General features: G+C 63.6%; 43 protein-coding genes. 19 read left to right on the top strand and 24 right to left on the bottom strand.

The annotated features are described in order from the left end of the window. Nucleotides 1-207 precede the first annotated feature (207 nt). A complete protein-coding gene (locus BN1124_RS10235) occupies nucleotides 208-543 on the top strand; it encodes an endonuclease domain-containing protein (RefSeq protein ID WP_042641590.1) in 336 nt (111 codons plus the stop codon). 111 nt (nucleotides 544-654) lie between these two features. On the opposite strand, the gene BN1124_RS10230 is transcribed toward BN1124_RS10235, so the two are convergent. Beyond that, nucleotides 655-2067 (bottom strand): DUF2252 domain-containing protein, encoded by a 1413-nt coding sequence (locus BN1124_RS10230; RefSeq protein ID WP_042641588.1) that lies wholly within the window; start codon nucleotides 2065-2067, stop codon nucleotides 655-657. 91 nt (nucleotides 2068-2158) lie between these two features. After that, entirely contained in the window at nucleotides 2159-2731 is a 573-nt protein-coding gene (locus BN1124_RS10225; protein WP_042641586.1) for a TetR/AcrR family transcriptional regulator, read from the bottom strand. A gap of 172 nt (nucleotides 2732-2903) precedes the next feature. Between BN1124_RS10225 and BN1124_RS10220 the strand changes: the two genes are divergently transcribed. Then, nucleotides 2904-3941: an alkene reductase gene (locus BN1124_RS10220; RefSeq protein ID WP_042641585.1), complete on the top strand. Its 1038-nt coding sequence runs from the start codon at nucleotides 2904-2906 to the stop codon at nucleotides 3939-3941. Here BN1124_RS10220 and BN1124_RS10215 read toward each other — a convergent pair. Continuing rightward, nucleotides 3908-4117 (bottom strand): hypothetical protein, encoded by a 210-nt coding sequence (locus tag BN1124_RS10215; protein ID WP_156128249.1) that lies wholly within the window; start codon nucleotides 4115-4117, stop codon nucleotides 3908-3910. The two genes, BN1124_RS10220 and BN1124_RS10215, sit on opposite strands and share 34 nt — an antisense overlap. A gap of 277 nt (nucleotides 4118-4394) precedes the next feature. Between BN1124_RS10215 and BN1124_RS20870 the strand changes: the two genes are divergently transcribed. Both BN1124_RS20870 and BN1124_RS10205 read left to right on the top strand, forming a co-directional pair. After that, on the top strand, nucleotides 4395-5321 hold the full coding sequence (locus tag BN1124_RS20870; RefSeq protein WP_042641581.1) for a bifunctional helix-turn-helix transcriptional regulator/GNAT family N-acetyltransferase: 927 nt from the start codon (nucleotides 4395-4397) through the stop codon (nucleotides 5319-5321). Continuing rightward, nucleotides 5318-5779 carry an acyltransferase gene (locus BN1124_RS10205; protein WP_042641579.1) on the top strand — a complete coding sequence of 154 codons (462 nt, stop codon included), beginning with the start codon at nucleotides 5318-5320 and terminating at the stop codon, nucleotides 5777-5779. Before BN1124_RS20870 ends, BN1124_RS10205 begins: the two co-directional genes overlap by 4 nt. A gap of 171 nt (nucleotides 5780-5950) precedes the next feature. On the opposite strand, the gene prfC is transcribed toward BN1124_RS10205, so the two are convergent. After that, entirely contained in the window at nucleotides 5951-7540 is a 1590-nt protein-coding gene (gene prfC / locus BN1124_RS10200; RefSeq protein ID WP_152599047.1) for a peptide chain release factor 3, read from the bottom strand. A gap of 253 nt (nucleotides 7541-7793) precedes the next feature. Further along, nucleotides 7794-9668: a diguanylate cyclase gene (locus BN1124_RS10195; RefSeq protein ID WP_042641577.1), complete on the bottom strand. Its 1875-nt coding sequence runs from the start codon at nucleotides 9666-9668 to the stop codon at nucleotides 7794-7796. 192 nt (nucleotides 9669-9860) lie between these two features. Between BN1124_RS10195 and BN1124_RS10190 the strand changes: the two genes are divergently transcribed. After that, nucleotides 9861-10865, top strand: a complete 1005-nt coding sequence (locus BN1124_RS10190; RefSeq protein WP_042641576.1) for a sensor domain-containing diguanylate cyclase — start codon at nucleotides 9861-9863, stop codon at nucleotides 10863-10865. Between the two features lie 46 nt (nucleotides 10866-10911). Here BN1124_RS10190 and viaA read toward each other — a convergent pair whose 3' ends face one another. Next, nucleotides 10912-12366, bottom strand: coding sequence for an ATPase RavA stimulator ViaA (gene viaA / locus BN1124_RS10185; protein ID WP_042641575.1), 1455 nt, complete (start codon nucleotides 12364-12366; stop codon nucleotides 10912-10914). A 102-nt stretch (nucleotides 12367-12468) separates the two neighbouring features. Further along, the gene (locus BN1124_RS10180) at nucleotides 12469-14076 is read right to left on the bottom strand and encodes an ATPase RavA domain-containing protein (protein ID WP_042641573.1); all 1608 of its coding nucleotides are present in this window, start codon (nucleotides 14074-14076) and stop codon (nucleotides 12469-12471) included. Nucleotides 14077-14302: 226 nt separating this feature from the next. Between BN1124_RS10180 and BN1124_RS10175 the strand changes: the two genes are divergently transcribed. Further along, complete coding sequence (locus tag BN1124_RS10175; protein WP_042641571.1) at nucleotides 14303-14710, top strand: DNA polymerase III subunit psi; 408 nt, start codon at nucleotides 14303-14305, stop codon at nucleotides 14708-14710. Between the two features lie 138 nt (nucleotides 14711-14848). Beyond that, nucleotides 14849-15310 (top strand): ribosomal protein S18-alanine N-acetyltransferase, encoded by a 462-nt coding sequence (gene rimI / locus BN1124_RS10170; RefSeq protein WP_042641569.1) that lies wholly within the window; start codon nucleotides 14849-14851, stop codon nucleotides 15308-15310. A 71-nt stretch (nucleotides 15311-15381) separates the two neighbouring features. On the opposite strand, the gene BN1124_RS10165 is transcribed toward rimI, so the two are convergent. After that, nucleotides 15382-15927, bottom strand: coding sequence for a thioredoxin domain-containing protein (locus tag BN1124_RS10165; RefSeq protein ID WP_042641567.1), 546 nt, complete (start codon nucleotides 15925-15927; stop codon nucleotides 15382-15384). Between the two features lie 182 nt (nucleotides 15928-16109). On the opposite strand from BN1124_RS10165, the gene BN1124_RS10160 reads away from it, so the two are divergent. Then, the gene (locus BN1124_RS10160) at nucleotides 16110-17900 is read left to right on the top strand and encodes an AMP-dependent synthetase/ligase (RefSeq protein ID WP_042641565.1); all 1791 of its coding nucleotides are present in this window, start codon (nucleotides 16110-16112) and stop codon (nucleotides 17898-17900) included. A gap of 72 nt (nucleotides 17901-17972) precedes the next feature. Here BN1124_RS10160 and BN1124_RS10155 read toward each other — a convergent pair whose 3' ends face one another. From BN1124_RS10155 to BN1124_RS10140, 4 genes are all read right to left on the bottom strand, one after another. Then, nucleotides 17973-19187, bottom strand: a complete 1215-nt coding sequence (locus BN1124_RS10155; protein ID WP_042641564.1) for an aldose 1-epimerase family protein — start codon at nucleotides 19185-19187, stop codon at nucleotides 17973-17975. A gap of 264 nt (nucleotides 19188-19451) precedes the next feature. Next, nucleotides 19452-20144, bottom strand: coding sequence for an aspartate/glutamate racemase family protein (locus tag BN1124_RS10150; RefSeq protein WP_042641562.1), 693 nt, complete (start codon nucleotides 20142-20144; stop codon nucleotides 19452-19454). 86 nt (nucleotides 20145-20230) lie between these two features. Continuing rightward, complete coding sequence (locus BN1124_RS10145) at nucleotides 20231-20821, bottom strand: LysE family translocator (RefSeq protein WP_042641560.1); 591 nt, start codon at nucleotides 20819-20821, stop codon at nucleotides 20231-20233. A 102-nt stretch (nucleotides 20822-20923) separates the two neighbouring features. Next, nucleotides 20924-21520, bottom strand: a complete 597-nt coding sequence (locus BN1124_RS10140) for a LysE family translocator (RefSeq protein ID WP_042641558.1) — start codon at nucleotides 21518-21520, stop codon at nucleotides 20924-20926. Between the two features lie 117 nt (nucleotides 21521-21637). Between BN1124_RS10140 and BN1124_RS10135 the strand changes: the two genes are divergently transcribed. Beyond that, entirely contained in the window at nucleotides 21638-23011 is a 1374-nt protein-coding gene (locus BN1124_RS10135) for an aminotransferase-like domain-containing protein (protein ID WP_042641555.1), read from the top strand. A gap of 27 nt (nucleotides 23012-23038) precedes the next feature. Next, a complete protein-coding gene (locus BN1124_RS10130; protein WP_042641553.1) occupies nucleotides 23039-23503 on the top strand; it encodes a hypothetical protein in 465 nt (154 codons plus the stop codon). 66 nt (nucleotides 23504-23569) lie between these two features. Here BN1124_RS10130 and BN1124_RS10125 read toward each other — a convergent pair whose 3' ends face one another. The 3 genes from BN1124_RS10125 to BN1124_RS10115 all read right to left on the bottom strand — a co-directional run bounded on the left by BN1124_RS10125 (nucleotide 23570) and on the right by BN1124_RS10115 (nucleotide 27676). Then, on the bottom strand, nucleotides 23570-24883 hold the full coding sequence (locus tag BN1124_RS10125) for a sodium-dependent transporter (protein WP_042641551.1): 1314 nt from the start codon (nucleotides 24881-24883) through the stop codon (nucleotides 23570-23572). 429 nt (nucleotides 24884-25312) lie between these two features. Beyond that, on the bottom strand, nucleotides 25313-26626 hold the full coding sequence (locus tag BN1124_RS10120) for a sodium-dependent transporter (RefSeq protein ID WP_042641550.1): 1314 nt from the start codon (nucleotides 26624-26626) through the stop codon (nucleotides 25313-25315). Nucleotides 26627-26836: 210 nt separating this feature from the next. Beyond that, nucleotides 26837-27676, bottom strand: a complete 840-nt coding sequence (locus tag BN1124_RS10115) for an isopenicillin N synthase family dioxygenase (protein ID WP_042641548.1) — start codon at nucleotides 27674-27676, stop codon at nucleotides 26837-26839. 196 nt (nucleotides 27677-27872) lie between these two features. On the opposite strand from BN1124_RS10115, the gene BN1124_RS10110 reads away from it, so the two are divergent. Continuing rightward, nucleotides 27873-28436 (top strand): DUF2799 domain-containing protein, encoded by a 564-nt coding sequence (locus BN1124_RS10110; protein ID WP_042641546.1) that lies wholly within the window; start codon nucleotides 27873-27875, stop codon nucleotides 28434-28436. 90 nt (nucleotides 28437-28526) lie between these two features. On the opposite strand, the gene BN1124_RS10105 is transcribed toward BN1124_RS10110, so the two are convergent. Together BN1124_RS10105 and BN1124_RS10100 are read right to left on the bottom strand one after the other, a co-directional pair. Beyond that, entirely contained in the window at nucleotides 28527-29348 is an 822-nt protein-coding gene (locus tag BN1124_RS10105) for a Cof-type HAD-IIB family hydrolase (RefSeq protein ID WP_042641544.1), read from the bottom strand. Nucleotides 29349-29586: 238 nt separating this feature from the next. Further along, a complete protein-coding gene (locus BN1124_RS10100) occupies nucleotides 29587-30825 on the bottom strand; it encodes an MFS transporter (RefSeq protein ID WP_042641542.1) in 1239 nt (412 codons plus the stop codon). A gap of 180 nt (nucleotides 30826-31005) precedes the next feature. On the opposite strand from BN1124_RS10100, the gene BN1124_RS10095 reads away from it, so the two are divergent. Together BN1124_RS10095 and BN1124_RS10090 are read left to right on the top strand one after the other, a co-directional pair. Next, the gene (locus tag BN1124_RS10095) at nucleotides 31006-31626 is read left to right on the top strand and encodes a helix-turn-helix transcriptional regulator (RefSeq protein ID WP_042641625.1); all 621 of its coding nucleotides are present in this window, start codon (nucleotides 31006-31008) and stop codon (nucleotides 31624-31626) included. A 308-nt stretch (nucleotides 31627-31934) separates the two neighbouring features. Then, the gene (locus BN1124_RS10090; protein WP_033129694.1) at nucleotides 31935-32411 is read left to right on the top strand and encodes an Lrp/AsnC family transcriptional regulator; all 477 of its coding nucleotides are present in this window, start codon (nucleotides 31935-31937) and stop codon (nucleotides 32409-32411) included. Between the two features lie 79 nt (nucleotides 32412-32490). Here BN1124_RS10090 and BN1124_RS10085 read toward each other — a convergent pair whose 3' ends face one another. Both BN1124_RS10085 and BN1124_RS10080 read right to left on the bottom strand, forming a co-directional pair. After that, a complete protein-coding gene (locus tag BN1124_RS10085) occupies nucleotides 32491-32808 on the bottom strand; it encodes a hypothetical protein (protein WP_042641540.1) in 318 nt (105 codons plus the stop codon). 252 nt (nucleotides 32809-33060) lie between these two features. Further along, entirely contained in the window at nucleotides 33061-33486 is a 426-nt protein-coding gene (locus tag BN1124_RS10080) for a MarR family winged helix-turn-helix transcriptional regulator (RefSeq protein WP_042641537.1), read from the bottom strand. A gap of 142 nt (nucleotides 33487-33628) precedes the next feature. On the opposite strand from BN1124_RS10080, the gene BN1124_RS10075 reads away from it, so the two are divergent. The 4 genes from BN1124_RS10075 to chrA all read left to right on the top strand — a co-directional run bounded on the left by BN1124_RS10075 (nucleotide 33629) and on the right by chrA (nucleotide 36838). Further along, nucleotides 33629-34057, top strand: a complete 429-nt coding sequence (locus BN1124_RS10075) for an organic hydroperoxide resistance protein (protein ID WP_042641535.1) — start codon at nucleotides 33629-33631, stop codon at nucleotides 34055-34057. Beyond that, on the top strand, nucleotides 34054-35058 hold the full coding sequence (locus BN1124_RS10070; protein ID WP_042641534.1) for an NADP-dependent oxidoreductase: 1005 nt from the start codon (nucleotides 34054-34056) through the stop codon (nucleotides 35056-35058). The genes BN1124_RS10075 and BN1124_RS10070 overlap by 4 nt, the downstream gene beginning before the upstream one ends. 102 nt (nucleotides 35059-35160) lie before the next feature. After that, the gene (locus tag BN1124_RS10065) at nucleotides 35161-35610 is read left to right on the top strand and encodes a nucleotide triphosphate diphosphatase NUDT15 (RefSeq protein WP_042641533.1); all 450 of its coding nucleotides are present in this window, start codon (nucleotides 35161-35163) and stop codon (nucleotides 35608-35610) included. A 58-nt stretch (nucleotides 35611-35668) separates the two neighbouring features. Beyond that, a complete protein-coding gene (chrA, locus tag BN1124_RS10060) occupies nucleotides 35669-36838 on the top strand; it encodes a chromate efflux transporter (protein ID WP_042641531.1) in 1170 nt (389 codons plus the stop codon). A 92-nt stretch (nucleotides 36839-36930) separates the two neighbouring features. Here chrA and msrB read toward each other — a convergent pair whose 3' ends face one another. The 4 genes from msrB to malQ all read right to left on the bottom strand — a co-directional run bounded on the left by msrB (nucleotide 36931) and on the right by malQ (nucleotide 44142). Beyond that, nucleotides 36931-37320, bottom strand: coding sequence for a peptide-methionine (R)-S-oxide reductase MsrB (gene msrB / locus BN1124_RS10055; RefSeq protein WP_042641529.1), 390 nt, complete (start codon nucleotides 37318-37320; stop codon nucleotides 36931-36933). A 234-nt stretch (nucleotides 37321-37554) separates the two neighbouring features. Next, nucleotides 37555-39696 (bottom strand): glycogen debranching protein GlgX, encoded by a 2142-nt coding sequence (gene glgX / locus BN1124_RS10050; RefSeq protein ID WP_042641527.1) that lies wholly within the window; start codon nucleotides 39694-39696, stop codon nucleotides 37555-37557. Further along, the gene (glgB, locus tag BN1124_RS10045; protein ID WP_042641525.1) at nucleotides 39696-41873 is read right to left on the bottom strand and encodes a 1,4-alpha-glucan branching protein GlgB; all 2178 of its coding nucleotides are present in this window, start codon (nucleotides 41871-41873) and stop codon (nucleotides 39696-39698) included. The genes glgX and glgB overlap by 1 nt, the downstream gene beginning before the upstream one ends. Nucleotides 41874-41952: 79 nt before the next feature. Next, the gene (gene malQ / locus BN1124_RS10040) at nucleotides 41953-44142 is read right to left on the bottom strand and encodes a 4-alpha-glucanotransferase (protein WP_042641523.1); all 2190 of its coding nucleotides are present in this window, start codon (nucleotides 44140-44142) and stop codon (nucleotides 41953-41955) included. 344 nt (nucleotides 44143-44486) lie between these two features. Between malQ and gap the strand changes: the two genes are divergently transcribed. Further along, a complete protein-coding gene (gene gap, locus BN1124_RS10035; protein WP_042641521.1) occupies nucleotides 44487-45482 on the top strand; it encodes a type I glyceraldehyde-3-phosphate dehydrogenase in 996 nt (331 codons plus the stop codon). Between the two features lie 107 nt (nucleotides 45483-45589). Next, entirely contained in the window at nucleotides 45590-46456 is an 867-nt protein-coding gene (locus BN1124_RS10030) for a D-hexose-6-phosphate mutarotase (protein ID WP_042641520.1), read from the top strand. 69 nt (nucleotides 46457-46525) lie between these two features. Here BN1124_RS10030 and nadA read toward each other — a convergent pair whose 3' ends face one another. Then, nucleotides 46526-47599: a quinolinate synthase NadA gene (gene nadA, locus BN1124_RS10025; RefSeq protein WP_042641518.1), complete on the bottom strand. Its 1074-nt coding sequence runs from the start codon at nucleotides 47597-47599 to the stop codon at nucleotides 46526-46528. Between the last annotated feature and the right edge of the window lie 213 nt (nucleotides 47600-47812).

Below are 47812 nucleotides of genomic sequence, written 5' to 3'. Positions count from 1 at the left end.
CCAAGATTCCAAGATTCCAACACTAGCGCCAACACCACCGCACACAGGCCCTTTGTAATCTTCACTCTCAACGACTCCCCTATCGGTTCCCTCTCCCTCTGGGAGAGGGCTAGGGTGAGGGAAAAGAATCCACGTCCAATAAACAGATTCAATACGCTACTGGGTAATGGCTATACCTAGTGAGTCAGACAGCGCCGGATAACTCCCATGAAAACCCGCCCCTTTGCCAAGCAACTGAGAACCGAGGCGACCCTGGCCGAGCAGAGGCTCTGGTTTCAGCTTCGCAATCGCCGGTTTGAAGGGCTCAAGTTCCGCCGCCAGCTCCCTGTCGGGCCCTACATAGTGGATTTCATCTGTTTGGAGCAACGGCTGGTGATCGAGGTCGATGGCTCGCAACATAACCAGCCGGAAGGCCAGCGGCAGGATGAGGTCAGAACGGCCTATCTGGCTCGCGAGGGGTTCAGGGTAATCAGAGTGTGGAACAACGATGTGATGGGCCGGATGGATGCCGTGATGACGTTTATCAGGCAGTCGCTACTTTAAGCCAGAGACCCCCCTCATCCCCAGCCCTTCTCCCTCGAGGGGAGAAGGGAGCAAATGACCTTCGATGCTGCTCAGCCCGTGAGGCATAGTCCTAAACGACCTAGCTGCTCCTCAGCGGGCTTCACTGGCGACCGGCAGATCCCCGCGGGCGATGGCCGCCAGCAGGGTGGCGTGATCCTCCCGGGTGCGCTGGCCATAGGCCACGGCGAAGTCGGCGATGGCCTCGTCCATCACCTCCGACTTGCCCATGTAGCCGGCGATCTGCGCCGCATCCCCCGACTTGGCGTGGGCCAGCGCCAGGGCCCAGCCACAGAGCTGGCAATATTCGATGAAGTGGCGGACTTTCACCACGCCGGGGGTGATGTCGATGCCCCCCTTCATGTCCCGCAACTGGCGCACGTAGAAGTGGCGCCCCCGCAGCTCACACCAGCCGAGGAAGATGTCCGGCGAACCCTGGATCATGCGCTGGCCGCGCACCACCCGCCGCCCCTGGCTGCCGCTGTCCTCCTCCGAATGGAAGTAGGGGGCCAGTACCGAGGGCTGCGCCTCCTTGACCTGCAGGAAGAGGGGATCGTCGTCATCGGCCCCGCTCAGCAGGATCACCCAGCAACGGGTACCCACGCTGCCGACCCCCACCACCTTGCGCACCACGTCCAGGATCCGGTAACGCTGCAGCAGGATGCGCCTGTCCTCCGGCAGGGAGGCCAGATAGGCTTCCAGCAACTCGCCGAGCACATCGTAGACGGGCTCCCCATCCTCGGTATGGGTCTCGCGAATGACGAAGGGGTGCAGTTCGCGGATCCTGTGCTGATCGTCCACCAGATCCGTCATCTTGCCGAGCACCTGCAGATGATCCCGCCCCCTGGCCTTGGCGAAGGTGGCCTCGACCCGTTTATGGGCATCGGCGGAAAAGGCATGGAGCACCGAGGCCTGATCGATGCGATCGTACCAGACCTGCATAAATCCCAGCTTGCCGTACTCCCGCAGCTTGGTGCGATAACCGGCGGCCACCATTCTGGCGGCTTCCCGCTGGCGGGCGGCGTCAGCACCGAGGTAGTCGGCGGCGACCAGGGCGCTGGCGGCCAGGCGCTTGAGATCCCACTCCCAGGGGCCGAGATGGGTTTCATCGAAGTCGTTGATGGCCATCACCAGGTTGCGCTCGGCGCTCGCATAGAGGCCGATGTTGGCGACGTGCATGTCGCCGCAGGCCTGCACCATCAGCCCGGAGCACGGGGTAGCCACGAGATCCGCCGCCATGATGGCGGCCGCCCCGCGCAGGAAGGCGAAGGGCGACTCCTGCATGCGGGCGTGGCGCACCGGCACCAGCTGCTGCAAGCGGGTAAGGGCCTGAGCCTTGAGCACGGCGACGGGATCCCGCTCGGGATCGGGGTCAGGCAGTTGGGCGTGTGATTCGCGGGGCACCTGTTCACGCAGTTGCTTGCCGGCAGCGAACCGCTCCGCAATGGTGCTGCGCGGCGCGGTGAAATGCAGCAGCATCGCCTGGGACTTTGCCTTTCTGGTCATGCCCTTCTCCTTCCTCTGATGGTTCCATGAAGATGGAAGAGCGGGCAGTTGAGGGCAAGGGCGGCGAGCAAAAATCGGCCCGCCGGGCCGGTTAGCGGGGAGCGCCGAGGGCGGCCATCAGCCGATCCACCACGGCATTGAGCAAGGGGCGATCCGGACGGCATTGGGCGAAGGTGACCAGACCCTGAATGTTGATCTGCAAGAAAGCGGTCAGGGTGGGGATGTCGCTGCCGGCGGCCAGCTCGCCGCGCGCGCTCGCCTGTTGCAGGATCAGCGCCAGATCGGCCTCCAGCTCGCCATAGATGGCCTTGAGGCGCAGGTGCAGCTCCTCGTCCTGCTCCGCCAGCTCCATCAGGGTGCGGGTGATCAGACAGGAGCCCTGCAGGGCATCGTCCACCAGCTGGTTGAAGTAGGCGCGCAGACCGTCAAGCGGGCTAGGCCGGTCAAAGCAGCGACGGCGCAGGGCGCATTTCTCCTGCACATAGTGGTCAACCGCCGCCAGCAACAGGCCGCGCTTGTTGCCAAAGGCGGCGTAGAGACTGCCCGGGTGCAGGCCGGTGGCTGCGACCAGATCCTGCATGGTGGTCTTGGCATAGCCCCTGGCGCGAAAGGCCTCCATGGCGTGTCGCAGGACATGGTCCCGATCAAACTCGGCGCTGCGCATGGGATCTCCGTTGGCAGGGCCCCGGCTATCCGGGGAGAAAAGGGCGGCAAGTTTACCCCAGCGGGCGGGCAACACCAACCTGGGCTGAATGCTCGCTCAAAAAATACTTGCGTGCAAAACAAAAAACGTCTTGAATGCACGTTCAAGAATTACTCCCCGAGGACAGACGACCATGGATACCCTGTTTCAGCCCTATCGCCTCAACGGCACTCTCACGCTCGCGAATCGTTTCATGATGGCTCCCCTGACCCGCTGCATGGCGGGCCCTGGTCTGGTGCCCACCGAGCAGATGGCCGCCTACTATGCGCGCCGTGCCGACATCGGCCTCATCATCTCCGAAGCCACCATCATTCGCCCGGACGGCCAGGGCTACCCGAACACCCCGGGTCTCTACAGCCCGGAGCAGGTTGAAGGCTGGAAGCAGGTCACCGCCGCCGTGCACGCCAAAGGCGGCAAGATCTTCGCCCAGCTGTGGCACGTGGGTCGCCTCTCCCACCCCTTCTTCCACCAGGCCGAGGTGCTGGCGCCGTCCGCCGTCGCCCATGACGGCACAGTGCCGCGCATGCGCGAGCTGGTCTATCAGGTGCCCCGCGCCCTGACCATCGCTGAAATAGCGCAACTGGTGGAGGATTACGCCCAAGCCGCCGCCAACGCCATCGAGGCCGGTTTCGACGGGGTGGAGATCCACGGCGCCAACGGTTACCTCATCGATCAGTTCCTCCATCACTCCAGCAACCTGCGTGACGATGCCTACGGCGCCACCCCGGAAAACATGAGCCGCTTCGCGCTGGAAGTGGTGGACGCCATCAGCGCTCGCATCGGCGGCGATCGGGTGGGGCTACGCCTCTCTCCCGGTGCCTATGTGCACCTGGCCGGGGATGCACGGGATCGCGCCGTGTTCGACTATCTGCTAACCGAGCTCAATGGCCGCACCCTGGCCTATGTGCACCTCGGCATTTTCGATGACAGCCTCACCTTCGACTACCTGGACGGCCGCGCCTCCGACTACCTGCGCGCCCACTACGACGGCCATCTGGTCGGGGTCGGCAACTACAGCGCACAGAGCGCTGCCGAGGCCATCAAGGCGGATCGCTTCGACCTCATCGCCATCGGTCGCCCGCTCATCGCTAACCCGGACTACCTCACCAGGGTGAAGCAGGCCGAGCCGCTGGTTCCCTACGCCGATACCATGCTGGCCGAGCTGATATAAACAGCCGAGCCGCTGGTGGCACCCAGTGCCGACACCATGTTGGCCGAGCTGGTATAAACAGCCGAGCCGCTGATGGCACCCAGTGCCGACACCATGTTGGCCGAGCTGGTATAAACAGCCGAGCAGCTGATGGCACCCAGTGCCGACACCATGCTGGCCGAGTTGGTGTGAGCCAAAGCGATCACCCAAGACGAAACAGACCAAGCCGCTGCGATATCCAGCGCCAAGACCATGCTGGCCGGGCATATCACCGGCCATCTTCCTGACCAAGGATGGGATCCGCGCCACGGCGCGGGTTTCCAATGTTTGGGCCCCTCTCCCGGGCCCTTTTTTTATGGCCGCCAACCCCTTGTCCATTCACGTGGTCCATCATTTCGTCCAAAAAAGAGGTTGCTAGTAACAACTATCTGACTATATTGGTTGTTGATGACAACCAAATAAGGACAATGACAGATGGATCCCCGACCCCTGCGCGCCCTGTCACGGGAGCTGGTACGCGAACTCGGCATGCTCTCCCAACAGTGCGGCGCCCTGGCCCTGAGTCCGCTCGAGGCTCACCTGCTGATCGAACTCGAGAGCGGCCCCGCCACCAACCAGCAGCTGGCCGAGCGACTGCGCATCGACAAGTCCAACGCCAGCCGCCCGCTCGCTCGCCTCGTCGAGCGCGACCTCATCCAATGGCACCCGCACCCTTCCGATGGGCGCAGCAAGGAGGCCCGTCTCACTCAGGCCGGCCAGGCTCAGCTGCTGGCCCTGCATCAGGAGATGGACAGTGCCACCGAGCTGGCGCTGGCCCAGCTCAGCCCCGCCGAGTGCGAGCAGCTGTGGAGCGGCCTGCGCCTGTATCGCAGCGCCCTCTCCCGGGCCCGGCGCCAGCAGGGTTATCGCATCCGCCCCATCACCCCTGCCGATAACCCCCACATCGCCGCCGTGGTGCGCGCCGTCTCCGCCGAATACGGTCTCACCGCCGACAAGGGCTACGGGGTGGCGGATCCGAACCTCGATTTTCTCCATGAAACCTATCAGGGTGAGCGCTGCCGCTACTGGGTCATAGAAGGGCCGGACGGCACCATCCTCGGCGGCGGCGGCATAGCCCCGCTGGCGGGGGAAGAAGAGATATGTGAACTGCAGAAGATGTATTTCATGCCTGCGCTGCGGGGTCTGGGGCTGGGACGGCGGCTGGTGCTGCAAGCCATGGGCGAGGCCAGAGCCCTCGGCTACCGGCGCTGCTATCTGGAAACCACCGAGGTCCTGCGAGAGGCGACCTCGCTCTACGAGTCCCTCGGCTTCGAGCACCTGCCGGGGCCGCTCGGCAGCACGGGCCACGACGCCTGCGAGATCTGCATGGTGCTGACGCTGGGTCAGGAGACGGGAGCATGACGGGCCCGACTCGCCTGACGGTCGGCATCCGTGATGTTCAGTTCGGTGAACGGGTGAAGTTGGTCGAACCCGTCAACCTCTATGGCTGCTCCCTGGCCGACGATGTGTTCGTTGGCCCCTTCGTGGAGATCCAGTCGAACGTCAGCATAGGACCCGGCACCCGGATCCAGTCCCACAGCTTTATCTGCGAGCATGTGACCATAGGCGAGCGCTGCTTTATCGGCCATGGCGTCATCTTTGCCAACGATCTGTTTCAGGAAGGAGCCCCAGATCCGGACTCTACGAACTGGGGCCGGACGCTCATCGAAGACGAGGTCTCCATCGGTTCGAACGCCACCATATTGCCGGTGCGGATCTGCCGGGGGGCCGTCATCGGCGCCGGCGCCGTGGTGACCCGCGACATCCTGATCCCCGGTACCTATGCCGGTAATCCGGCCAGGCTGCTGCGCGCCTTCTAGCCCGCCGTCAAATATCACCCCCTCATCCCCAACCCTTCTCCCGCGAGGGGAGAAGGGAGCAAAGAAGTTGGCGACGGGCTGTTCCTTCTCTATCTAGATCGCCATAAAAAAAGACCCCGCCGAAGCGGGGTCTCTTATGTCATCTGCAGGCCTGAGCCCTGCGAGCGGGTATCAGTGCTCGCGGGTCTGGCGGAACAGCACGTCGGGGTGACGTTCCTGGGCCAGTCGCAGGTTGACCATGGTCGGGGCTATGTAGGTGAGGTTGTCACCGCCATCCAGCGCCAGGTTCAGCTCGTTCTTGCGCTTGAACTCCTCGAACTTCTTGACGTCTGTGCCTTCCACCCAGCGGGCGGTGGAGACGTTGACCGCCTCGTACAGGGCCTCGACGTTGTATTCGCTCTTCAGACGCGAAACCACCACGTCGAACTGCAGCACACCGACGGCGCCGACGATGAGGTCATTGCTGATGAGCGGACGGAACACCTGTACGGCGCCCTCTTCGGAGAGCTGCACCAGCCCCTTGAGCAGCTGCTTCTGCTTGAGCGGGTCGCGCAGGCGGATGCGGCGGAACAGCTCGGGGGCGAAGTTCGGGATGCCGGTGAACTTCAGATCCTCACCCTGGGTGAAGGTGTCGCCGATCTGGATGGTGCCGTGGTTGTGCAGACCAATGATGTCGCCGGCGCAAGCCTCGACGGCCTGCTCGCGGTCACCGGCCATGAAGGTGACGGCGTCGGAGATGTTCACGTCCTTGCCGATGCGCACGTGGCGCATCTTCATGCCCTTGGAGTAAGTGCCTGACACGATACGCATAAAGGCGATACGGTCACGGTGCTTGGGATCCATGTTCGCCTGGATCTTGAACACGAAGCCGGAGAATTTCTCCTCGGTCGCGCTCACTTCACGGCTCTCAGCCTTGCGCGGCATCGGGGCCGGGGCCCAGTCGGTCAGGCCGTCCAGCATGTGGTCGACACCGAAGTTGCCGAGCGCGGTACCGAAGAAGACCGGGGTCATCTCGCCGGCGATGAAGGCCTCGTGATCGAACTCGGGAGAGGCGCCTTGCACCAGCTCCAGCTCGCCGCGCAGCTGCGCCGCCAGATCTTCGCCGATGGCGGCGTCCAGATCCGGGTTGTGCAGACCCTTGACCACCCGCTTCTCCTGGATGGTGTGGCCCTGACCAGTCTGGTACAGATAGACCTCGTCCTTGTAGAGGTGATAGACACCCTTGAAGGATTTGCCGCAGCTGATGGGCCAGGTGATGGGGGCGCACATGATCTTCAGCTCGCGCTCCACCTCGTCCATGACTTCCATGGGATCGCGCACTTCGCGGTCCATCTTGTTCATGAAGGTGAGGATGGGGGTGTCCCGCAGACGGGTGACTTCCATCAGCTTGCGGGTCCGATCCTCAACGCCCTTGGCGGCATCGATGACCATCAGGCAGCAATCCACCGCCGTCAGGGTACGGTAGGTATCTTCGGAGAAGTCCTCGTGACCCGGGGTATCGAGCAGGTTGACCAGGCAGTCGCTGTAGGGGAACTGCATCACCGAGGTGGTGATGGAGATGCCGCGTTGCTTCTCCATCTCCATCCAGTCGGACTTGGCGTGCTGGCCCGATCCTCGGCCCTTGACGGTGCCGGCGCGCTGAATGGCCTGTCCGAACAGCAGGACTTTCTCGGTGATGGTGGTTTTACCCGCATCCGGGTGCGAGATGATCGCAAAAGTGCGTCTCTTGGAGACTTCACTCAGAAATTCAGCAGACATAATTCAGTGTTCTTCTTTTGAGCGAGGGCCTCAGGCCCCCGTGGGAATAAATGCGGATGCCACCATGAGAATGGGGCCCCCTGCACACAACGGCGCCACCCGAGCGGGCCATCTGGCCAACCGGTGGGAAAGGAAAGAGCGTTGCGTTACATGGGCCTTCTCGCCTGGGTCAAAGCAAAATTGCGCGACATTATACCCGCGCGAGTGAAAAATACCCAGCCCGGCATGACAGGAAAGGGCAAGACCCCGAGCGGGATCATTGCGCCTTCACCACCCGGTTGCGACCCGCCAGCTTGGCCTGATACATGGCCTCGTCGGCGCGGCGCACCAGCTCCCCGAGATTGCCGTCCTGGGGACGGTACTCGGCACAGCCGATGCTGATGTGAACGGGGTGATCCTCGGGCACCTCCTCGATGCGCAGTCGGGAAACCTGCAACCGGATCCGCTCCGCCACCTCGGCCGCCTCGTCGAGGCGGGTATCCGGCAGCAACACCAGAAACTCCTCGCCCCCGTTGCGCCCCACCAGATCCAGGCTGCGCAGCTGATCCTCGATGCACTGGGCCACGGCGGTCAGCACCAGATCCCCCACGTGGTGGCCGAGCTGATCGTTGACCTTCTTGAAGTAGTCGATATCCAGCAGCAGCACGCAAAACGGCTTGCCCCCCTCCCGCGCCTGACTGAACAACTTGCGACCCTTGGCCTGGATCTGGCGCCGGTTGTGGATCCCAGTCAGCTCATCCGTCATGGCGAGGCGGTGCATCTTGCGGGTGCGGCTGCGTTGATGGAGCACCAGAATGCCCATCATCAGGATCAGCAGCGCCACCACCAGATATTGCCAATGACGCCGCTCCTGCAACTGCTTGAGCTTCTCCGCCTGCAGCTGCTGGTTGGCTCTGAGGGTCTGGTTCTCCAGCTCCTTGCGGGCGAGATCGAACTCGAAGCGCAGTTGCAAGGAGCGCTGCTCCCGCAGCATCTGCTCGAGCTCGTGCCGGGTCTGCACGTACTGCTTGAGGCTGAGCAGCGCCTCCTTGATGCGCCCCTGCCGCTCGTATACCCGCGCCCGCACCTCGTGGATCCAGGCCAGGAAACGCAGGTTTCGCTCCCGGGCGAAGACCCGCTCGGCCCGCTCCAGATAGGGCAGCGCCTCAGCCGGTTTCCCCATGGCTTCCAGCACGGTCGCCATCACGATGTCCCAGTGGCCGCGGGTTACGCTGTCCGCCCCCTCCCCCTGATGCAGCAAGGAGGAGGCCATCTCCAGCTTGGTCATGGCCTGCGCCGGCTTGCCCTGATTGAGCAGGACGCTGGCCATCTCGATCCGGCTCCAGGCCAGCATCCCCTCCTGTTGCTGCGCCAGATAGTAGATCTCGGCCTCCGCCATCAGCGGCAGCGCCTTGTCGTACTCCCCCGTCTCCACGTAGAGCAATCCCTGCTGGGTATGGATGTCGACCAGGTGCTCCTCGTCCCCCAGGGTTCGGTAATCGTGCTCCAGCTCCTGAAAATAGCCCTGTGCCCGCTCGTAGATCCCCATCCTGCGATAGGTATTCGCGATCTTGCCGAGCACCTCGCGCCCCTTGTCCTCAAGCCCGAGCCCCTCGTAGCGCCGGTGGGCATCGATAAGCTCCATCAGCCCCTCGGCCATCTCCCCCTGGTAGGAGTACATCTCCCCGCGCAGGCTGAGGATGTCGGCCCGTTGCCGCTCATCCCCCAGTCGGCGCGCCAGGGTCAGCGCCTCGGCATAATCCTGGGTAGCCTCGGTCATGTTGCCGAGCAACTGCTGATGAAAGCCGCGGCAGGCGAGCAGGCCGCTCTCGGTGACGCGGTCCTTGCGCTCACGGGCCTGGGTCAGCGCCTGCTCGGCAAACCCCACCGCCCGCGTAAAATCGTCATCGCGCTCGGCAGGCTGGGCCCAGCACTGCAGCCGGGCGATGCGCCCTTGCGCCTCTGCCGAATAGTCACCACTGTGGGCCGCAAGAACCGCGACCCGCGCACGAAACTCCCGCACCGGCGGAGTATGGTCTTCCAACTGCTGCAACTCCCGGGACAAACCGGGCTCGGTGAGCGGCGCTTGCGCTCCCCAGGCGGGGGTCATACCCAGCCATAACAGCAGACTCCAGCTCATCAGGATCTTCATGCCGACTCCGTCTCCCCGTTCGATGGCACGCATGCCGCACCCACAGTGCCAATAATATCCCTACTTATCGCGGGCGCACAGCCATCCGCTGACGAGGAGCCCGATCCGCTATCAACTACAGCCATCTCATTCTTTACAGGATGAAAATCTGCATCGACTATAGGCAGATTCGAACAAGGGAAGGGACGATGAATGACCTACGAGGAGCTGCGGGAGGCCCATGACAGGTTGTTGCTGGAGAACGAGCGCCTGAAACGGATCGCCGAGGATGCCCGTGAAAAGCTGGATGCCGCCATGGACGGCACCGGCCTGTGCATCTGGCAGAATCATGTGCCGACCGGCAAGCTCATCATCTTCAACCGGCGCTGGGGCGCCATGCTCGGCTATCAGCCCAAGGAGCTGTCGGCTCACTTCGACGTCTGGCGCGCTCACCTGCACCCGGAAGACAGGGAGCGGGTGCTGCAGGCCTTCTTCGATCACCTGGAGGGCAAGAGTCCCTTCTATCAGGTGATGCACCGCATGCTCTCCAAAGAGGGCAAGGTCACCTGGGTGCTGGACAGGGGCCGGGTGGTGGAGCGGGACTCGCAGGGCAATCCCCTGCGGGTGATGGGCACCCACATCGACATCACCCACGAGAAGGAGTACGAGCAGCAGCTCGCCAGGCTCGCCCACCGGGATCCCCTCACCGGCCTGCTCAACCGCACCGCCCTGCAGCGCCAGTTCCCTCAGGACTATCAGGCCATCTGCTTCATCGATCTCGACGACTTCAAGCAGGTGAACGACAACCTGGGCCACCGCGCCGGCGACGAGTTGCTGGTCGCCCTCGGCCAGCGGCTGCGTCACTGCTGCGGCGACGAGATCAGGCTGGGTCGGCTCGGCGGGGACGAGTTCGTGCTGTTGCTGCCCTGGCCGTCCGAGGATCCCAGGACCAGCCACCTGGCCCGTCAGTGCATCAACGCCATCGCCACCCCGTTCGAGCTACCCAACGGGGAGGCGGCGGTGGGACTGAGCATGGGGATTGCAGCCATTCGGCCACAGGATGATTTCAGCACCGCGCTGGCCCGGGCCGATCAGGCCATGTACAGAGTCAAACGCAGCGGCAAGCGGGGCTTTCACATCGCCCAGCCAAGCGGTCAGCCGCTGCTGGATCAGGAGCAGGTGAGCGAGCGGGGGTTGCACCACAGACCCGACGCCTGACCTCAGCAGCATTGCCAACGCCGGCAGAATGAGAGGAGGGAGTTCTTCAGCTACGCTGCCAGCGCCGCAATAGCCGGCCACGCAGGCCGCAGTCGAGCAACCAGCTGTTGTCGAACACCCGCAGGATCGCCGGTTTGGCGTGTTTGGACATGGCGACGGCGTGGAAGCGGGTCTGTTGCTTGCGCCTCGCGTTCATCTTGTCGAGCAGGGCATGGGGCAGGCTCTGGGCGATGAAATCGGAGATCACCAGCACGTCGGCCTTGGCAAAATCCGGCTGATCCAGCTGGGTCAGCGCCTGTTCGAGACAGGGCACCAGGTCGGTGCCGCCGTGGAAACTCATGGAGAGGAAGCGCTCCGCCTTGTCGAGCCCGGTCTCGGCGGTGATCTCCAGCGTCGCCACCTCGGTGGAAAACAGCATCAGGTAGCAGCCCCGTTTCTCGTCCATCGCCACCTTGAGCAGCGCCAGGAACAGCGCCTTGGCGCACTCCTCAGGGTAACCCCCCATGGAGCCCGAGGTATCGACGCAGACGATGAAGGGCCCGCGCGGCTGGGGCTCCTCCCCCCCCAGCTCCGGGGATCGCAGCATCAGGCGCTGGCGTGGCAGGGTGCCCCGGGACTGGTAGCTGAGCAGCCGCCGCTCCAGATAGCGGCGATAGAACTCCAGCTCCAGCTCCGGCAGTGCCAGCATCACCGCCTCGCTCGGCAGCAAGCGCATCAGATCGCTGGCCGGGTGTACCCCTACCAGATCGTCCGGCACGTCGTCGGTCTGCACCTCCTCAAGCTCATGCACCGGCACCGGCGGCAACGTCCTGGCATCGGTGCGCTGCTCCCGCTCACTGCGCCCGAGCAGGGCGGCTATCTCTCCGAGCAAGGGCTCGCGCTGCAACATGCGGGCATATTGCTGCACCAGCACCAGGCTGCGCTTGTGCCAGCTGCCCTGGGCCAGATCCCAGAGGCCGCCCGCCGAGATCTGGTGCGGATCCAGCGCGTCGGCCAGGGTACGATTCGCCAGCAGCTGATCCTCTATCTCCTGGCGCTGCTTCTCCCGCTCCGCCTCGGCGATCTGCTGCTGCAGTTGCAGCAGGCTGCCCACCAGGCTGGCCCGCCACTTCTCGATAAACAGCTGACGCAGGCCCTCGGTGGGCTGCACCATGATCTGGCGCACCAGGCTGCGGGCGTCGCCGGCGAAGGGGCTGTGCTGATCCAGCGCCTCCAGCAGCGCGGGCAGGCGGCCCACCAGCTCGGTCATGGGCAGCAACCGGTGCGCCTGATAGAGCCGGTACTCCTGCTCCAGCGCCACCGGCACCGGCTTGTGGCGCATCTCCTCGCCGAGCTGTTCGCTCCAGCTCTGGATGCGTTTCTTGAGCAGCTTGCCCTGCAGCGGGGAGCGTTTGAGGAATTCGGAGATCTTCGGGGTGGAGGCCAGCAGCAGCGCCATCTCCCCCGCGAGCTCCCCCTCCCCGATGAGGAGCCCCAGATCCATCATGCCGATCTCAAGCACGGGATCTCCTTAGGGGGCGGCGCTGGCAGAGGAGATGCTGCCGGTCACACCACAGCAGCATGTCTGACGTGTTATTTGCGATCATGGCAGCACAAAACACCATCATGCATCGAGCCCGGACAGGCGGTCGCGCCACTGCAGCAGCTCGGCGCGCAACCGCTCCAGATCCCGGTTCAGCACGAAGAAGCTGTCTTCCACCTGCTGCAACCAGTGCGCCCCGACAAACAGATGAGGCTGATGACGATCGAACAGTCCCCGCTGCACCTTGAGGCTCTGCTGCACCCGGCTCACCTGCTCCACCAGCTCATCCAGTTCGGCTTGCCAGGGCGCGAGCACCACCTCGGGGATGGCGGCGCGCTCCACCAGCACCAGGGGCACCGGCTGGCGCTGGATGTCCAGCACATGCAGCCGCAGCTCGGCGTCGAGCACCAGCTCGTAGTGCCCCTCCTTGGGGTTGCCGAGGGGCCAGCCCACCAGGGCCTCACCGGTGGGGTGCCAGTGGGAGAGCAGGGTGCGATCGAAGGTGAGGGTGCCGGTCAGGCGTTCGGGATCCCCGCCATCGAGCGGCGCCGGGGTGAGCAGATGGAAGCGCACCAGCTTGCCGAAGGGCTTGGCGTTGACCAGCGGCAGCTCGGTGCCACGGGCGCGGCGTCCGAACCACTGCTTGCGCTTGATCGCCTTGCAGCCGAGCCGCAGGGAGACCGCCCCCTTGATCTGCTTGAACTGCTCGCGCAGGGAGAGCAGCTGGCGGGTCAGAGTCAGTTGCTGGTAGCCGTAGAGGCGGGAGAATTCGCCGATCATCTCCAGCAAGGCGGTGCGGGAGGCCTCGTCGTGCCAGAGGCAATCCTTGAACAGCAGCAGATCCAGCGGCGCCACCTCGTCGCGGCCATTGAAAAAGGCGCTCGCCTTGATGAGCCTTACCGCCTTCTTCCAGCGCCGATCCGACACGTAGCAGCCGTGGCCGAGCTGGCTGTCGAGCTGCAGGCGCAGCTGATAGATGAGCTCGAAGCAGGCGTCCGGCAGGCGCACCTGCTCGATTTGCTCCTGCCAGAGTGCGTACTCCTCCCCCTGGATCTGCACCGAGGGAGGCAGGTTCTGATGGGATTGGCCATCGCTCGCCAGCATGGCCTGGAAGTTGGATTTCTCCTGCACCCTGTCCATCCAGATCCGCACCAGCATGCGGTCATAGAGCGCCTCGAGGCCGCTGTCCGGCGCGGGCAATTCGTTGGAGGCGGTCACCAGCAGCCGCATGGGGATGGGGTGCTGGCTGTCGCCGTTGCGGAACTGGCGCTCGTTGATGGCGGTGAGCAGGGTGTTGAGGATGGCGGGGCCCGCCTTCCAGATCTCGTCGAGAAACACCACCTCGGCCTCCGGCAGGTAGCCGCGGGTCAGCCGCAGGTACTTGCCATCCTCCTTCAGCGCCTGGATGGAAAGCGGCCCGAACACCTCCTCCGGCGTGCTGAAACGGGTCATCAGGTATTCGAAGTGGCGGGCGTCATGGAAGGCCAGCTTGAGCCGCCGGGCGATCAGGCTCTTGGCGATGCCGGGGGGGCCGAGCAGGAAGACGCTCTCGCCGCTGAGGGCCGCCAGCAGGCCGAGCCGCAGGGCATCCTGCCGCTCGTATAGCCCCTCTCCGAGGGCGGCCAGCAGCCGGGGCAGGCGCTCCTGGATGGGGACGGCACGAACAGTATTCTGGGCTAAAGGCGGCATAGGCACAGTTTCCGAAGCTGGTGGTCAAAGGTGGCGACGCGGTCCGGCCTCTGGCCGCGCGCCACTGCAATGTCTGTTGATTCTGGTCATCCCCGCCGCAAGGCGCCGGGGATCCCGCTGAAAATCCCGATCCGGGCGCGACGCGCAAAGGGTGCAGCAAATCCGGCGAGAGTGTACTCTGCGCATCAGAATTTACCCCAATGCAGATCAAGAGTGAGCCTTCGCCATGCAAGATCCCCTGCTGGACCCCCTGCGTCAGCGCATCCTGGCCAGGATGGGCATACAGAGCTGGCAGCTCAGAGCGCCGACCCTGCCGGGTGGCGAGCCCGCACAGGCAACGGCGGATAACGCCGTCCCCGCACCAGCGCAGGCCCCACTGCCAACGGGCAAGCTATGGCTGCTGGCACCGACGCTGCCCGCCCCGAGCTTGCTGGCGGACATCTGCAGCCTGCTCGGCATAGGGCCGGACGAGGTCTCCTTGCTCGGCGAACTGCCCGAGGGGGCGACCCCGCCCCTGCTCTGGCTGACCGTGGCCGACCCGCGCTGGCCCGACGCCCTGGTCTGCCCGCTCAAGCCCGATGCGGCGCACAAGCGCGCCCTCTGGCAACAGTGCCGGCAGCGACTGCCCGGCTGAGCCAGGCCATGGCCCGACTCGCCATCGGCTCATGGCACCATTCAAGTCAACCAGACTTGCGCCGCACGGCCTTCCCAGCCAACGACCATGGCATGGCCATGCCCTGTATCGCAAGTGCGAATCCTTCCCGGAGTTACCATGTCTGACGCCAACCTCAGCTTTCGCCCCCTGCTCGAATCCGATTTCGAGCTGATCTACCCCATAGAGCAGGCCGCCCATCGGGAGCCCTGGAGCCAGGCCAACCTGCTCTCCTGCTTCGGGCCGCGCTATCTCAACGGCCTGATGCTGGTGGACGGCCGCCCCGCCGGCTTCTACATCTCGGATCTGGTGGCGGGGGACAGCTCGCTGATGAACATCTGCGTGCACCCCGATTTTCAGGGCAAGGGGCTGGGCCGGGCGCTGCTCAAGGAGTACCTCGCCCGCAGCAAGGCAAAGAAGGCGGAGGCCTGGTTCCTGGAGGTGCGCGCCGGCAACCAGCGCGCCATCGGCCTCTACGAGAGCGAAGGCTTTGCCGAGTATTGCCGCCGTGACGGCTACTACGGCACCGGTCAGGACAGGGAAGATGCGGTGCTGATGTCCCGCCTGTTCGACTTCGGTTAAGCCGCCGGTCAACACAGGGGAATGTCTCCTCTGCATTATGTTGGTTACGCCCTGTCTTCAACGCGCAGCGGCTAAGGCAACGGCGCGTTGTCGATGGCGGGATCCTCCAGACTCAGCGTGACCCGCACCACGGCGTCGAAACCCGCGGCCGAGAGCGGCATGAAGAAGCCGCGACCATAGGTCACCCCCGGCATCCAGATCTGCTGATCCTCCACCTCGACTCTGATGGGCCGCAGCGGCTCACCCGGCCGCTGGAGATAGATGCCGGGTGGCGTCGTCACCTGGGGGAAGCGGCGCAAGATGTGGGCGCTGCCATCCCCCGCATCCGGGTTGAGCCGCACCTTGACCAGCCCGGCCAAGCTGGATTGCAGCTCGGGGGCGTGCCACAGCAGGGTATCGAGGGCCTTGCAGCGTCGACACTTGGCGCCTTCGATCACGTAGAGCAGAGGGATCCCCTCGCTCAGTGCCCGCTGCTGTCCCTGCTCATAACCTTCGGCCCCGCTCAGCCAGGGATTGTCCTCCCCCGCAGGCAAGCTCCCCAGCACAAACCAGAGCACGCCGACCCCCGCCAGTAGCAGCAAGACCCCGGTGATCAGGCTCTTGATCCCGAACTTCATGGCTCCCCTCCCTGAACGAATCCGATCTCTTTGTCCCATCATGCCTGAGTCGATCCAACTTGACGACTTTGTGATCCAGGACAAACGGCGCACACTTGTAAGCTGTAATGCTAGAGTTTACACTCCAGCGCGATTTTGAGTGCCCTCACGGGCGTACAACTGTTACTTGAGGATGATTGAGGATGCCGCAGTTTCATCTGGTTCGACTGATGCGGGAACGCATTGCCCGCCTTGGCAACAAGGCCGCCCTGCGCGTTCAACAGGATGGCCAATGGCGTGCCATCGGCTGGCGCACCCTGGGTCAGGCGATGGACTATTGCGCCCAGGCCCTGATCCGTACCGGCCACCAGCCCACCGGGATGGTCGGCATCTATGCCCGCAACATGCCGGAATGGACCCAGGCCGATCTCGGCATCCTCGCCGCCCGCGGCGTCAGCGTGCCCATCTATCCCACCAGCACCCTGGAGCAGTTGCGCTACATAGTGCGTGACGCCAACATCAGCCTGCTGTTCGTGGGGGAGCAGCAGCAGTTCGATCAGGCCCTCCAGCTGTTGAACAATGGCGAGATCCGCCAGATCGTCACCCTGGACGGCGCCGTCGATCTGCGCGGCTGTGCAGAGGCCAGCCACTTCCAGACCTTCCTCTCCTCGGGCAATCATCAGCCCAGCGAGCAGGAGCTGCGCCTTCGCGAGCAGCAGTACCGGATGGACGACCTGCTGACCCTGATCTACACCTCGGGCACCACGGGTGAGCCCAAGGGGGTCATGCTCGATTTTGCCAACGTCGCCGCCTGCTTCGAGATGCACGACAAGCGCCTGGATCTGAACCAGCAAGACGTGTCTCTGTGCATGTTGCCGCTCAGCCACGTGTTCGAGCGCGTCTGGACCTACTACGTGCTCTACTGCGGCGCCGAGAACGTCTACATCCGCGATCCCCAGAAGGTGATGGACGTCATCGGCGAGGTGCAACCGACCGTGATGTGCGCCGTGCCGCGCCTCTACGAGAAGGCCTACGCCATGATCCAGGCCAAGGTCGCCCAGGCCCCGCGCCTGCGCCGCGCCCTGTTCGGCTGGGCCACCAAGGTCGGCCAGCAGGTGGTGGCCACCCGTCAGGCGGGTCAGTCCGTCTCGCCGCTGCTCTATGCCAAGCTCGCGCTGGCGGAGCGGCTGGTGTTTCGCAAGCTGCGCGCCCGCTTCGGTGGCCGCACCCGCTTCCTGCCGGTGGCGGGCGCCCGCCTCGCGGACGACGTCAACCTCTTCTTCCAGGCCATGGGGCTCAACCTCAAGTACGGCTACGGCATGACAGAGACCACGGCCACCGTCTGCTGCTTCGAGGATCAACAGTTCAAGCTGGGCTCCATCGGCACAGTGCTGAGCGGTATCGAGGTGAAGCTGGGTGAGAACAACGAGCTGCTGGTGCGCTCACCGACCGTGATGCGCGGTTACTACAACAAGCCGGAGGCCACCGCCGAGGTGATGACCGAGGATGGCTTCCTGCGCACCGGCGATGCCGGCGAGATGGACGACAAGGGCAACCTCTACTTCACCGAGCGCCTCAAGGAGCTGATGAAGACTTCCAACGGCAAGTACGTGGCACCGCAGCTGGTGGAAGGCACCCTCGGCAAGGATCGCTTCATCGAGCAGATCGCCATCGTCGCCGACGCCCGTCACTTCGTGTCGGCGCTGATCGTGCCCTGCTTCGAGTCCCTGGAGGAGTACGCCCGCTCCATCAACCTGCAATATCAGTGCAAGACCGAGCTGCTGCGCCACTCCCGGGTGGTGGAATTCTTCGAGTCGCGCATTCATGAATTGCAGCAGGAGCTGGCCAAGTTTGAGCAGGTGAAGAAGTTCACTCTGCTGCCGAGCGCCTTCTCCATGGAGCTCGGGGAGATCACCCCGACCATGAAGCTGCGCCGCAAGATCATCGAGGCCAAGTACCAGAGCGAGATCGAGGCGATGTACAGCCACGTCTGATCCCGCTCCTGTCGCCAATGAAAAAGCCGCCCCTGCAACGGGGCGGCTTTTTGTTATCCGGCGCACGCCGGATCAGGGCAGCTTGACCAGCGGCTGCTCCCGCAGCTCGGTCGGACGGCCGGCCTGGATCTCGTCAACCCGGGCCAACGCCTGCTTCACTTCATCCGGGCTCTGCAGCAGGCGATAGGAGAGATCGAAGGTCTTGGTCTCTCCCGGCTGGATCTTCGGCACCAATCCCAGGGGGCGCTGGTACTTGGTGCTGTAGGCATAGCTGGTGCCCGGCTCTATCCCGGTCACATAGCCCTGGGCCAGGGTGTCCGTGTTCTTCCACAGGGTCAGCACCGGCAGCTGATGCGTGTTGTAAGCCACGACGACGCCGGCGCTGCCTTGCCGATTGTTCAGCACCGCCAGCGTATTGCCCTCGGCGTCAGCGTAAGGCACCAGATTGAACACCATCTCATCGAAGCCCTTGGTGGGCGCCAGATAGCTTTGCCAACTCTTCAGCCCCTGCTTGGCATAGTCGTTGAACGGGGAGATCTGCTTCACCGGCGTGCTGACCCTCGCCCCCTCCTCCAGGATCGGGGTCCCGAAATTGCCGTGATAGATGATCTGGTATTCGTTCTCGTAGTCGGCGTGGTTGGTCAGCTTGTCCTGCAGGGCAAATTCCGCCTGACCCGGCACTACGCTCAGCTGGGTCCAGGTGACCAGATCACTCATCTTGAAGGTGCGCTCGTCCACTCGTCCCCGCACATGAATGGCGTAGGGAGGCGCCTCATCCACGGTCACACTGACCACGGAGGCGGGAGTGTTCTGCACCCGGCCGTGCAGGCTCTTGAGCCGGCCGTCGTCGTCCACCCCGGGGTGACCCGTCCATTCATAACCGCAGCGCACCAGCATCTCGTTGAAGCCGTCGAGCCAGCCAAGGCCGGCGCGGCTCTCCAGATCGATGAAGGCCGGGTTGACCACCTCCTTGACCGGCGAGTCCCAGCCGAGGCGCAGATCGGCGGCCTTGACCTCCTTGATCCCCATGCCACGGGTCGGCACCAGGATAATCTTCATCACGCCGTTGTCGATGATCAGCAGATCCACCCCTTCCTGACGCCCGCCGTGCAGCCGCTTCTTCTCGATGGAGAAGGGCACCGGGCTCTTGATCCCCAGCTGCTCGCTGCTGGTCTTCCAGTCCCCTACGTCCAACCCCTGCTGGGAGTCGGTCAGCAGGAATTCGGCGGCCTGGCTCGCGTTCGCCCCCAGGGCGAACAGCACGGCAATGGAGAGTTTCTTCAACATGGATTTATCCTCTTATGGCTTGGTTTCATGAGGGCTGAATCGTTTCAGCGATCGAGAAACTAGGCCTCAGCCCAACAGGACTCAAGGTGCAAAAGAGGGAAATGTGAGCCGATTGACAATAAAAGCGCCACTCGCCCTGCTGAAGTGAAGGCTGACTCACAGTTCTCTTCGAGCCTGCCGATGCCGAAAAACCGGCAGCAAAAGAGGCGCCATGGCGCCTCTTTTTCATCTTCGGGGATCCGGTTTTTTCGTGCGTCTGACGCTTCAGCCGAGCGCCCACTCCACCGCCACCTTCGCATGGATGGCGGTGGTGTCGTAGAGCGGCACCGCGGCCTTCGCATCCCCCACCAGCAGGGCGATTTCGGTGCAACCCAGGATCACCGCCTGGGCACCGGCCTCGGCCAGTCCGGCGATGATGGCGAGGTATTCGGCCCGGGAGTCGTCACGCACCTCTCCCAGGCAGAGCTCGTCATAGATGATCCGGTGCACCCGCTCCCGCTCGGCCGCCTGCGGCACCAGCACCTCCAATCCGAACAGGGTTTCCAGCCGCCCCTTGTAGAAATCCTGCTCCATGGTGAAGCGGGTGCCGAGCAGGCCGACCCGCGTCACCCCGTCTGCCACCAGCTGTTTGGCGGTGGCATCGGCGATGTGCAGCAGCGGGATCTCGATGGCGGCTTCGATCTCCGGCGCCACCTTGTGCATGGTGTTGGTGCCGATCAGCAGGAAGTCGGCGCCACCGGCCTGCAGATCCCGGGCGGCGACGCTCAGCAGGCGAGCGGTGGCGGGCCAGTCACCGGCGTGCTGCAGCCGCTCTATCTCGGCGAAGTCGACGCTGTTGAGCAGCACCCGCGCCGAGTGCAGGCCGCCAAGCCGGGCCCGCACGCCCCGGTTGAGCGCCTGATAGTAGCTGACGCTGGACTCCCAGCTCATGCCTCCCAGCAAACCGATACATTTCATGGAAACTCCTTGGTGCGGCGCGTCACCGTCATCGAGATAAAAAAGGCCCCGCAGGGCCAACAAGACAGAAGGGTAGGTGCAAACACCTAAATCCAGATCATCAGCACGCAGGCCGCCGTGGCGATCCCCATGCCGAGGTTGAAACGACGCCAGCCCCTGGCGGTGCGGATGAGGCGGCGCACCTGGGCACCGAACAACACCCAAAAAGCGCCAGTGTAGAGGCCGGTGATGAAGAAGGTGCCGAGCACCCAGCTGGCGGACGGCCAATAGGCCTCTCCCGCCAGGGTGAAGCCACTGATGGCGGAGAGCGCCATCATCCAGGCCTTGGGATTGAGCAGTTGCAGCATGGCGCCCTGGTGGGCCGGGATCAGCGGCCTGTTGCCCTCGGCCGGGCCGCTGGCGGTGGCGACCTTCCAGGCCAGCCAGAGCAGGTAGGCCGAGCCCAGGATCTTGAGCCCCTCGTGCAGCAGCGGCAGCTTCTCGAACACCACCCCCAGCCCCAGCGCCATGGCCAGGATCATCAGGTTGATGCCACCCACCACCCCCACCAGCAGCGGCACCGAGCGGCGAAAGCCCTGGGCCGCACCGGCGCTGGTGAGCAACATGTTGTTGGGGCCAGGCGTGCCACAGGTGATCAGGGCAAAGCCCGCCAGGGGAAGCAACCAGTTCAGATCCATCTCAACCTCATAGAGTGACAGCAAGCTCCCTAATATGCAGAGCCTGCGCCCTGACGACAAGGTCAGCAATGCACTTTATTTGCATTAATAATCAGTCACTCATCAATACCAGAGCATCACCACGCAGAGCGCGGTCAGGGCGCCCAGGCTGCCGTTGAGGCGGCGCCAGCCTTTGTCCGAGTTGATCCAGCGGCTGAGCTGATGACCGAACAACACCCAGGCGAAGCAGACCGGCAACCCCGCCATGGGGAAGACGGACATGATGCCCCACAGGCTCGGCCAGTAATCGCTCCCCGGCAGGCTGAACAGACTGATGGCCGAGATCCCCATCATCCAGGCCTTGGGATTGAGGAACTGGAAGCCCAGCCCTTCCAGGAAGGTCAGCGGACGGGAGCGCCGTGCCGGATCGCCGGGTGCCCCGGCCACCGCGATGCGCCACGCCAGCCACAGCAGATAGAGGCTGCCCAGCACCTGCAGGCTCAGCCTCAGCACGGGCCAGCGTTCGAACAACGGATAGAAGCCGAGCGCCAGCACCAGTTGCAAGACCGGCTGACCTATCGTCACCCCGAGCAGATGAGGCAGGGTGCGGTGCACCCCGAAGTTGGCACCGGAGGCGGTCAGCATGAGGTTGTTCGGGCCCGGGGTGCCACAGGTGAGCAGGGCGAAGCCAAACAGGGTGGCATACCATTCCATGGTCATGGATTTATCTCCCATCAGATCATATTGTATCGATACAATGTGGGTATCGAGGTTGTTTAACGGCTGATATTCACGCTATATTGAGACAATCTTGCGATCAATGGATTTATTGTCACCATGACAATCTGGACCCCCAACCTCGACGCCTTCGAAGGCCCTCTCTACCTGAAACTGGTCAAGGCCATAGAGCAGGCCATCCATGGCGGCACCCTGCCTCCCCAGACCCGGCTGCCGACCATGCGGGCGCTGGCGGACAAGCTCGGCGTGACGGTCGGCACCGTCACCCGCGCCTACGCCGAGGCCGAGCGACGCGGTCTGCTGGCCGCCAGGGTGGGCCACGGCACCTGGGTCAGGGGGGAAGCGGATCCCGCCAACGAATGGGTGATCCGCAACGAGGACAGCCACCGCATCGAGCTGTGGCAGAACCTGCCGGTCCAGCTGGACAGGGCCGCCATCATCAAGCCGATGCTGAACGAGCTGGCGGAAGGGGATCTCAATGCCCTGCTCGGCTATGACAAGGAGGCGGGACGGCCCGAGCAGCGCCAGCTGTTCGTCGACTGGCTCACCGGACTGGGGGTCAACTGCCGGGAGGAGCACCTGCTGTTCAGCCACGGCGCCCAGCACGGCATCATGCTGGCCCTGCTCGCCACCGGCTGCGTGGGGGAAACCATACTGTGCGAGGGGCTCAGCTACCCCGGCATGCTGGGCAACGCGCGCCAGCTGAAGAACCAGGTGGTGGGCCTGCCCCTGGACGAGGAGGGCTTGATCCCGGCGGCGCTGGATGCGGCCTGTCGCCAGCGCCGGGCCAAGCTGCTCTACCTGACGCCGACCCTGCAAAACCCCACCACCGCCGTGATGAGCCTGGCGCGGCGGGAGGCCATAGTCGCCATCGCCCGTCGCCACGATCTGTTGATCATCGAGGACGACGTCAACGGCCTGCTGCCGGAGACCACCACTCCCCCCCTGGTCAATCTCGCGCCTGAGCGAGTCATCTACCTCGGCAGCCTGGCCAAGATCGCCTGCGGCGGCCTGAGGGTCGGCTTCGTGCTGACACCGCCGGCCCTGCGCAACGGCTTCGCCCAGGCGATGCGGCTGTCGAGCTGGATGGTGAGCCCGTTGCTCATCGAGCTGGCCTGCAAGCTGGTGAGTCAGCACCAGATCATGCCGCTTATCGAGCTGCAGAGACGGATCCTGGCGCGCCGGGGGGAGCTGCTGCGCCACCTGCTGCCGGGCGCCCGCTGGCAGCCGGGCTCCATGCACGCCTGGCTGCCCCTGCCCGAGCCCTGGCGCAGTCAGGAGTTCGCCGAGGCGGCCAACGCCCTTGACGTCGGGGTCGCCAGTGGGGAACACTTCGCCGCCGGCCAGTTTGCCGCGCCGCAGGGAGTGCGCCTGAGCCTGAGCCAGCCCGCCACCGACGCCCGCGTCGCCGAGGGGCTCGAGCGTCTCGCCGGCCTGCTGCGCGCCGCGCCGCCGACCAATCCCCTGCTATAGTCAGTGGCCCGCCCAGAAGGAGCCTTCATGTTGCCACCCCGCGCCCCCCTGTTACTCATGACCCTGTTGCTGGGAGGCTGCGCCGCCCCCGCCCATCAGCAGCTCGGCCAGGCCCTGAGCGGACTGGAAGGGGAGCTGGTGCGGCTGGAAGAAGAACTCGCGGCCATGAACGGACTGCACTACCAGAAGGCCATCGACGCCCCCGTCGTCCTGCGTCGCTATCTCGAGGCGCCCTCCCCCACGGCGGAAGGGCTGGTGCCCGCAGAGATCGCGCTGCAGGACGGCCCCCTGCTGCGCTATCGCTACCAACTGCTGGACGGCATGAAGGCACTGCCCACGGACAACCCCTGCCTGCGCTACGAGTTCGAACTGCGCCACCTCGGCCGGCTCGGTCAACTCGATCTCGTCTGGCAGGGGAATGGCCATCAGGGGCGCCACCTCATCCAGCAGGCCGACTGCCCCTTCTCCGCCAAGGGGCCGGGACTGCAATAAGCCGCGCCAGATGCAAAGAGGGGTTGGCCACTGGCCAACCCCTCTCGCTTTATCCCTTCCAGCCCTTTAGATGATGCCTCGCACCAGAATGCCGGCGATCAGCAGCGGCGCCACCAGTCGCCAGCACCAGAGCAGGCAGCCACGCATAAAGGGCGACAGGTCGGCGGGCAGAATGCTGTCCCCCAGTCGCCAGCCCAGCTGCAGGGTCAGCACCAGGCCGAACAGCGGCATCATCAGGTTGGAGGTGAGGTAGTCCAGCAAGTCGAAGACGGTCTTGCCAAACAGGGTCAGCTCGCTCCAGGGGCCGAACGACAAGCTGACCGGAATGCCGGAGGCCATGATCAGCAGGGTCAGCACCCGGCAGGCGCCACGCCGGGACCAGCCCCACTCCTCCGTGGTGAAGCGCACCAGGTGCTCCAGCATGGAGATGGAGGAGGAGAGCGCCGCCACCAGCAGCAACAGGAAGAACACCACCCCCAGCCCCTGGCCGAACGGCAGGTGACTGAACACCGCGGGCATGGTCATAAAGGTGAGGCCGGGGCCGGCGGTGGGATCGATGCCGGTCGACGCCAGCGCCGGGAAGATCATCAAGCCCGCCAGCACCGAGATGAGGCTCGCCAGGGTCACCACCCAGACGCCGGATTTCAGCACCCCGTCGCTGTTGGGCAGGTAGGCGCCATAGGTGGTGTGCACCCCCAGGCCGATGGAGAGGGAGAAGAAGGCGAGCCCCAGCGCATCCAGCACGCTCTGGCCGGTCAGCATGGAGAAGTCCGGCAGCAGCAGCTGGCGCACCCCGGCCATGGAACCCGGCATGGAGAGCCCCACTCCCACCAGCAGCAACATCATGATGAACAGGGCCGGCATCATCCAGCGCAGGGCCCGCTCCACCCCCTTCTGAATACCCCCCTGCACGAACCACCAGGTGAGCGCGGCAAACACCAGATGGGTCAGCACGGGCCACCCGGGGTGGCTGACATAGCCGTTGAACAGGGCGGTCAACGCCGAGCCCTCGCTCAGGTTCAGCTTGCCCATCACCGCCAGCGCCGCATAACCCACGGTCCAGCCGCCGACCACGCTGTAGAAGCTGTAGATGAAGAAGCCGCACAGTATCCCCATGTAACCCATCCAGCGCCAGTTCGGCCCCACCAGCGTTTTAAAGGCGCCGAGCACCCCGCGCTGGCTGCGGCTGCCGAGCAATGTCTCCCCCACCAGCACCGCCACCCCCAGGGTGAAGCTGAACAGCAGGAACACCAGCAGGAAGGCGCCGCCGCCGTTGGTGGCGGTCACATAGGGAAACTTCCAGATGGCACCGAGGCCGATGGCGGTGCCGGCTGCCGCCAACACATGCCCAAGACGGGAAGACCACTGAACCTGGCTCATACAACCTCCGGGGAAGAGAACATCGAATCGACACTCCTGGCAATAAAACGACGGGCAATAAAAAAGGCCGCCCCTGGCGACCCTTGCGATGAACATTCAAACTGCGCGCGCCAGGTCACCTCTCTTGCGAGCTAAAAAATCGACCAAAGGAGGCGATGAAAGGTGACATGAGGGGGTGACCCGAACGCAAAACAGGGGGCACAGCCTAAACCATGGAAAGAGAGGTTGACAGTTAATAGTCCTCACAGGCCCATAAAACAGAATATTGATGATTAAAAAAATCACATGACCCATCAAAAATATCGACAAGGCCCGCCTTGTTGGATTTTTCAATATGGTCAATCCCGCCACGGGCGATGAACGCTGACCACCCGGCGGCCATATCATCATGGCATTTCAAGGGGGCGGGCCTGGGGCCCGCCGCCGAGTTTACAGCAGACCCCGCACCAGGATGCCGCCGATGAGCAAGGGGGCCAGCCAGCGCCAGCAGCCCATCACCAACTGGCGCCAGTGGGGAGCCAGCCCCTCGGGCAGCGCACGGCGACCGAGCTGCCAGCCGAGCAGCAGGGTGAGGGCCAGCCCGAACAGCGGCATCAGCAGGTTGGAGGTGACAAAATCCAGCAGCTCGAAGATGTTCTTGCCAAACAGGGTGATGCTCGCCCAGGGGCCGAACGACAGGCTGACCGGAATGCCCCCCGCCATCACCACCCCGGTGATGAGGCCGCAGGAGGCGCGCCGCGACCAGCCGAAACTCTCGCAGAGGAAACATTGCAGATGCTCCAGCAGGGAGATGGAAGAGGAGAGCGCCGCCACTACCAGCAGGGCGAAGAACACCACCGCCAATCCCTGGCCGAACGGCAACTGCTGGAACACCGCCGGCATCGTCATAAAGGTGAGGCCGGGGCCGGAGGCGGGATCGATGCCGGTCGCCGCCAGCACGGGGAAGATCATCAGCCCCGCCAGCACGGCGATGAGGCTCGCCAGCAGCACCACCCAGAGGCTGGAGCAGCCTACTCCCTCGCTGGTGGGCAGATAGGCACCATAGGTGGTGTGGATGCCAAGGCCGATGGAGAGGGAGAAGAAGGCCAGCCCCAGGGCGTCCAACACCCCGGACATGCCGAGCTTGCTGAAGTCCGGCAGCAGGAAGTGGCGCACCCCGGCCATGGCGTTGGGCAGGGTCAGGCCGAAGGCCACCAGCAGCAGGATCATGATGAACAGGGCCGGCATCATCCAGCGCAGGGTGCGCTCCACCCCTTTTTGCACCCCGCCCTGCACGAACAACCAGGTGAGACCGGCGAACAGCAGGTGGGTCAGCACGGGCCAGAGCGGATCCCCGACGTAGTCGTTGAAGCGGGCGGTGAGCGCCGCCCCATCGCCGTGGCGCAGCTCACCCGCCAGCGCCATGCCGGTGTAGCCCAGGGTCCAGCCGCCGACCACGCTGTAGAAGCAGAAGATGAGCAGGCTGCACAAGAGCCCCATGGCACCGACCCAGCGCCAGCGTTGGCCCATGAGCGCGCCGAAGGCCCCCACGGCCCCGCGCCGGCTCAGGCTGCCGAGCAGGGTCTCCCCCATCAGCACCGCCACCCCCAGGGTGAAGCTGAACAGCAGGAACACCAGCAGGAAGGCACCGCCCCCGTTGGCGGCGGTGACATAGGGGAACTTCCAGATGGCGCCGAGACCGACCGCGGAACCCGCGGCGGCCAGGATGTAACCGAGCCGGGATGACCATTGGGACTGCTGCATAACAACTCCGAGCGAGGGGCCCGCCAACTGGGCCCGAAAGGCGCTCAGAGTACGCCCGAGGGCGCGCAATCACTCGGCGTATATCCGGCGTAAAACCGCTTTATTGGCAGCAATGACCAATAATATTCGGATTACTACCCAAAGATGCCACCCAATAAAAACCGGAGCCTATTTGCTCCGGTTTTTGCTCCCTTACAGGTGGGCGTCAGGTTAGATAACCCCCAGCTCCCGCAGCCGCTCCATCAGGTAGCTGTGGGCGGTGTGACGCTCCGAGAGCACCACGTCCGGGCGCGGGTGCAGGAACAGCGGCAGGGAGATGCGGGACTTAGCGGCGCTGCCACCGGTCGGGTTGATGACGCGATGGGTGGTTGAGGGGTAGTAGCCGTGGGAGGCCTCCTGCAACATGTCACCTATGTTGATGATCAGGGTGCCAAAGTCGCAGGGCACATCCATCCACTCGCCGTCGGAGCCCTTCACCTGCAGGCCCGGCTCGTTGGCGGCGGGCAAGATGGTGAGCAGGTTGATGTCCTCGTGGGCGGCGGCGCGGATGGCACCCGGCGCCTCTGTGCCGTCGAACGGCGGGTAGTGCAGCACCCGCAGCAGGGTCTTCTGGCTCTCTTCGATCATGGAGGAGAGCGGGCAGCTGTAGTGGGCGGCTATGTCGGCCGGGGTGTACTGCTCCACCCAGCCGAGCAGCTCGGCGGCCAGGTTGTTGGCGAGGGCGTAGTACTCCATCGCCTGGGCCTTCAGCTCCGCCGGCATCTGACCCCAGGGGTAGAGGTGGAAGTACTCCTTGAGGTCTTTCTGGGTGTTGCCCTTGGCCACCTCGGACACCGACGGCGGGAAGTAGCCGTCCTGGGTCTCGCGCTTGAACAGGAAGTCGTGCTTCTGCTCGCTCATGAAGAAGCGATACCAGTTGTCATAGATGGACTGCACCAGCTCCTTGGGGATGGGGTGGTTGGTCAACACCCCGAAGCCGGTGGTACGCAGGGATTCGGTGAAGCGCTCGGCCGCATCGGGGGAGCGGTAATCGACGGTCAGGACTTTCATTATTTTTGTTACGCGCCAGTTAAAAGTAGGCGCAGTTTACCCTGCCAATCCCGGCAAGGAAAGTCGACCCGAAAGCAGTTCATAACAGATTGAAAATAATGATAAAAATATCATAACCCCGGGTTCTGTTGCGGCCCTTGTCCCGCTCCGGCTTACTCTCTAGAATGCCTGCACTTTCACATTAGGAGCCCTCCCCATGTCCCCCAGGATGCTGTTGCTGACCCTGCCCCTGCTGCTCGCCGGTTGCAGTTCGCTGTCGGAAGAGGAGTGCCGCGCCATGAGTTGGTACAACCAGGGCTATCAGGACGGGACAGAGGGCAAGACCCGGACGGCCAGCAGCGGCTACAGCAAGACCTGCGGCGAATATGGCCTCAAGGTGGACGAGGCCGAGTGGCAACGGGGCTACGCCAAGGGGCTTGAGCTCTACTGCATCCCCGAGCTCGCCTACAGCAAGGGGCGGGAGGGGAACGAGTATCTGGGGGTCTGCCCCAACGATACGACCTTCCTCACCCAGTTCGAACGCGGTCGCAAGGAGTTCCTGATAGCACAGCGCCTCGGCGAGCTGGAGCAGGAGCTGGAGCGGACCGAGCGCAACATCTACCAGTTGGATCAGCAGATCCGGGGCGAGAGCGACAGCAAACAGCGGGACTACTACCGCGCCCAGCGTGACAGAGCCGTGCGCCACTACGAAGGCGTTCGCCGGGAGTACAACCGCATCCGCTTCCCGGATCGGGTGATCCAGTTCTCCTTCGGCAACTGAGCGTCAGGGAGGGCACCATCCCCTCCCCTTATTCTCAAAGGATGATGGGGTGGCCGATGCCACCCCATCATATTCCAAAGTTCCGGCCGGTCAGGAGGGCAGTACCCAGCGCTGCAGTGCCAGCGCGATGCCGTCCTCGTTGTGATCCGCGGTGACCTGGTGGGCGTGCGCCTGGATCTGGGGCGCCGCATTGCCCATGGCCACCGCCAGCCCGACCTGCTCGAACATGCTGATGTCGTTGTTGTTATCGCCAAAGGCCACCACGTTTTCCATCGCAATGCCTTCGCTCGCGGCCCACTGGGCCAGCCGGTTGCCCTTGCTGCAGCCGGGTTGCACCAGCTCCACCGCATAGGGCGCCGCCCAGTCCTGGGTAAAGGGCAGGCCCTGCACCACCTCCCCCACGAAGCGATGCAAGCGGCCGGGATCCTGACTGAACAGCTCCAGCTTCCAGACCGGTTTCTGCAGCCAGGCCTCGATGTCCTCCGCCGGCAGCAGGGAGATCTTGAGGTGCGCCGGCAGCTTATCCGACCGGCTCTGGATGCGGGTGACATACTCCTCGCAGCCGATGTAGCCGATGCCGTCGCTCAGGTGGAACTGCGCCTCCATCTGCTGGGCCTCGACCTCGGCCAGCAGCGCTCGAAGGGGCGCCACCGACAGGGGATCCCCCGCCAGGATCTGGTCTTGCAGCGGATCGTAGAGGTAGGCGCCGTTGCTGCAGATGATGGGGGTGTCGAGGGCCAGCTCGTGGTGGAAGGGGCGCGCCGTCATGAAGTGGCGGCCCGTCACCAGCAGCACCTTGATGTCGTGGGCGCGGGCCTGCGCCAGCGCCGCCCGGGTCGCGGACGAGATCCTGTGATCCCGGGTCAGCAGGGTGCCATCCATATCGAGCGCAATGGCCTGGTAATGACTCATATCACCTCCAAGAAGATTGAACCGTGCGAGGTGCCATACAGTCCCGGTTCTAGCGCAATGGCCTGAAAACGACTCATATCACCTCCAAAGGCTGGGCATCGCCGGGCGCATGATTGAGAGAGGGGTCGCCGAGCGATGGGGTAAAACGAAGCAAAGAGCCATACCGTCCCAGAGTCGGCGCGACTATGCAAGTCCCCGCTGCCCCGCCGTCGCCAATCCGTGATCCCGTCGGCCGGGATCAGCCCGGCTCGGCCTGGGCACCCGCCTGCTCGCGCCTGTCCGCCGCCCGGCGCAAACCATAGAAGCCGAGGGCGCAGCCGATCCCGGCGAGGGTCGCCAGATAGAAGGGCCACTCGGTGCCCGCCAGCAGCGCCACGCTGCCCACCACCACCGCCAGGATCTCGCTGCCCACAGCCAGCCCGCGGTAGAGCCCCATCGCCTGTCCCTGCTGCTGGGGATGGCTGCGGTTGGAGACGGCAACCGAGGTGGCCAGCTCCCCCAGGCTCATGCCAATGCCGGCCGGGATGAAGGTGAGCGCCAACCCCCACCACTGAGTGGGCAGCACGAACATCAGCATGCCCACCGCCATCACCAGGTGACCGACGATGCCGAGGCTGCTGCCGCGCCAGTGACGGGCGAGTTGCTCCCCTATCCAGGAGCCCAGCATCATGGGCACGCTCACCAGCACGGCGGCCTGGGCCAGTTGCACCGGATCCCAGGCCAGCCGCTCCACCAACCAGACGTTGAAGTAGGTGAAGTAGAGCTGCACAGCGCCATAGCTGAGCAGGGTCAGCACGAAGTAGGGCAGCAAGCGGGGTTGCAGCAACAGCTGCCGGGTCGACAGCGGCGCCAGAGTCTGCTCCGCCGCCACCGGCGGCCGGTTGGGAATGAGCCAGAGGATCAGCAGCAGGTTGACCGCCGTCATGGCCACCGCCAGCCAGGCCGCCAGGCTGTAATCCCCGGATATCACGGCGGCATAGCCCCCGATCATGGGGCCCAGCACCCAACCCAGATTCATGCCGATGTTGATCCTGGCGAAGTTGCGAGCCTTGGTCTTGGGGGTGCTCATGTCCGCCGCCATGGCCTGGACGATGGCGATGTCGCCGTTGAAGAAGCCCTCAAGCACCCGGCTCAGCAGGAGCAGCGGCAGGGAGCGCCAGGCGATGCCGAGCGCCATCAGGGCGTAGCCCGCCAGCACCCCGACGAGGCAGAGGGTCAAGATGGGCTTGCGGCCATAGCGGTCGGACAGCTTGCCGAGCCAGGGCGCCCCCAGCAGTTGGAACAGCGGGTAGAGCCCCATGATGACCCCGAGCCACAGCTTGCGGCTCCAGTCAGAGGCCTCCGGGGTCAGCATGCCCTGGGCCGGATCCAGCATCAGGGGTGCCAGCACCGGGGATGGCAGGCTGAAGCCCGCCACCGCCAGGGTCACCGTCATCACCAGCACCCAGAGACTGGCCTGCGTCTTGATTCCTTCCATGTACGCCTCATTAAATAAAGTCATTTGTTTATTTATACTGGATGGAGAGGCGCCATTAAGTAAAGTGAATTATTGATTTAAATGGATCCCCTCCCCATAATGGCCCATCAATGCCTGCTGCTCCTGCTCAAGATGACATTGATTCCTCAGAGCGCGCCTGTCGATAACGAGAGTTACCCAATGAATGCCAGCACCGACAAGATCCTGTACCTGTTGAAGACCCAGGGGCCCCAGAGCGCCGCCGCCCTCGGCGAGCAGTTGCAGATGACCTCCATGGGCGCCCGCCAGCATCTGATCGCGCTGGAGGCCGAAGGCTGGATTGGCTTTAGCGACGAGGCCCGTGGCCGGGGCCGCCCGGTGCGACTCTGGCACCTGACCGATCAGGCCTGGCAGCGCTTCCCCGACACCCACAGCGAGCTGACCCTGCAGCTCATCGACGACGTCCAGCAGCTGTTTGGCGAGGAGGGCATGGAGCAGCTCATCGGGCGGCGGGAGCAGCAGATGCTGAGCCGCTATCAAGCCGAGCTGACCCAGACCGAGCTGGAGGGCAAGCTGGCGAGCCTCAAGACGCTGCGCAGCCGGGAAGGCTACATGGCGGACATGCGCCAGGAAGAGGATGGCAGCTGGTTATGGTGGGAGAGTCACTGCCCCATCTGCGCCGCCGCGCGGGCCTGCCGGGGATTTTGCAGAAGCGAGCTGGTGCTGTTTCGCGAGCTGCTGGCCCCGGCCAAGGTGGAGCGGGAACAATATCTGCTGGAGGGGGATCAGCGCTGTCTCTATCGCATCAGGCCGCAGCCCTGATAGCTGAACGCCAGAAACAACAAAGCAGGCGCCGGGATGCCTGCTTTGTTGCCTTCGGGGAGGAGATGCTCTCGTTCCAGCCTGTCGTTTCCCGATAGAGTCGGACGGCTGATGGGGTTCTTGACCCGGTAAGGTCCTTCACCGCAGAGACCTGGTCGGGTATCTGCTTTACCACCGGAAGATGTAACCATAGTACCCTTCCCGCTGCGGTGAGTGGTTGTGAAGTAGCAAGTATTTACAGTTGTTTTTGCAATAGTTCACCCTTAATCTAGGAAAAGTGAATTAGTAATTGCAACGAGGAACGGATAATGCTGAAACTTGATCGTATCGACAGGCATATTCTGGAGTTGATGCAGGAGAATGGCCGCATCAGCAACCTGGAGCTGGCCGAGCTGGTCGGTCTCTCCCCTTCCCCCTGCTCGCGCCGGGTCAAGGCGCTGGAAGATGCCGGTCTCATCGATACCCACGTCACTCTGCTCAACGCCCGCCAGCTGGGGCTGACGCTCACCGCCTACATTCACATCTCCATGGACAGGCACACCCCGGAGCGGTTCGAGAACTTCGATCGGGCCATTCAGGAGCTGCCCGAGGTGCTGGAGTGCGATCTCATCACCGGCAATGACGCCGACTATCAGCTCAAGGTGGTGGTGCGGGACATGGAGCACTACCAGCACTTCCTGCTGGACAAGCTCACCCACATCTCCGGCGTGACCGGCGTGCGCTCCAGCTTCGTGCTGCGCCGCATCAAGCACAAGACGGCGCTGCCCCTCAATCATCTGGGCTAGGCGCGGTGGACGCCGACCAAAAACAAGAGGAGGCCCTAGCCTCCTCTTCTGTTTCTTCAGCCCTGGTTCGCGGCTGAGTTCAGACCGCCACCTGGCTGATGTCCTGCACCTGCAGCAGCCAGCCGGTCTGCTCCTGCTGGGGCTCGCCACTCAGGCGCAGCCGCTCACCGGCAGGGACCCAGTGCCCCTCGGGCAGTGAGACCAGCAGACTCTCGTTACCGTTGTCGAACAGCCAGCGGTCGGCGCCCAACGGCTCTATCAAATACCCTTCCATCTCCACTCTGGACTCGGCCTGCCAGGACGGCGCAACGGAATCACGGCTCTCGATGAAATCCCCCTGAACACCAAAACTGGACAGCCCCCACAGAATGGAGAGCCCGACGATGGATGACTGCATCTCTCTCTCCTTTGATGGCACTGTGGGGCCAGTATGGGAAGATAAAAATGAGCGCACCATGAACAAGGCGCCAAAGTGCAGGCGAGATCGCGAAAAAAACCGGCAAAGGAGCCGGTTATGTCATTTTATGATGCCTGTATCACACTATTTTGGCGACTTTATCTACCACAGGTTCAGCTTGCAGCGTATTCGTCCAAAGGGGATGCCCGTGGCGGTCAGGATCCATGGGTCCGGCCAGGGTCTGAGCCGGGTTCAGCGCCCCAGCTGCCCGGCCAGGCGGTCACAGAGCTGCTTGAGTTGAGCCAGCTCCCCATCGTCCAGATCCAGCTGGCTGCGCAGATTGTCGACCAGGCAACAATCCCTGACCCCTTGCTGCAGCTCGCGCCCCGCCTCGGTCAGGCGGATACACTTCTGGCGCTCGTCTTCGCTTGAGACGCTGCGCGTCAGCCAGCCCTTGCTCTCCAGCCGTTTGACGATGGGGGTCAGGGTGCCCGCATCCAGCCCGGTCTCCTGACCTATCTCCTTGAGGCTGACCTCATCCCGCGCCCAGAGCGACAGCATGACCAGATACTGGGTGTAGGTCAGATCCAGCTTGTCCAGCAACGGCCGGTAGGCGCGCATCACCGCATTGGAGGCACTGTAGAGGGCAAAACAGACCTGCTTTTTCAATTCACTCATGGGGCACCTCGCTGACAAGTGGGGCCAGTATACCTCAGGAAAACGGAGGGCTGAATAATTTGCACACAAAACAGTTGCCAGCCCAGGGGTTCGGGATTAGTCTCGCTTTAGTTTGCACACAAATCAATTCGAAGGCACCGACATGAAGACACTCTATCGCACTCAGGCCATCGCCCAGGCGGGCCGCAACGGCGAGGTCCATACCCTGGACAACAGCCTGCAACTGGCGCTGGCCCTGCCGACCGCCCTCGGCGGCAACGGCCATGGCAACAACCCCGAGCAGTTGCTGGCCGCCGGCTATGCCGCCTGCTTCTCCAACGCGCTGATCCACGTGGCCAGGCAGCTCGGTACGCCCCTCGCCAGTGCCCCGGTCGAGGCGAGCGTCGAGCTGCTGGCCCTGGACGATGGCCGCTTCAATTTCGCCATCGCACTGGACGTCTCCCTTCAGGGGGTGCAGGCTGAGCAGATAGTGCGTCTGGCACACCAGACCTGCCCCTTCTCCAACGCCATGCGGGGCAATGTCATCACCCAACTCTCTCTCAACGGCACCCCATTGGAGGAAACACCATGAGTCAGCTCAGCCATCAAATTCAGCTGCTGCGTCGCCCAACCGGCCTGCCCACCCCGGCCGACTTCGCCCTGCGGGAGGTTCCCCTGCCCGAGCCCCAGGAAGGCGAGGTGCTGGTCGCCAACCAGTGGCTGTCGGTGGATCCTTACATGCGCGGCCGCATGAGCGAAGCCAAGAGCTATGTGCCCCCCTTCCCCCTCAATGGCCCCCTCGATGGCGGCGCCATCGGCACAGTGCTGGCCTCGCGCCACCCCGGCTTCAAGGTCGGGGATCGGGTGAGCAGCATGCTGGGCTGGCGCGATAGCTTCGTCGCCAGGGGCGAGCAGCTGACCCTGCTGCCGGCCACCCCGCTGCCCTCCCAGCTGTTCCTCGGCGCCCTCGGCATGCCGGGCATGACTGCCTGGGCGGGCCTGCACAAGGTCGCCAAATTGCAGGCCGGTGAAACCCTGCTGGTCTCGGCCGCCTCAGGCGCGGTCGGCACCATGGCGGTACAACTCGCCAAGCGTGCCGGGGCCCGGGTCATCGGCTCGACCGGCTCGGCCGACAAGGTCGCCTACCTCAAGACCCTCGGAGTCGATGCGGTGATCAACTATCGTGAAACCCCGGATCTCGATGCCGAGCTGGCCCGGCTCGCCCCGGAGGGCATCCACGTCTACTTCGAGAACGTGGGCGGCGCCATGCTGGAGGCGGCGCTCAACCAGATGACGGTCCATGGCCGCATCGTCTTGTGCGGTCTCATCGAGCAGTACAACAGCAACGGTGGTGCGAGCGGCCCGCGCAACCTGGCCCAGATGATCCGCAAACGCATCCTGATGCAGGGGCTGCTGGTCTCGGATCATTGGCAGCACTACGGGGACTTCCTGGCCGAGGCCATCCCGGCATTCGAGGCGGGCGCCCTGCAAGCCGAGGAGACCGTCAGCGAGGGGCTGGCCAGCATGCCCCAGGCCTTTATCGGGCTGTTCGAGGGCCGCAACACCGGCAAGATGCTGGTCAAGCTGGATTAATTTCCTGGTTGATTGCCAGTTGGCGACTTGCGAAGCGGGCCCATCCGACCTAAGGTGGGCCCGTTTTTTTATGGTGCAATCCCGTTTCGGCAAGGAGCTTATATGTCCACCACTCCCTATCCCCGCGTCGGTGTCGGCGTCATCCTGACAAACTCCCAGGGCCAGGTGCTGCTCGGCAAGCGCAGGGGTAGCCACGCGCCCTACTGGTCCATCGCCGGCGGTCATCTGGAGCTGGGGGAGAGCTTCGAGTCCGCCGCCATCCGGGAAGTCGCGGAAGAGACGGGCTTCGTCATCACAGCCCCCAGCGTCATCGCCGTCACCAACAACCTGGAGACCTGGCTGGAGAGCGGGCTGCATTATATCTCGGTCACCCTGCTGGCCGAGGTGGAAGGGGAGCCGCAACTGCTGGAGCCGGAGAAGTGCGAGGGCTGGATCTGGTGCGATCCCCGCGCGCTGCCGGAGCCCCACTTCGATGCCAGCCGCCAGTCGATCGCCTGCTGGCTGGCCGGACGCTGCTATCTGCCGCAACCGAGCCAATCCGAACTGTCATAAAACAGTCGCCGTTTTGTCATATCATCGGGGGCCATGATGACAACGAGGGAGTGATGACGTGGGGCAGGTGTTCTTGCAATTTCTGTGGTTGGGTTGCGTCAGCTTCGGCGGGCCCGCCGCTCATATCGGCTACTTTCAGCGTACCTTCGTCACCCGCCTCCGTTGGCTGAGTCAGGCCGAATTTGCCCAACAGCTGGCCCTGTGCCAGCTGTTGCCGGGTCCGGCCTCCAGCCAGCTCGGTTTCGCCATCGGTCGTCACCGGGCGGGACTGGGGGGCGCCATCGCCGCCTTCCTCGGTTTCACCCTCCCCTCCTTCCTGTTGCTGCTGGCGGCGGCCATAGGCCTAGGCCAAGCCGGCACCAACCTCTGGCTGGAAGCGGCCCTGCACGGCCTCAAGCTGCTGGCCCTGGTGGTGGTGGCGGATGCTGTGCTCACCATGAGCCGCCAGTTCTGCAAGACGGCGCTGGCCCAGGGGATCATGGTCGCCACCGCCGCCGCGCTCTGGTGGCAGCCCGGCCTGCTGACCCAGATGCTTCTGCTGATCGCGGCCGCCTCGATAGCGGCCCGGTTCAGCCCTGGGCAAGGGCCATCTGATGCGGCTGCTCCGCACTCTGCCGCCTTCTCGACTCCGGCCAGCACCCGTCAGCCCCACTGGCCTGGCTTGCTGCTGTTTGCCCTGCTGTTCGTCGGCCTGCCACTGCTGACCCAGGGCTCCGCCAGCCAGCTGGTTGCCGACTTCTATCGGGCAGGCAGCCTGGTGTTCGGCGGCGGCCACGTGGTGCTGCCCCTGCTTGCCGAGAGCGCCGGACAGGCGCTCAGCCAGCAGCAACTGCTGACCGGCTACAGCCTGGCCCAACTGGTGCCGGGCCCCATGTTCACCCTGGCCAGCTACCTCGGCGCCTTGCTACTGCCACAGACTCCCCTCGCGGGTGCCCTGTTGGCAACACTGGCGCTGTTCCTGCCGGGCTTCCTGCTGCTGTGGGCCCTGGGGCCCTGCTGGCAAGGCTGGCTGGCCCATCCCCGGCTGGCGGGCGCCGTCGCCGGCATCAACGCTGCCGTGGTGGGGTTGCTGCTGGCGGCGCTCTATCAGCCGGTGTGGCAAAGCGCCGTGCTGGCACCGCGGGATCTGGCGCTGGCCGCCCTCGGCTTCTATCTGCTGCGGGTATTGAAGCTGCCCATCCTGGCCCTCGCCGGCCTGCTGGTGGGCGCCTCGCTGCTACCGCTCTGACGCCTCACCAGTCGCAGCCATCATGCAGAGCCCATAAAAAACGGCGCCTCTTTCACAAGAGGCGCCGTGTTCAGGCTGGGCGAGGTGCGTGCTTATTCAGCGTCGGGATCAAAGTCCAGACTCAGGCTGTTGACGCAGTAACGCTGGCCGGTCTCGGTCGGCCCGTCCGGGAAGACGTGACCCAGGTGGGAGCCGCACTGGCTGCAGGTGATCTCCACCCTTGCCATGCCGTGGCTGCGATCCTCGGTGTAGGTCACGGTCCCCTCGATGGCCCGATCGAACGAGGGCCAACCGCAGCCCGAGTCAAACTTGGCCTCCGAGTGGAACAGTACGCTCTTGCAGCAGACGCACAGGTAGTCGCCGCTCTTGCGGTTGTGGAGCAAGGCGCCGCTGTAGGGCTGCTCGGTGCCTTTCTCCCAGCAGACGCGAAACTGTTCGGCGCTCAGCTTGCTGCGCCACTGCTCGGGATTATTGCCGCTCATTCTGACTCCTCGTCATGCTTGCCGGACAGAAATGACACTGCCAGGTTCTCGGGATTGCTGCGCCACCGTGCAGGATTGTTGCCATTCATACGGGCTCCTCGTCATGCTTGCCGGGCAGAAATGACACTGCCGGGTTCTCGGGATTGCTGCGCCACCGTGCAGGATTGTTGCCATTCATACGGGCTCCTTACCATGGGTAACGGCGCCCAGCATACCCAGTCAGGCCGTTTCACTCTACCCCGCCAGCGGGAACTGTGATCCCGTTGGCAACACGACGGCAACATCCGGCGCCGCCATCACCCCTTCCCTTGCCAAGGCCACCGCCGACAGGGCGACGCGCTCCAGCAACTTGAGGGAGTGGGCACGCCCCACCGAGACCTGACGCTTGATGTCGTCCGGCAGGAAGGGCAGGCCGTCGTTGGTGGCGGTGTCGACGACCTGCACCCACTCCAGCCCGGTGCCGGGTGGCGGCAGACGGAACTGGATGTCGTAGTCGCTGGCGTTGAACAGCACATACCAGCGCTCCCCATCTCCCTCGATCATGCCGATGTCCATGGCGAACGCCTGCCCCATGGGGGCGTGCCAGTCCTGATCGTTGAGCTGATGCCCATCGGGATGATACCAGTTGACCTTGTGGCAGCTGACGGCGGCGCCGTTCCAGCTGTCGTCACTCAACTGCAGATTGGAGAAGACCCCGGACTCCGCCCGCAGTGCCATCATCTGGCGGGTGAAGTCGAGCAGCCGCTCATCTTCCGGTCGCAGCTGCCAGTTGACCCAGCTTATCTGGTTGTCCTGACAGTAGGCGTTGTTGTTGCCAAGCTGGCTGCGCCCCATCTCGTCCCCGGCCAGGAAGTGCGGGGTGCCCTGGGAGAGCAGCAGGGTCGCTATCAGGTTGCGCTTCTGCTGCTGGCGCAGGTTGTTGATCCTGGGATCCAGCGTCGGCCCCTCGACCCCGTGGTTATAAGAGAGGTTGTTGCCGTGGCCGTCCCTGTTGTCCTCGCCGTTGGCCTGATTGTGGCGCTGGTTGTAGGAGACCAGATCCTCCAGGGTGAAGCCGTCGTGGTAGCAGAGGTAGTTGACGCTGGTGTGCGGGGCACGCCAGTTCTTCGGGAACAGATCCCGCGACCCCACCAGACGGGTGGCAAAGTCCCCCATCTTGCCGGCATCTCCGCGCCAGAAGGCGCGCACCGTATCGCGATAGCGGTCGTTGATCTCCAGCCACTGGCTCGGGAACTGGCCGAGCCGATAGCCGAAGGGGCCTATGTCCCAGGGCTCGGCGATGAGCTTGACCCGTGCCAGCACGGGATCCGCCAGCATGGCCTTGAAGAAGGCGCTCATGGGATCGAACTCCCCCGCCTCCCGCGCCAGGGTGACCGCCAAGTCGAAGCGGAAGCCATCCACCTGCATCTCGGTCACCCAGTAGCGCAGGGCATCCAGCACCAGCCGCAGGCTGTTGGGGTGATCCAGGTTGACGCTGTTGCCACAGCCGGTCACGTTGGCGTGACGGTTGTAGTCCGGACCGTGGGCCCCCGCCTCGAAGGCGTAGTAGCCCGCGTTGTCGAATCCCTTGAGAGACAGCATGGGGCCGTCGGCGCCGGATTCGGCGGTGTGGTTGTAGACCACGTCGAGTATTACCTCGAGCCCGGCGCGATGCAGCTCGCGCACCATGGTCTTGAATTCGGTCAACGCCTCTCCCGCCCCGTAACGGGGCTCGGGGGCGAAGAAGGCGATGGGGTTGTAGCCCCAGTAGTTGGTGAGCCCCAGCTGCTCGAGCCTGGGCTCGGACATGAAGGCGGCCACCGGCATCAGCTGCACCGAGGTGACACCAAGGGTGGTCAGGTGCTCGATCATCAGCGGGTGGCTGATGCCGAGGTAGGTACCGCGCAGCTCGGCGGGAACGCCGGGATGCTGGCGGGTGAAGCCCTTGACGTGGGTCTCGTAGAGCACGACCCGCTCGGGGGAAATGGCAGGCTTGCCGATCCCCTGCCAGTCGAAGGCGTCATCCACCACCACCGACTTGGCCACCATGGCCGCACTGTCCCCCTCATACTGCTCGTCGTCCCAGTGGGTCGGACGACTGAGCGCCCTGGCATAGGGATCGATCAGCAGCTTGTCGGGATCGAACAGCATGCCGTCCCGCGGCGTGCCATGGATCCGGTAGCCATAACGCTGACCCGCCCTGACGCCGCGCACATGGCCGAAGCGATACTGGCCACGCTGACCGGGCAGCGTCAGCCGAACCAGCTCCTGCTCCTGCTCGTCGAACAGGCAGAGTTCCACCTTGTCCGATTGGGGGGCCCAAACACAGAAATGGCAGCCCGTCTCATCGAGCCGGGCGCCCAGCGGGTAGTCCACCCCGTTTTCCATTACAAACATCAAGACTCCTGTTTGATGAACAAGGTCGCGAGCGGCGGCAGGTCCAGCACTATGCTGTGCGACATCCCCTGCCAGGGCGTCGGCTCGGCGACGGAGGCCAGGCCCACATCATAGTTGCTGCCCCAGTAATGCTCGCTGTCGGTGTTGAGTACCACGGCGTAGCGGCCCGCCTGTGGCACCCCGAGTCGATAGGCGATACGCGGTACCGGGGTGAAGTTGCTGGCGACCATGACAGGATTTTCACCCTGTTTGTCGGCCCTCAGCCAGGCGAAGATGCTGTTGTCGGCGTCGTTGTGGTCCAGCCAGCGGAAGCCCGCTCGCTCATAATCGGCCTGATACAAGGCAGCTTCATGACGATAGAGGTGGTTGAGATCCCGGATCAGCCGCTGCTGACCGCCGTGCTTGGGGTATTGCAGCAACTGCCAGGGCAGTTGGGCATCGTGATTCCACTCGTTGCTCTGGGCGATTTCGGTGCCCATGAAGTTCAGCTTCTTGCCCGGATGAGCGTACATGAAGCCCATGTAGGCGCGCAGGTTGGCGGCCTGCTGCCACTCGTCTCCCGGCATCTTGTAGAGCAGTGAGTGCTTGCCGTGCACCACTTCGTCGTGGGAGAGCGGCAGGATGAAGTTCTCGTCATAGTGATACACCATGGAGAAGGTCATCTCGTTGTGGTGATAACGGCGATGGATGGGCTCTTTCTGCATGTAGCTCAGGGTGTCGTGCATCCAGCCCATATTCCACTTGAAGCCAAACCCCAGTCCCCCCAGGAAGGTGGGTTTGGAGACACCGGCGAAAGCGGTGGACTCCTCGGCGATGGTCATGGTGTGGGGATACTTGCCGTACACCTCTTCGTTGGTCCACTTCAGCAGGCTGATGGCCTCGTAGTTGTGGTTGCCCCCATCGACGTTCGGCACCCACTCGCCGGCGTTGCGCGAGTAATCCAAGTAGAGCATGGAGGCGACCGCATCCACCCGCAGGCCGTCGATGTGGAACTTGTCGAGCCAGAACAGGGCGCTCGCCACCAGGAACTGGCGCACGTTGTTGCGGCCAAAATCGTAGATGTAGGAGTTCCAGTCCGGGTGCCAGCCACGGCGCGGGTCCTCGTACTCATAGAGCGGGGTACCGTCGAAGCGGGCCAGGCCGTGGGCATCCGCCGGGAAGTGGGCAGGCACCCAGTCCAGGATGACGCCGATCCCGGCCTGGTGGCACTGGTCGACGAAGTATTTGAAGTCATCGACGCTGCCGAAGCGGCTGGTCGGCGAGAACATGCCCACCGGCTGATAGCCCCAGGAGCCGCTGAAGGGGTGCTCCGAGACCGGCATCAGCTCGATATGGGTGTACTCCATCTGCCGGACGTAGTCGACCAGATCCACCGCCAGCTCGCGCCAGCTCAGGCTGTCGCCGTTGGGATGGCGCTTCCAGGAGCCCACGTGCAGCTCATAGATGGAGAGCGGTTGCTCCCGCTTGTCGTTGTGCTGGCTCTCGCGCCAGGCGGCATCCTGCCACTGGTACTGCTCATGGTCATGGATGACGGAGGCAAAGGACGGATATTGCTCGCAGTAGAAGCCCACCGGATCGCTCTTGTGGGGCAGCCGGTGGCCGGCCGGATCTTTCAGTTCAAACTTGTAGCGATCCCCCGCCTTGAGGCCCGGCACGAACAGCACCCAGTGGCCGCACTGGCTGCGCTGCATGGGGTGACGGCGGCCATCCCAGAAGTTGAAGTCGCCGATGAGGCTCACTGCGCTGGCGCTCGGCGCATAGACGGCGAAGCGCACCCCTTCCACCCGCTGGCCAAGATGGTCAACGCTGCGCAGCTGGGCACCGAGGGTGTGGTAGATGTTTTCCGGTTGTGAGGTCAGTTCTGCCAAGCCATCCCAGGCGGCAGCCTGGAACTGATAGGGATCGATGAATTCGGCACTGGCATCGGGGTAGCTGGCGATCAGCTGGTAGGGGAAGGGATTCTTGCGACGGGTGAAAACAGTTTCAAAAAGGCCCGCTTCGTCGGCGGAGGTCAGGGTGGCCACTATCTTGCCGGACTTGAGATCCCTGACGCGGACCTCTAGGGCATCGGGCAACCAGGCGGTGAGTTTCAGGCCTGGTCCACCCGGATTGGCCAGCAGGCCTAGATGGGAGAAGGGCTCGGCACAGCGGGCGGCAACCAAACGTTCAACGGGCATCGACATTTCCTTTCATGGCTGAGCATCCGCTCCGGCCTAAGCCGAAGCGGATGAAAGTAAGTCAGTTGGCGACAATGGCTCAACGACTGGCCTCGTCACGGGCCTGGCTCATCTTGCCTGCCAGCGCCTTGAGCGCCTCATCGACAAAAATATCCTCCAGATCGCGGGAGAGCTTGCGGCGCCAGTTAGGGTACTCGTAACTGGTGCCCGGCACGTTGACCGGCTTGTCCATCTCCAGCCAGTCTTCCAGCTGGGTGCTGAACAGGGCGCAGCTGCCGCGGGACATGTGAAGCTGCAGACCGTGGTTGAGCTCGGTGTTCATGCCGACCCAGTTCACGTCGTGGCTGACATTCTGTGAGATGACCCCATGGGCATGCAGGCTGTCAAGGATCCGCTGCTTGGCCTGGTGGCGATCAGCATACAGGGTCTTGAGTACCTCTTCATCTGGATACAATCCCAGCTCGCGACCCAGCGCCAGATCGTCGCAATGCCAGAACCCCTTCAGGGTCGGCATGTCGTGGGTGGTCAGGGCCGACATAGCCTGCTCGGTGTAGTGGGCAGGAGAGATGAAGCCGCCATCCCCCTTGGAGCGCTCGAAGAAGAACACCTTGTAGGAGTGCACGCCGTTCTCTTTGAGGGTGACATCGATGCCTTCCGGCACTGTGCCGAGATCTTCCCCGATCAGCAGACACTGGTTGCGGTGGGATTCCAGCGCCAGGATCCCCAGCAGATCGTTGACCGGGTAATAGATGTAGGCACCCTTGGCGGCAGACTCTCCGGGCGGCACCCACCACAGGCGCAGCAAGGCCATCACGTGGTCGATGCGCAGCGCGCCACAGGCACGCATGTTGGCACGGAACAAGTCCACCATCGGCTGGTAGGCAGCCTCGAACAGCTGGTTCGGGTTCATGGGGGGCAGGCCCCAGTTCTGGCCGAGGGGGCCCAGGATATCGGGCGGCGCACCGACCGAGGCTTTCGGGCAGTAGAGATCCCGGTTGGCCCAGATCTCGGTGGAGCCTTCGGAGACACCCACCGCCAGATCGCGGTAGATCCCCATCACCATGCCGGCGGCCTTGGCGCGGGCGTCTGCTTGCGCAAGCTGCTCGTCGGCCAGGAACTGCAGATAGAGATAGAAAGCCACATCCTGGCTGTGATCGCTCATCCAGGCTGCCACTTCGGGATTGTGGTAATCACGCAGCGCTTCTGGCCAGACCGGCCAGCCCCAGGCATTTTCGCCCTTGGCATAGAAGTGGGCCTGGATGGCATCGAACGCCGCCTGCTGCTGCAGGCTGTCGCCACCGGCGGCCACGAAGCTGTCGAATTGGGCCTGGCGCTCGGCGCCGAAGCTGGCTTGTTCAAACACCTGACGCAGTATGCCGATCTTGGTCTCGACGACGCCGGTATAGTCCACGTTCTCCTTGGCACGCAGGGAGGCAAGGTGCTGCAGGAAGGCAGGATTGGCCACCTCGGCCTTGAGCCGCTCGTTGGCCAGAAACTCGGGTACCGCCTCGACGTTGATGTAGGCCACGTTGAGCCAGCGACGGGAGGAGGGGCTGTAAGGACTGGCGCTCTCCGGGTTGGCCGGGTAGAGGGCGTGGATCGGGTTCAGACCGACGAAGTGGGCGCCCCAGGCGGCCGCCTTCTCGACCAGCTGGCCGAGATCGCTGAAATCCCCCATGCCCCAGTTGTGGCGGCTGCGCAGGCAATAAAGCTGCACGCTAGGGCCCCACACCTTGCGCCCGTTGGCGATCGGCGCCTGCTTGTAGCAAGACTTGGGGGCGACGATGAGGCGCATGCTGGCGAGTGGTTCGTCGTTGCCCTCTTCCAGCAGCGTCAGCTGGTGATAGCCGAGCTCGGGCTGCACATCCAGTGCCACGCGATAAGCCTGGCACTCCATCTCCTCAAACTCGGCGACCCCGACCAGCTCTCCCTCGATGGGGGTCAGCTGACCGGACAACAGGGCACCTTGCTCCAGCGCGATCTGCCAATGCAGCGCATCGTTGACGAACTCGATGGGCAGACGGACTTCCAGGCTGATGGCATCGCCACTGCGGACCACCATCACGGGATCCAGTGGACGCAGCCAGTGCTGACGGTGTTCCTGCTCAAGCTGTTCGGTCAGGGCGGCCTCGTCATCGACGCGGTAACCCATGGCGCCCAGCATGGCGGCCTTGCTCTCTTCGGATACCTGAGCCGGGTGGCCCCAGGCATCAACATACTCGCTGGCGATGCCTTTGGCGGCAGCCAGCTGTTCAATCAGGGTGGTCATAGTTTGAGAATTCCCGCTGTGGATTCTATCTATACTATTTGATTAATTTTTATGGGTGGTGCTTGAACAGTGGCTCTTTGGCCATGCTAAACCGCGCACATTTTTACATATCTCCCCGGCTGGATGTGTGACCGGGCAGGCACTATTGTTGATCTCTGTGACGAGAACCGGCTGATGACACATTCGACAAAAGTTGGTAGTCAGTTACATAAACCGAAAATAAATTTCACAGTTTTTCATGATATAGCGCAATTTCAGACAGATTGTTGGTTGACTCACGGGTGAGTTCTAGTAAATTTACAAACGGAATTTTCTTTGACTACTGAACAGTTAGGTAACCAAATATGACTATCAAAGTAGGTATTAACGGTTTTGGCCGCATCGGCCGTTTCGTCTTCCGTCTGGCCGCTGAGCGCAACGACATCGAAGTGGTTGGTATCAACGACCTGATCGACGTTGACTACATGGCTTACATGCTGAAGTACGACTCCACTCACGGCCGCTTCAAGGGCACCGTTGAAGTCAAAGACGGCAACCTGGTTGTCAACGGCAAGACCGTACGTGTTACCGCTGAACGTGACCCGGCCAACCTGAAATGGGATGCCATCGGTGTTGACGTTGTTGCCGAAGCCACTGGTCTGTTCCTGGACGACGCTACCGCCCGTAAGCACATCGCTGCCGGTGCCAAGAAAGTAGTTCTGACCGGTCCGTCCAAAGACGCTACCCCGATGTTCGTCATGGGTGTTAACGACGCGACCTACGCTGGCCAGGACATCGTTTCCAACGCTTCCTGCACCACCAACTGCCTGGCCCCGATCGCCAAGGTTCTGAACGATACCTTCGGTATCGAATCCGGCCTGATGACCACCGTCCACGCTACCACTGCTACCCAGAAGACCGTTGATGGTCCGTCTGCCAAAGACTGGCGCGGTGGCCGCGGTGCGGCTCAGAACATCATCCCGTCCTCTACCGGTGCTGCCAAGGCTGTTGGCGTTGTTATCCCGGAACTGAACGGCAAGCTGACCGGCATGGCGTTCCGCGTACCGACTCCGGACGTGTCCGTTGTTGACCTGACCGTTAACCTGAAGAAAGCTGCCACCTACGCAGAAATCTGCGCAGCGATGAAAGCCGCCTCCGAAGGTTCCATGAAGGGTGTTCTGGGCTACACCGAAGATCAAGTGGTCTCCACTGACTTCCTGGGTGAGCGTCAGACTTCCGTGTTCGATGCCAAAGCTGGTATCGCACTGAACGACAAGTTCGTTAAAGTTGTATCCTGGTACGACAACGAAATGGGCTACTCCAGCAAGGTTCTGGACCTGATCGCTCACATCTCCAAGTAATTTGGGATGCGCAATCAAGTAGCTTAAAAAGGCGGCCATTGGCCGCCTTTTTGTATTCTGAGTCTTGTAACCCTCTTTTCTGAATGTGCACGAGCACAGGAGCCTTCATGCAACCCATACGCACTCTGACAGCCCACTGCAGCCTCAGCCACAACGAGGCAGGGCTGCCCCTGCTGACCATCGACAATGCCCATGCCAGGGCCGAGATCAGCCTGTTTGGCGCCCATGTGCTGAGCTATCAGCGCCATGGCGAGCCCGCCTCTCTCTGGCTCAGTGACAAGGCCGTGCTGGACGGCAGCAAGCCTATTCGCGGCGGCATCCCCCTGTGCTGGCCCTGGTTCGGGCCGGCCCCGGAGCGCGTTGGCAGCGGCAAGCCTGCCCATGGCTTCGCCCGCACCACACTGTGGTCTCTGGATGGCGTCTCCGACCACGAAGATGGCACCCTGGTGCACCTCTCCCTCGGTGACACCAAGAGCAGCCATGCCCTCTGGCCTCACGCCTTCGAGCTGGAGCTGGACGTGCTGATCGGCAAGGAGCTCTCGCTGGTGCTGACCACCCGCAACACGGGCACCGCCCCCATCGTCTACAACGCCGCCCTGCATACCTATCTGCAGATAAGCAGCCCAGCAGCCATCAGTGTGACTGGCCTGGGTGAGCCCTACCTGGACAAGCTGACCGGCCAGGATGAGCAGCAGCAGGGCGCTCTGACGCTCTGTGCGGCCATGGATCGCATATACCGCCAACCCGACGCCATCGTCACCGTCGAGGATGGGGATCGCAGCATCCGGGTCGTCAGCGGCAACCACGACAGCATAGTGGTCTGGAACCCCTGGCAGGAAGGTGCCAGCGCCATGGCCGACATGAGCGACGACGGCTATAGCACTATGTTCTGTGTCGAGGCGGCCATCACCGCCGATGCCGGCGTCACCGTGATGCCGGATGAGGAGCACAGCTTCTCCACCGTGATCATCTGATCCTCGTCCACCCCATAAAAGCAGAGGGCACCCATTGGGTGCCCTCTTTGCGTTCAGTGCCCGAAGCGATCAGGCATTGCCCTGGGTCTTGAGCCTGAGCTCGGCGGCAAAGTTCAACATGCGATCCAGCGGGATCAATGCCTTCACCCGCAGCGCCTCGTCCACCAGGATCTCGTGACGCTCGGCGCCGTCGGTCAGTGCCTCCTTGATCGCCACCAGGCCGTTCATCGCCATCCAGGGGCAGTGAGCACAACTGCGGCAGGTGGCACCATCGCCACCGGTCGGCGCCTCGACCATCTCCTTGTCCGGGCAGGCCTGCTGCATCTTGTAGAAGATGCCGCGATCGGTCGCCACGATGAGTTTGCGCTGGGGCAGCTCTTTGGCTGCCTTGATCAGTTGGCTGGTGGAGCCCACCGCATCGGCCAGCTCGATGACCGAGGCAGGCGATTCCGGGTGTACCAGCACGGCGGCATCCGGGTTCTGGGCCTTGAGCTCCTTGAGGGCCCGGGCCTTGAACTCGTCATGGACGATGCAGTGCCCCTGCCAGCGCAACATCTCGGCCCCGGTCTTCTTCTCGATGTAGGCACCGAGGTGCCTGTCCGGGCCCCAGATGATCTTGTGACCCTGACTGTCGAGGTGCTCGACGATCTCCAGCGCGATGCTGGAGGTGACCACCCAATCGGCCCGAGCCTTCACGGCGGCCGAAGTATTGGCGTAGACCACCACTATGTGGTCGGGATGGGCGTCACAGAAGGCGGAGAACTGATCGATGGGGCAGCCCAGATCGAGGGAACACTCCGCCTCCAGGGTCGGCATCAGCACCCGCTTGTGGGGGCTCAGGATCTTGGAGGTCTCCCCCATGAAACGCACACCCGCCACTATCAGGGTCTGGGCGGCGTGATCCCGGCCGAAGCGCGCCATCTCGAGGGAGTCACCGACGAAACCGCCGGTGGCCTCGGCCAGCGCCTGGATCTCGGGGTCGGTGTAATAGTGGGCAATCAGCACGGCCTGACGCGTCTCGAGCAGCGCCTTGATCTCGGTGATCAGGGCCGCCTTCTGTTCGGCAGTCAGGGGAGCCGGCTTGACCGGAAAGGGATAGTCCATCTCGATGACCGGAGGGACACTGATCAGTGCATTGCTCATTGCGACTGTTCCATCAACGCTTGGAAAGGTAAAAATTATACCCAGAAGCAAGCCACAAACCCATCAACAAATCCAGCCGACGAGATAAGTGATTCCAGCGCCTCGTGATTCTGTTTCGGCGTATCGGCCGCCAAACCGCAGAGACGAAAAAACCCGCTATGTGGCGGGCTTCTGGCTTTCTTTGACAAGAAAGTGGTGGTCGTTACTGGGCTC

Source organism: Aeromonas eucrenophila (assembly GCF_000819865.1).
GTDB lineage: Bacteria > Pseudomonadota > Gammaproteobacteria > Enterobacterales > Aeromonadaceae > Aeromonas > Aeromonas eucrenophila.
This window is presented reverse-complemented; position numbering and strand designations above follow the sequence as displayed.

What these genes read in the sequence shown, in the direction of transcription:
- BN1124_RS10235 (WP_042641590.1), top strand. Translation starts at nt 208, where the DNA reads ATGAAAACCCGCCCCTTTGCCAAGCAACTGAGAACCGAGGCGACCCTG.
- BN1124_RS10230 (WP_042641588.1), bottom strand. Translation starts at nt 2,067, where the DNA reads ATGACCAGAAAGGCAAAGTCCCAGGCGATGCTGCTGCATTTCACCGCG.
- BN1124_RS10225 (WP_042641586.1), bottom strand. Translation starts at nt 2,731, where the DNA reads ATGCGCAGCGCCGAGTTTGATCGGGACCATGTCCTGCGACACGCCATG.
- BN1124_RS10220 (WP_042641585.1), top strand. Translation starts at nt 2,904, where the DNA reads ATGGATACCCTGTTTCAGCCCTATCGCCTCAACGGCACTCTCACGCTC.
- BN1124_RS20870 (WP_042641581.1), top strand. Translation starts at nt 4,395, where the DNA reads ATGGATCCCCGACCCCTGCGCGCCCTGTCACGGGAGCTGGTACGCGAA.
- BN1124_RS10205 (WP_042641579.1), top strand. Translation starts at nt 5,318, where the DNA reads ATGACGGGCCCGACTCGCCTGACGGTCGGCATCCGTGATGTTCAGTTC.
- BN1124_RS10195 (WP_042641577.1), bottom strand. Translation starts at nt 9,668, where the DNA reads ATGAAGATCCTGATGAGCTGGAGTCTGCTGTTATGGCTGGGTATGACC.
- BN1124_RS10190 (WP_042641576.1), top strand. Translation starts at nt 9,861, where the DNA reads ATGACCTACGAGGAGCTGCGGGAGGCCCATGACAGGTTGTTGCTGGAG.
- BN1124_RS10180 (WP_042641573.1), bottom strand. Translation starts at nt 14,076, where the DNA reads ATGCCGCCTTTAGCCCAGAATACTGTTCGTGCCGTCCCCATCCAGGAG.
- BN1124_RS10175 (WP_042641571.1), top strand. Translation starts at nt 14,303, where the DNA reads ATGCAAGATCCCCTGCTGGACCCCCTGCGTCAGCGCATCCTGGCCAGG.
- rimI (WP_042641569.1), top strand. Translation starts at nt 14,849, where the DNA reads ATGTCTGACGCCAACCTCAGCTTTCGCCCCCTGCTCGAATCCGATTTC.
- BN1124_RS10165 (WP_042641567.1), bottom strand. Translation starts at nt 15,927, where the DNA reads ATGAAGTTCGGGATCAAGAGCCTGATCACCGGGGTCTTGCTGCTACTG.
- BN1124_RS10160 (WP_042641565.1), top strand. Translation starts at nt 16,110, where the DNA reads ATGCCGCAGTTTCATCTGGTTCGACTGATGCGGGAACGCATTGCCCGC.
- BN1124_RS10155 (WP_042641564.1), bottom strand. Translation starts at nt 19,187, where the DNA reads ATGTTGAAGAAACTCTCCATTGCCGTGCTGTTCGCCCTGGGGGCGAAC.
- BN1124_RS10150 (WP_042641562.1), bottom strand. Translation starts at nt 20,144, where the DNA reads ATGAAATGTATCGGTTTGCTGGGAGGCATGAGCTGGGAGTCCAGCGTC.
- BN1124_RS10145 (WP_042641560.1), bottom strand. Translation starts at nt 20,821, where the DNA reads ATGGATCTGAACTGGTTGCTTCCCCTGGCGGGCTTTGCCCTGATCACC.
- BN1124_RS10140 (WP_042641558.1), bottom strand. Translation starts at nt 21,520, where the DNA reads ATGACCATGGAATGGTATGCCACCCTGTTTGGCTTCGCCCTGCTCACC.
- BN1124_RS10135 (WP_042641555.1), top strand. Translation starts at nt 21,638, where the DNA reads ATGACAATCTGGACCCCCAACCTCGACGCCTTCGAAGGCCCTCTCTAC.
- BN1124_RS10130 (WP_042641553.1), top strand. Translation starts at nt 23,039, where the DNA reads ATGTTGCCACCCCGCGCCCCCCTGTTACTCATGACCCTGTTGCTGGGA.
- BN1124_RS10125 (WP_042641551.1), bottom strand. Translation starts at nt 24,883, where the DNA reads ATGAGCCAGGTTCAGTGGTCTTCCCGTCTTGGGCATGTGTTGGCGGCA.
- BN1124_RS10120 (WP_042641550.1), bottom strand. Translation starts at nt 26,626, where the DNA reads ATGCAGCAGTCCCAATGGTCATCCCGGCTCGGTTACATCCTGGCCGCC.
- BN1124_RS10115 (WP_042641548.1), bottom strand. Translation starts at nt 27,676, where the DNA reads ATGAAAGTCCTGACCGTCGATTACCGCTCCCCCGATGCGGCCGAGCGC.
- BN1124_RS10110 (WP_042641546.1), top strand. Translation starts at nt 27,873, where the DNA reads ATGTCCCCCAGGATGCTGTTGCTGACCCTGCCCCTGCTGCTCGCCGGT.
- BN1124_RS10105 (WP_042641544.1), bottom strand. Translation starts at nt 29,348, where the DNA reads ATGAGTCATTACCAGGCCATTGCGCTCGATATGGATGGCACCCTGCTG.
- BN1124_RS10100 (WP_042641542.1), bottom strand. Translation starts at nt 30,825, where the DNA reads ATGGAAGGAATCAAGACGCAGGCCAGTCTCTGGGTGCTGGTGATGACG.
- BN1124_RS10095 (WP_042641625.1), top strand. Translation starts at nt 31,006, where the DNA reads ATGAATGCCAGCACCGACAAGATCCTGTACCTGTTGAAGACCCAGGGG.
- BN1124_RS10090 (WP_033129694.1), top strand. Translation starts at nt 31,935, where the DNA reads ATGCTGAAACTTGATCGTATCGACAGGCATATTCTGGAGTTGATGCAG.
- BN1124_RS10085 (WP_042641540.1), bottom strand. Translation starts at nt 32,808, where the DNA reads ATGCAGTCATCCATCGTCGGGCTCTCCATTCTGTGGGGGCTGTCCAGT.
- BN1124_RS10080 (WP_042641537.1), bottom strand. Translation starts at nt 33,486, where the DNA reads ATGAGTGAATTGAAAAAGCAGGTCTGTTTTGCCCTCTACAGTGCCTCC.
- BN1124_RS10075 (WP_042641535.1), top strand. Translation starts at nt 33,629, where the DNA reads ATGAAGACACTCTATCGCACTCAGGCCATCGCCCAGGCGGGCCGCAAC.
- BN1124_RS10070 (WP_042641534.1), top strand. Translation starts at nt 34,054, where the DNA reads ATGAGTCAGCTCAGCCATCAAATTCAGCTGCTGCGTCGCCCAACCGGC.
- BN1124_RS10065 (WP_042641533.1), top strand. Translation starts at nt 35,161, where the DNA reads ATGTCCACCACTCCCTATCCCCGCGTCGGTGTCGGCGTCATCCTGACA.
- msrB (WP_042641529.1), bottom strand. Translation starts at nt 37,320, where the DNA reads ATGAGCGGCAATAATCCCGAGCAGTGGCGCAGCAAGCTGAGCGCCGAA.
- glgX (WP_042641527.1), bottom strand. Translation starts at nt 39,696, where the DNA reads ATGTTTGTAATGGAAAACGGGGTGGACTACCCGCTGGGCGCCCGGCTC.
- glgB (WP_042641525.1), bottom strand. Translation starts at nt 41,873, where the DNA reads ATGCCCGTTGAACGTTTGGTTGCCGCCCGCTGTGCCGAGCCCTTCTCC.
- malQ (WP_042641523.1), bottom strand. Translation starts at nt 44,142, where the DNA reads ATGACCACCCTGATTGAACAGCTGGCTGCCGCCAAAGGCATCGCCAGC.
- gap (WP_042641521.1), top strand. Translation starts at nt 44,487, where the DNA reads ATGACTATCAAAGTAGGTATTAACGGTTTTGGCCGCATCGGCCGTTTC.
- BN1124_RS10030 (WP_042641520.1), top strand. Translation starts at nt 45,590, where the DNA reads ATGCAACCCATACGCACTCTGACAGCCCACTGCAGCCTCAGCCACAAC.
- nadA (WP_042641518.1), bottom strand. Translation starts at nt 47,599, where the DNA reads ATGAGCAATGCACTGATCAGTGTCCCTCCGGTCATCGAGATGGACTAT.